The sequence below is a fragment of the Salinicola salarius genome (assembly GCF_003206135.1).
GTDB classification, from domain to species: domain Bacteria; phylum Pseudomonadota; class Gammaproteobacteria; order Pseudomonadales; family Halomonadaceae; genus Salinicola; species Salinicola salarius.
Genome location: NZ_PZJT01000006.1, coordinates 383,252 through 440,060, shown reverse-complemented (window position 1 = coordinate 440,060; position 56,809 = coordinate 383,252). Strand labels below are relative to the sequence as shown.

At 62.1% G+C, this 56,809-nt stretch carries 52 protein-coding genes and 2 tRNA genes (1 of these 54 only partly in view); 36 read left to right on the top strand and 18 right to left on the bottom strand.

Features of this window, described 5'->3' with window-relative positions:
• Positions 1-208 carry the 3' end of a DUF1161 domain-containing protein gene (locus DOM32_RS08505; protein ID WP_208625341.1) on the top strand. It extends 317 nt beyond the left edge of the window, so 208 of the gene's 525 nt are visible here — the last part of the coding sequence; its start codon lies off the left edge, out of view; the stop codon is at positions 206-208.
• Between the two features lie 59 nt (positions 209-267).
• Here DOM32_RS08505 and nth read toward each other — a convergent pair whose 3' ends face one another.
• The 4 genes from nth to metG form a co-directional block, all read right to left on the bottom strand.
• Positions 268-906 carry an endonuclease III gene (gene nth / locus DOM32_RS08500; RefSeq protein WP_110633231.1) on the bottom strand — a complete coding sequence of 213 codons (639 nt, stop codon included), beginning with the start codon at positions 904-906 and terminating at the stop codon, positions 268-270.
• Complete coding sequence (locus DOM32_RS08495; RefSeq protein ID WP_110633228.1) at positions 903-1,910, bottom strand: RnfABCDGE type electron transport complex subunit B; 1,008 nt, start codon at positions 1,908-1,910, stop codon at positions 903-905. The genes nth and DOM32_RS08495 overlap by 4 nt, the downstream gene beginning before the upstream one ends.
• Before the next feature lie 54 nt (positions 1,911-1,964).
• Positions 1,965-3,569: a sensor domain-containing diguanylate cyclase gene (locus DOM32_RS08490; protein WP_110633217.1), complete on the bottom strand. Its 1,605-nt coding sequence runs from the start codon at positions 3,567-3,569 to the stop codon at positions 1,965-1,967.
• A 239-nt stretch (positions 3,570-3,808) separates the two neighbouring features.
• The gene (metG, locus tag DOM32_RS08485) at positions 3,809-5,878 is read right to left on the bottom strand and encodes a methionine--tRNA ligase (RefSeq protein WP_110633213.1); all 2,070 of its coding nucleotides are present in this window, start codon (positions 5,876-5,878) and stop codon (positions 3,809-3,811) included.
• Positions 5,879-6,089: 211 nt separating this feature from the next.
• Between metG and DOM32_RS08480 the strand changes: the two genes are divergently transcribed.
• The 3 genes from DOM32_RS08480 to DOM32_RS08470 all read left to right on the top strand — a co-directional run bounded on the left by DOM32_RS08480 (position 6,090) and on the right by DOM32_RS08470 (position 9,868).
• Positions 6,090-6,404 (top strand): DUF2845 domain-containing protein, encoded by a 315-nt coding sequence (locus DOM32_RS08480; protein ID WP_110633210.1) that lies wholly within the window; start codon positions 6,090-6,092, stop codon positions 6,402-6,404.
• Between the two features lie 109 nt (positions 6,405-6,513).
• On the top strand, positions 6,514-7,443 hold the full coding sequence (locus DOM32_RS08475; protein WP_110633207.1) for an AEC family transporter: 930 nt from the start codon (positions 6,514-6,516) through the stop codon (positions 7,441-7,443).
• Positions 7,444-7,483: 40 nt separating this feature from the next.
• Positions 7,484-9,868 (top strand): DNA polymerase II, encoded by a 2,385-nt coding sequence (locus DOM32_RS08470; protein ID WP_208625340.1) that lies wholly within the window; start codon positions 7,484-7,486, stop codon positions 9,866-9,868.
• 31 nt (positions 9,869-9,899) lie between these two features.
• Here DOM32_RS08470 and thiI read toward each other — a convergent pair whose 3' ends face one another.
• Entirely contained in the window at positions 9,900-11,408 is a 1,509-nt protein-coding gene (gene thiI, locus DOM32_RS08465; protein ID WP_110633202.1) for a tRNA uracil 4-sulfurtransferase ThiI, read from the bottom strand.
• A 179-nt stretch (positions 11,409-11,587) separates the two neighbouring features.
• On the opposite strand from thiI, the gene DOM32_RS08460 reads away from it, so the two are divergent.
• The 6 genes from DOM32_RS08460 (at position 11,588) to dcd (ending at position 15,919) form a co-directional block, all read left to right on the top strand.
• Positions 11,588-11,857, top strand: coding sequence for a hypothetical protein (locus DOM32_RS08460; RefSeq protein ID WP_071230435.1), 270 nt, complete (start codon positions 11,588-11,590; stop codon positions 11,855-11,857).
• 243 nt (positions 11,858-12,100) lie between these two features.
• Positions 12,101-12,829 carry a glutathione S-transferase gene (locus DOM32_RS08455; protein WP_110633199.1) on the top strand — a complete coding sequence of 243 codons (729 nt, stop codon included), beginning with the start codon at positions 12,101-12,103 and terminating at the stop codon, positions 12,827-12,829.
• Positions 12,830-12,890: 61 nt separating this feature from the next.
• The gene (gene luxS, locus DOM32_RS08450; RefSeq protein WP_110633196.1) at positions 12,891-13,406 is read left to right on the top strand and encodes an S-ribosylhomocysteine lyase; all 516 of its coding nucleotides are present in this window, start codon (positions 12,891-12,893) and stop codon (positions 13,404-13,406) included.
• A 223-nt stretch (positions 13,407-13,629) separates the two neighbouring features.
• Positions 13,630-14,091 carry a tellurite resistance TerB family protein gene (locus DOM32_RS08445; RefSeq protein ID WP_110633194.1) on the top strand — a complete coding sequence of 154 codons (462 nt, stop codon included), beginning with the start codon at positions 13,630-13,632 and terminating at the stop codon, positions 14,089-14,091.
• Positions 14,092-14,279: 188 nt separating this feature from the next.
• Positions 14,280-15,080, top strand: coding sequence for an iron-sulfur cluster carrier protein ApbC (apbC, locus tag DOM32_RS08440; RefSeq protein WP_167400657.1), 801 nt, complete (start codon positions 14,280-14,282; stop codon positions 15,078-15,080).
• A gap of 272 nt (positions 15,081-15,352) precedes the next feature.
• A complete protein-coding gene (gene dcd / locus DOM32_RS08435) occupies positions 15,353-15,919 on the top strand; it encodes a dCTP deaminase (RefSeq protein WP_087718745.1) in 567 nt (188 codons plus the stop codon).
• Between the two features lie 282 nt (positions 15,920-16,201).
• Here dcd and DOM32_RS08430 read toward each other — a convergent pair whose 3' ends face one another.
• From DOM32_RS08430 to purM, 3 genes are all read right to left on the bottom strand, one after another.
• Positions 16,202-17,287 (bottom strand): aldo/keto reductase, encoded by a 1,086-nt coding sequence (locus DOM32_RS08430; protein WP_110633188.1) that lies wholly within the window; start codon positions 17,285-17,287, stop codon positions 16,202-16,204.
• 187 nt (positions 17,288-17,474) lie between these two features.
• Entirely contained in the window at positions 17,475-18,227 is a 753-nt protein-coding gene (gene purN, locus DOM32_RS08425; protein ID WP_110633185.1) for a phosphoribosylglycinamide formyltransferase, read from the bottom strand.
• Positions 18,224-19,318, bottom strand: a complete 1,095-nt coding sequence (gene purM / locus DOM32_RS08420) for a phosphoribosylformylglycinamidine cyclo-ligase (RefSeq protein WP_110633183.1) — start codon at positions 19,316-19,318, stop codon at positions 18,224-18,226. The genes purN and purM overlap by 4 nt, the downstream gene beginning before the upstream one ends.
• A gap of 104 nt (positions 19,319-19,422) precedes the next feature.
• Here purM and DOM32_RS08415 point away from each other — a divergent pair, with 104 nt between their 5' ends.
• Positions 19,423-20,520: an AI-2E family transporter gene (locus DOM32_RS08415; RefSeq protein ID WP_071230415.1), complete on the top strand. Its 1,098-nt coding sequence runs from the start codon at positions 19,423-19,425 to the stop codon at positions 20,518-20,520.
• Complete coding sequence (gene hda / locus DOM32_RS08410) at positions 20,517-21,218, top strand: DnaA regulatory inactivator Hda (protein WP_110633180.1); 702 nt, start codon at positions 20,517-20,519, stop codon at positions 21,216-21,218. Before DOM32_RS08415 ends, hda begins: the two co-directional genes overlap by 4 nt.
• A 25-nt stretch (positions 21,219-21,243) precedes the next feature.
• On the opposite strand, the gene DOM32_RS08405 is transcribed toward hda, so the two are convergent.
• Positions 21,244-22,245 (bottom strand): LysR substrate-binding domain-containing protein, encoded by a 1,002-nt coding sequence (locus tag DOM32_RS08405; RefSeq protein WP_110633176.1) that lies wholly within the window; start codon positions 22,243-22,245, stop codon positions 21,244-21,246.
• A gap of 173 nt (positions 22,246-22,418) precedes the next feature.
• Here DOM32_RS08405 and DOM32_RS08400 point away from each other — a divergent pair, with 173 nt between their 5' ends.
• The 6 genes from DOM32_RS08400 to DOM32_RS08375 all read left to right on the top strand — a co-directional run bounded on the left by DOM32_RS08400 (position 22,419) and on the right by DOM32_RS08375 (position 31,131).
• The gene (locus DOM32_RS08400; RefSeq protein WP_110633173.1) at positions 22,419-23,660 is read left to right on the top strand and encodes an aldose epimerase family protein; all 1,242 of its coding nucleotides are present in this window, start codon (positions 22,419-22,421) and stop codon (positions 23,658-23,660) included.
• Positions 23,661-23,957: 297 nt separating this feature from the next.
• A complete protein-coding gene (locus DOM32_RS08395; RefSeq protein ID WP_110633170.1) occupies positions 23,958-24,950 on the top strand; it encodes an arabinose ABC transporter substrate-binding protein in 993 nt (330 codons plus the stop codon).
• 45 nt (positions 24,951-24,995) lie between these two features.
• Positions 24,996-26,489: an L-arabinose ABC transporter ATP-binding protein AraG gene (gene araG, locus DOM32_RS08390; RefSeq protein WP_071230420.1), complete on the top strand. Its 1,494-nt coding sequence runs from the start codon at positions 24,996-24,998 to the stop codon at positions 26,487-26,489.
• Between the two features lie 141 nt (positions 26,490-26,630).
• Positions 26,631-27,632, top strand: a complete 1,002-nt coding sequence (araH, locus tag DOM32_RS08385) for an L-arabinose ABC transporter permease AraH (RefSeq protein ID WP_071230421.1) — start codon at positions 26,631-26,633, stop codon at positions 27,630-27,632.
• Positions 27,633-27,851: 219 nt separating this feature from the next.
• On the top strand, positions 27,852-29,252 hold the full coding sequence (locus DOM32_RS08380) for a GntP family permease (protein WP_071230422.1): 1,401 nt from the start codon (positions 27,852-27,854) through the stop codon (positions 29,250-29,252).
• 94 nt (positions 29,253-29,346) lie between these two features.
• Positions 29,347-31,131 carry an IlvD/Edd family dehydratase gene (locus tag DOM32_RS08375; RefSeq protein ID WP_110633167.1) on the top strand — a complete coding sequence of 595 codons (1,785 nt, stop codon included), beginning with the start codon at positions 29,347-29,349 and terminating at the stop codon, positions 31,129-31,131.
• A gap of 56 nt (positions 31,132-31,187) precedes the next feature.
• Here DOM32_RS08375 and DOM32_RS08370 read toward each other — a convergent pair whose 3' ends face one another.
• The gene (locus DOM32_RS08370) at positions 31,188-31,607 is read right to left on the bottom strand and encodes a secondary thiamine-phosphate synthase enzyme YjbQ (protein ID WP_110633164.1); all 420 of its coding nucleotides are present in this window, start codon (positions 31,605-31,607) and stop codon (positions 31,188-31,190) included.
• 203 nt (positions 31,608-31,810) lie between these two features.
• Here DOM32_RS08370 and DOM32_RS08365 point away from each other — a divergent pair, with 203 nt between their 5' ends.
• Together DOM32_RS08365 and DOM32_RS08360 are read left to right on the top strand one after the other, a co-directional pair.
• On the top strand, positions 31,811-32,938 hold the full coding sequence (locus DOM32_RS08365) for a zinc-dependent alcohol dehydrogenase family protein (protein ID WP_110633162.1): 1,128 nt from the start codon (positions 31,811-31,813) through the stop codon (positions 32,936-32,938).
• A gap of 112 nt (positions 32,939-33,050) precedes the next feature.
• Complete coding sequence (locus DOM32_RS08360) at positions 33,051-34,430, top strand: class II fumarate hydratase (protein WP_110633158.1); 1,380 nt, start codon at positions 33,051-33,053, stop codon at positions 34,428-34,430.
• Positions 34,431-34,566: 136 nt separating this feature from the next.
• Here the strand turns inward: DOM32_RS08360 and DOM32_RS08355 are convergent, their stop codons facing one another.
• The 3 genes from DOM32_RS08355 to DOM32_RS08345 all read right to left on the bottom strand — a co-directional run bounded on the left by DOM32_RS08355 (position 34,567) and on the right by DOM32_RS08345 (position 38,277).
• Complete coding sequence (locus tag DOM32_RS08355) at positions 34,567-35,643, bottom strand: endonuclease/exonuclease/phosphatase family protein (protein WP_110633155.1); 1,077 nt, start codon at positions 35,641-35,643, stop codon at positions 34,567-34,569.
• Between the two features lie 110 nt (positions 35,644-35,753).
• On the bottom strand, positions 35,754-37,280 hold the full coding sequence (gene glpD / locus DOM32_RS08350; protein ID WP_110633152.1) for a glycerol-3-phosphate dehydrogenase: 1,527 nt from the start codon (positions 37,278-37,280) through the stop codon (positions 35,754-35,756).
• Positions 37,281-37,470: 190 nt separating this feature from the next.
• Complete coding sequence (locus DOM32_RS08345) at positions 37,471-38,277, bottom strand: DeoR/GlpR family transcriptional regulator (RefSeq protein WP_110633149.1); 807 nt, start codon at positions 38,275-38,277, stop codon at positions 37,471-37,473.
• Between the two features lie 377 nt (positions 38,278-38,654).
• On the opposite strand from DOM32_RS08345, the gene DOM32_RS08340 reads away from it, so the two are divergent.
• The 9 genes from DOM32_RS08340 to DOM32_RS08300 all read left to right on the top strand — a co-directional run bounded on the left by DOM32_RS08340 (position 38,655) and on the right by DOM32_RS08300 (position 46,233).
• A tRNA-Val gene (locus DOM32_RS08340) sits at positions 38,655-38,731 on the top strand.
• Between the two features lie 30 nt (positions 38,732-38,761).
• Positions 38,762-38,838 (top strand) — tRNA-Val (locus DOM32_RS08335).
• Positions 38,839-39,200: 362 nt separating this feature from the next.
• A complete protein-coding gene (locus DOM32_RS08330; protein ID WP_110633147.1) occupies positions 39,201-40,298 on the top strand; it encodes an ABC transporter ATP-binding protein in 1,098 nt (365 codons plus the stop codon).
• Positions 40,299-40,310: 12 nt separating this feature from the next.
• Complete coding sequence (locus tag DOM32_RS08325) at positions 40,311-41,414, top strand: ABC transporter ATP-binding protein (RefSeq protein WP_110633144.1); 1,104 nt, start codon at positions 40,311-40,313, stop codon at positions 41,412-41,414.
• Entirely contained in the window at positions 41,411-42,274 is an 864-nt protein-coding gene (locus tag DOM32_RS08320; protein WP_110633141.1) for a carbohydrate ABC transporter permease, read from the top strand. Before DOM32_RS08325 ends, DOM32_RS08320 begins: the two co-directional genes overlap by 4 nt.
• A gap of 7 nt (positions 42,275-42,281) precedes the next feature.
• The gene (locus DOM32_RS08315) at positions 42,282-43,082 is read left to right on the top strand and encodes a carbohydrate ABC transporter permease (RefSeq protein WP_110633138.1); all 801 of its coding nucleotides are present in this window, start codon (positions 42,282-42,284) and stop codon (positions 43,080-43,082) included.
• Between the two features lie 29 nt (positions 43,083-43,111).
• The gene (locus tag DOM32_RS08310; protein ID WP_110633135.1) at positions 43,112-43,384 is read left to right on the top strand and encodes a DUF2160 domain-containing protein; all 273 of its coding nucleotides are present in this window, start codon (positions 43,112-43,114) and stop codon (positions 43,382-43,384) included.
• Between the two features lie 157 nt (positions 43,385-43,541).
• Complete coding sequence (locus DOM32_RS08305; RefSeq protein WP_208625347.1) at positions 43,542-45,218, top strand: ABC transporter substrate-binding protein; 1,677 nt, start codon at positions 43,542-43,544, stop codon at positions 45,216-45,218.
• 181 nt (positions 45,219-45,399) lie between these two features.
• Positions 45,400-46,233, top strand: a complete 834-nt coding sequence (locus DOM32_RS08300; protein WP_071230135.1) for an HDOD domain-containing protein — start codon at positions 45,400-45,402, stop codon at positions 46,231-46,233.
• 36 nt (positions 46,234-46,269) lie between these two features.
• Here DOM32_RS08300 and DOM32_RS08295 read toward each other — a convergent pair whose 3' ends face one another.
• The 4 genes from DOM32_RS08295 to DOM32_RS08280 all read right to left on the bottom strand — a co-directional run bounded on the left by DOM32_RS08295 (position 46,270) and on the right by DOM32_RS08280 (position 49,504).
• Positions 46,270-46,743 carry a GAF domain-containing protein gene (locus DOM32_RS08295; RefSeq protein ID WP_071230136.1) on the bottom strand — a complete coding sequence of 158 codons (474 nt, stop codon included), beginning with the start codon at positions 46,741-46,743 and terminating at the stop codon, positions 46,270-46,272.
• Between the two features lie 132 nt (positions 46,744-46,875).
• Positions 46,876-47,676: a MetQ/NlpA family ABC transporter substrate-binding protein gene (locus DOM32_RS08290; RefSeq protein WP_110633132.1), complete on the bottom strand. Its 801-nt coding sequence runs from the start codon at positions 47,674-47,676 to the stop codon at positions 46,876-46,878.
• A 150-nt stretch (positions 47,677-47,826) separates the two neighbouring features.
• Positions 47,827-48,480: a methionine ABC transporter permease gene (locus DOM32_RS08285; RefSeq protein WP_071230138.1), complete on the bottom strand. Its 654-nt coding sequence runs from the start codon at positions 48,478-48,480 to the stop codon at positions 47,827-47,829.
• The gene (locus DOM32_RS08280; RefSeq protein ID WP_071230139.1) at positions 48,461-49,504 is read right to left on the bottom strand and encodes a methionine ABC transporter ATP-binding protein; all 1,044 of its coding nucleotides are present in this window, start codon (positions 49,502-49,504) and stop codon (positions 48,461-48,463) included. The genes DOM32_RS08285 and DOM32_RS08280 overlap by 20 nt, the downstream gene beginning before the upstream one ends.
• A gap of 277 nt (positions 49,505-49,781) precedes the next feature.
• Between DOM32_RS08280 and DOM32_RS08275 the strand changes: the two genes are divergently transcribed.
• Positions 49,782-50,372, top strand: coding sequence for a malonic semialdehyde reductase (locus tag DOM32_RS08275; RefSeq protein ID WP_071230140.1), 591 nt, complete (start codon positions 49,782-49,784; stop codon positions 50,370-50,372).
• 102 nt (positions 50,373-50,474) lie between these two features.
• On the opposite strand, the gene rutR is transcribed toward DOM32_RS08275, so the two are convergent.
• Positions 50,475-51,131: an HTH-type transcriptional regulator RutR gene (rutR, locus tag DOM32_RS08270; protein WP_110633129.1), complete on the bottom strand. Its 657-nt coding sequence runs from the start codon at positions 51,129-51,131 to the stop codon at positions 50,475-50,477.
• Positions 51,132-51,536: 405 nt separating this feature from the next.
• On the opposite strand from rutR, the gene rutA reads away from it, so the two are divergent.
• The 6 genes from rutA to DOM32_RS08240 all read left to right on the top strand — a co-directional run bounded on the left by rutA (position 51,537) and on the right by DOM32_RS08240 (position 56,800).
• Entirely contained in the window at positions 51,537-52,640 is a 1,104-nt protein-coding gene (gene rutA, locus DOM32_RS08265) for a pyrimidine utilization protein A (RefSeq protein ID WP_110633126.1), read from the top strand.
• Positions 52,637-53,422 carry a pyrimidine utilization protein B gene (rutB, locus tag DOM32_RS08260; RefSeq protein WP_110633123.1) on the top strand — a complete coding sequence of 262 codons (786 nt, stop codon included), beginning with the start codon at positions 52,637-52,639 and terminating at the stop codon, positions 53,420-53,422. Before rutA ends, rutB begins: the two co-directional genes overlap by 4 nt.
• Positions 53,423-53,424: 2 nt before the next feature.
• Entirely contained in the window at positions 53,425-53,811 is a 387-nt protein-coding gene (gene rutC / locus DOM32_RS08255; protein ID WP_071230144.1) for a pyrimidine utilization protein C, read from the top strand.
• Between the two features lie 36 nt (positions 53,812-53,847).
• A complete protein-coding gene (gene rutD, locus DOM32_RS08250; protein WP_071230145.1) occupies positions 53,848-54,636 on the top strand; it encodes a pyrimidine utilization protein D in 789 nt (262 codons plus the stop codon).
• Positions 54,637-54,706: 70 nt separating this feature from the next.
• Complete coding sequence (locus DOM32_RS08245; RefSeq protein WP_208625339.1) at positions 54,707-55,216, top strand: flavin reductase; 510 nt, start codon at positions 54,707-54,709, stop codon at positions 55,214-55,216.
• Between the two features lie 69 nt (positions 55,217-55,285).
• Positions 55,286-56,800 carry an NCS1 family nucleobase:cation symporter-1 gene (locus tag DOM32_RS08240; protein WP_110633120.1) on the top strand — a complete coding sequence of 505 codons (1,515 nt, stop codon included), beginning with the start codon at positions 55,286-55,288 and terminating at the stop codon, positions 56,798-56,800.
• Positions 56,801-56,809: the final 9 nt, after the last annotated feature.

Here is a 56,809-nt window from a genome sequence, read left to right as displayed (position 1 = left end):
CGGCGCGACGGAAATGCGTGCCGAGACACCGCAAGAGAAAACATCGGCATCCGGCCATGCCAATGCATCAAACGGCGCTGACGGGAGCGACGGCAGTCATTTGCCGGCAACCGCGCCCGCCGCGCCGGAATCCAGCGGTGAAGAGGCGGTACCGACGCGGGAACGGATGGATGAAGAGACCGCGCAGGAGCCCGAATCCAGCCCCTGATCGCCTGCTGACTTCCTGCTTCCTGAGTGCCCGATCGTTATCGTCTGATCTGACCCCTGTCAGGCGATATCGATCTTGTCGGGGTATTCACAGAGATCCTCGATCACGCAGCTCCCGCAACGCGGCTTGCGTGCCAGGCAAGTATAGCGCCCGTGCAGAATGAGCCAGTGATGGGCGTCCTTCAGATAGTCGCGAGGCACGAAGCGCATCAGCTTCTGTTCGACTTCCAGCACGTTCTTGCCCTTGGCGATCCGCGTCCGGTTGGCGACGCGAAAGATATGCGTATCGACCGCCATGGTCAGCTCGCCGAACGCCGTGTTCAGAATGACGTTGGCGGTCTTGCGGCCGACGCCGGGGAGCGCTTCCAGCCCTTCCCGCGTGCGTGGAATGTCCCCGTCGTACTGCTCGACCAGGATATGGCAGGTCTTCATCAGGTTCTCGGCCTTGGTGTTGTAGAGGCCGATGGTCTTGATGTGATCTTTCAGCCCGTCGATACCGAGATCGATGATCGCCTGCGGCGTATTCGCCACCGGAAACAACTTCGCCGTCGCCTTGTTGACGCCCACATCCGTCGCCTGCGCCGACAGCAATACCGCTGCCAGCAGCTCGAAAGGCGTCGACCAGTTCAGTTCGGTGGTCGGATTCGGATTGTTGGCCTTGAGGCGGGCAAAAATCTGTTCTCGCTTGGTGGCGTTCATGGCGTCGTTCCGTGATCGTCGCCAGCGCTGTCGGCAGGCGAAGTGGCCGGGGATTGGTTGGCAAGGGAAAGAAGCCGCTCCGCCTCATGAATCTTGTCCTGCGCCTGCGCGACGCCGGCCTGATCATTTTGACGCTGGAAATGGGCGAGTTCCTGGCGCGCCTTGCGCATCGCCTGTTCTGCCGCTGCCACTGCAATATGCCGATGAGCGGGAACGGTGCTCTCGCGAGACGATGACGTCGGCTCGAGCTGGCGATCGATGGCAGCGAGCTGGTCGTCGAATCCGGCCAGACGCTCGAGGAGGGCCGGGCGCTGGGCTTCGTCGGCCTTGTCCGACTGCCGCTGCAGGCGCTTCCGGCGAGCCGTGAGCGTCGCTCTCTGTGCTTTCAGTGCCGTGACGTCGATCGCCGCGGGCTGCGATTGCGCTTCGGTCGGGGCTTCGGCCGGTGCGCGCGCCGCGGCGGCACGGCGCTCCCGCTTGCGGCGCTTCTCTTCGGCCTTGACTGCCAGCCGGCGCTTGCGCGTCTCGAAGCGTTGGCGGCCGTTCTCGGCGCGCCAGTCGAGATAACGCTGCTGCTCGATCTCGCTTTCGGCCCCGGCCCACTGCGGGTGCTCGACGAGATCGATACAGTCGACCGGACAGGGCGCAACGCAGAGCTCGCAGCCGGTGCACTCGGATTCGATCACCGTGTGCATCTGTTTGGCGGCGCCGAGTATGGCGTCGACGGGACAGACCTGGATGCACTTGGTGCAGCCGATGCATTCGGCTTCGCGGATGACGGCGAGTAGCGGGGTCTGCGCGGGCTCGATCAGTTCGAGGGGTGGTTGGCCGGTCAGCTTCGCCAGCCGATCGCGGGTGGTCTCGCCGCCGGGCGGGCAGCGATTGATCGCCTCGCCCTCGACGATTGCTTCTGCGTAGGGGCGGCAGCCATCATGGCCACACTTGCCGCACTGGGTCTGCGGCAATTCGGCATCGATGCGTTCGGCGGTAATCGTGGTGGCCATGTTGTTTCCGAAACGTCGGGACAAGCGGTGGCTCCCGGTTCAAAGAGGCCGGCATTATAAACGCTCCTCCGCATGGCTTCGAGAAGCCTTTCCGAGATCGCATTCGATCCGGTTGCGGCCTCGCTGTTTGGCGCGGTAGAGCGCGGCATCGCATCGTGCCATCAGTGTCGTCGGAGAGAGCTCGTCGATGGCGCAGATCGCCGCGCCCACGCTGACCGTGACAATGCCCAGACGGGCCTTGTGGTTCGGCAGTTTCATCTGCGCGACCGCTCTGCACAGGGCGCCAGCAAGCTGCTCGACGCGGCTGGCCGAGGTGCCCGGCAGAATGACGGCGAACTCTTCGCCGCCGACGCGGGCAAGAAGCGACCGATCGATCGCCAACTGCTGCACGGTTTGCTGGAGACACTTGGCCAGGCGGGTCAGGCAAAGGTCGCCTGCCGGATGACCGTAGAAATCGTTGTAGTTCTTGAAGTAGTCGATATCGAGCAGGATGCCGGCGACCGGCACGGGCGGCTGCGACGCGTCCATCAGGTCATTCAGTCGTTCATCGAACAATCGTCGATTGGCCAGCCCTGTCAAATGGTCCGTCTGTGACAGGTTGAGCAGTTGGGTCGTCCGATGCCGCTGATGCTGGATCAGGTGCAGGAATTCACGCGACAGCGCGCCGATTTCATCCTGGCGATGCAGAAGCCGTTCCGGCAGTTCGGCCTGTATGGAATCCTGCTTGGCCCGTTGGGTAAAGGTCGCGAGCTGGCGGAGCGGGTGCAGTACCACCACCTCGAGCAGCAACAGCACCAGGACGATCACCGTCAGTAACAGGCCGGCCGTCCACCACTGCGCGTAACGCACGGTAGCCATGCGCTCCAGAAAGGCATCTCGCGGCAAATAGGTGCTCAGCAGGGTGGGCGCGTCTCGAGGGTTGAGCGATAGCGTTTTCGCGACGTGGATGCGCCCATCCCCGGTTGGGGTGATTTGCAGTTCGGTTGGCACCTCGGAGGGCGATAGGGGCTGGACATCGACTTCCCGACCCGTTTGCGCCGCCATTTGCGCCTGCCATTTGTCATCGAGAAACTGGATCTGGACGAGCCAGCCCTGCATCGGGCCACTCTCGTCCGTGCGGAAAATAGGATGAATGGCCGCGTAATACAGCCGTTTCCCCTGGCGCTCCAGATGCGTGCTGGCGGGCTGATTTGTCGGTCCGAGCAGTGGCCTCAGCTTGTCGGCATAGGGTTTTGCCCAGGCGCAGTCGCCGCTTTGGCCGGGACAGGAGCCGTATCGATCGCTGGCCGGGTCGATGCCGGCGACCCAGTGAAGATTGGCTTGCCGGTCGAAGAACAGCATGAATTGATAATCGAGATCCTCGAACATGTTGCGGCTGAAGTTGGAGGCCGCGTAACCGTTGTCGTTTCCCTGGATGAAGGCATAAGTGTCGTCCCACGTTGCCCAATCCTTGGCACTCAACAGCAAGGTCTGTATTTCCCGTCCGATTGTATGTTCGAGCCTGTCGAGCTCGTTGATCGACTGCTCGCGTTCTTCCCGAATCATGCTGGGATACACGATGAGACTGCCGATGACGACGAGTGCCAGCACCGCGGCGATCAGCAGAGCCATGAGGCTGATCAGAAAGCGACCGCGCAGCGAGAAGAAGGCTGATCTCATAATGTAGATGACCTGTTCAGCACGCCGGTTATGGAACTGGCGCCAAGGATGGGAAAGCTAATCTTTCTTAATATCGGCTTCTCCTTGTATTGTCTTGAACAGATAAATAAAAGTTCCTGCGAGTTTTGACTCGCTCCTCGCCTGAATAAATACCCCGGCAGTATTTCGGGGCGATTTATCTGCTCAAACAAAAAACGCGCGGCCTGGCCGCGCGTTGGTAAGAGTCCCGATTTTCGGGGTCAGGTCACGCGCTGGCCCGGCTTGGCGCCGCTGTCGGGAGAGAGCAGATAAATACCGTCTTCGTCGCCGGCAGCCAGCACCATTCCCTCCGATACGCCGAAACGCATCTTGCGCGGTGCGAGATTGGCGACCATGACGGTGAGACGGCCCTCGAGTGCCTCGGGGGCGTAGGCCTTGCGGATGCCGGAAAAGACGGTGCGCGTCTCGCCGCCGAGATCGAGCGTCAGCTTGAGCAGCTTGTTGGAACCCTCGACGTACTCGGCCTGGTCGATCCGGGCGATCCGCAGATTGACCTTGATGAAATCGTCGAAGTTGATCTCGTCACTGATGGGATCATCGACCAGTGGCGTGTTCCGGTCGTCATCGGCGGCGTTGGAGGACGCCTTGCCGGTCAGTTTCTTCTCTTCCTCGAGCACTTCCTTCGAGGCCTCGATCATCGACTCGATCCGGTCACTCTCGACGCGGGTCATCAGCGGCTTGAACTTGCCGATGACATGGCCTTCCAGCACGTGCTGGCGGCTCTCCCAGTCGAGGCTGTCGACCTGCAGGAAGACACGCGCCTGCTCGGCCATGGCCGGCACCACCGGCTGCAGATAGATCATCAGAGTGCGGAACAGGTTGATGCCCACCGAGCAGATGTCGATCACTTCCTGCTCGCGACCACCTTCCTTCGCCAGCACCCACGGCGCCTTGTCGGCGATGTAGGTGTTGGCCTCGTCGGCGAGTTCCATCACCTTGCGCATGGCGCGGCCGAACTCGCGAGCCTCGAAGTCGGCCGCGATCTCGTCACCGGCGTAGATGAATTTCGCAATCAGCTCCGGCTCGGCGCAGGTAGCGGAGAGCTGTCCATCGGCGAGCTTCTTGATGAAGCCGGCGCAGCGGCTGGCGATGTTGACCACCTTGCCGACCAGGTCCGAATTCACGCGGGCGGCGAAGTCCTCGAGGTTGAGATCGAGATCGTCGACGCGCGAGGTCAGCTTGGCGGCGAAGTAGTAGCGCAGATACTCCGGATTGAGATACTCGGCGTAGGTCTGCGCCTTGATGAAGGTGCCGCGGGACTTGGACATCTTGGCGCCGTTGACAGTGACGAAGCCGTGGCAGTTGACGCCGGTCGGCGTGCGCATGTTGGCGCCTTCGAGCATCGCCGGCCAGAACAGCGCGTGGAAGTAGACGATGTCCTTGCCGATGAAGTGGTAGACCTCGGCGGTGGAGTCGGCTTTCCAGTAGCTGTCGAAATCGAGGCCTTCGCGGTCGCAGAGGTTCTGGAAGCTCGCCAGATAGCCGATCGGCGCGTCCAGCCAGACATAGAAGTACTTGCCCGGCGCGTCGGGAATCTCGAAGCCGAAGTAGGGCGCATCGCGGGAGATGTCCCACTCGTTGAGACCGGCCTCGAACCACTCCTGCAGCTTGTTGGCGATCTGCGGCTGCACGCGGCCCGAGCGTGTCCACTGTTTCAGGAAGTCTTCGAAATCGGGCAGTTTGAAGAAGTAGTGGGTCGAGGTCCGCACTTCCGGCGTGGCGCCGCTGATCGCCGAGACCGGGTTGATCAGTTCCGCCGGCGTGTAGGTCGCGCCACACGCTTCGCAATTGTCGCCGTACTGATCCTCGCTGCCGCACTTGGGGCAGGTACCCTTGATGAAGCGGTCGGCCAGGAACAGCCCTTTGACCGGATCGTACATCTGCTCGATGTCGCGGGTGCTGATGTGGCCGGCATCGCGCAGCGCGGTGTAGATGCGCTCGCTGTGGATTCGGTTCTCTTCCGAATGGGTCGAGTGGTAATTGTCGAACGCGACGCCGAAACGGGCGAAATCCGCCTGATGCTCTTCGCTGACCTTGCTGATCAACTGCTCGGACGTAATACCTTCCTGCTCGGCGCGCAGCATGATCGCGGTGCCGTGAGCGTCGTCCGCGCAGACGTAATGACATTCGTGGCCGCGACTTTTCTGGAAGCGCACCCAGATATCGGTCTGGATATACTCCAGCAGATGGCCCAGGTGGATCGAGCCGTTGGCATAAGGCAGAGCGCTGGTGACGAGGATCTGGCGCGAGAGCGAGGCGTTGTTCGACATGGCGACTGGAACATTCCCGTAACGGAACCCGAGGCGGCCTGGTATCGATGGCCCCACGGGATGGATAGGCTGAAAACGTTCGACACTGGGTCGACGATGAAACTTGGTCGACGATTGTAGCATCGCTGGGCTGGATTCGCGCTGATGCGTCGGCGTAAGCCAGGATAAGCGCATCATCGGTACGGGTATTTTATCTAGGGGAGGTCCTGAAATGCGCATGTTGGCTCGAAGAAGCCATAGAGTATTGATAGGGGCGCTGCTTCTTGTGAGTGTCGCAAACCCCGTCAATGCAATGCGTTGCGAAAATGGGCTCACCGCCAATGGCGATTCACCTGAGCAGGTGCTAAGAAAATGCGGCCCACCCGACTCTCGAGTGGTCGAACTACCGCAGCGGCGCGGTGGTCATCTCATCGAGGGCGCCGTCACGGTCGAGCGCTGGATTTACAAGAGTGTCCATGGGGCTCGCTATCGTCTGCGTTTCGTGGCAGGAAAGCTGGTCGACGAAGATACCGAGATATTTCCCTGATAGGTACGGAAGTCAAATTGTCGGCGTTCGTAGAATACCGGCTAGAACCGTAATCGGGTGTTACAGTTAGCGGCCGAATCACTACAGCCTGTCGCTTTAGGAGCCCGAGATGGCCGATGTCGATCTTTCGCAGTCACTGTGGATGCTGCTGTTCTTCGTGGCTCTGGGCTGGGTCGCATCGCGGCATCTCAAGGTCGATCCACGGCCGATCGCGACATTGCTCGTCTACATCATTTCCCCGCTGACCTTCTTCAACGGTCTCACCCAAGGGCATCCGACCCCCGACAAACTCGTGTTAACGGGGAGCGTGCTGCTGCTGGCGGCGCTGCTCTGCCTGGTCGTCAATGCCCTGGCCGCACGCTTCTTCGGTGACCAGGAGCGGGCGCTGCTTGCCTTCTCGGCAGGCACGGGCAATACCGGTTATTTCGGCTTTCCGATCGCGCTGGTATTGCTGCCGCCGGAGGGCGTCACCCTTTATCTCTTCTGTATGCTGGGAGTCTCGCTCTACGAGTTCACGGTCGGTTTCTATATCAGCGCCCGTGGCCGTTTCTCGGTCAAGGAAAGTCTCGTCAGGCTGGCGAAACTGCCGCTGATCTACGCCTTTCTGGCGGGCATGCTGGTCAGCGCTCTCGGCTGGCGTATTCCGGATGTGGCGGTGGAGGGACTCGATTACTTCAAGTACTGCTTCACGGTGCTGGGGATGATGATCATCGGCATGACGCTGGGGCGGGTCACGTGGGGGGCGTTCGATAGCCGTTTCGTGGCCGCCTGCATACTGGTGCGCTTTGTCGTCTGGCCGCTGGCCACGCTGCTGATGGTGGTGGGGCTGCGCGCGAGCGTGAGGATTTCCGACTCGCTGGCGCTCGCGTTTCTGCTCATCGGTGCGGTACCCATGGCCGCCAACGTGGTGGTCATCGCCATGGAGCTGGACATTCGGCCGGAGAAAGGCGCCATTGCCGTGCTGATCACCACGCTGGCCGCCCCGTTGCTGATACCGGTCTATCTCGGCTTGGTGCTGCCCTGGGTGCTCTCTTTCTGAACGCGGGCCATCGGTGACGACGGCTGTGCAAGGGGATGTCGTGGAACAGCAGGGGTTCATTCTGACGCGGCACTGGCGGGATACGCCGGCCGGAACCGAAATATCGCTGTGGCTCGCCACCGATGCCGGGCCACGGCTGGTGCGTCTGCCCCCGCAGACATCGGTCGCCTTCCTTCCTGCCGAACAGCGCGCGGCGGCCGAACAGATCTTGCGCCAGGAGCGAGATGTCGAACTGCGCGAGCTGGAGCTGAAAGACTTCGATCAGCGGCCCGTGCTGGGGCTTTACTGCCGCCAGCATCGTCAATTAATGAACCTGGAACGGCGCCTGAGCGAAGCGGGTATCGATGTGTTCGAGGCCGACGTCAGGCCGCCGGATCGCTACCTGATGGAGCGTTTCATTACCGCGCCGGTCACCGCCAGCGGTCGCGAGGGAGACGATGGCGCGATCCTGGACGCTCAGCTGAAGTCGGCGCCCGACTACCGCCCGACGCTGAAGCTCTGCTCGCTGGATATCGAAACCAGCGAACGGGGCGATCTCTATTCGATCGGTCTGCACGGCTGCGGTCAGCGGATCGTCTACATGCTGGGGCCGCCGGCGGGAGAGGGCGGCAAGGCGGATCGCGAGCGAGACTTCGAACTCGTCTACTGTGACTCCCGCGCCGAGCTGCTGCAGGCGCTCAACGCCTGGTTCGCTCGTTTCGACCCGGATGCGATCATCGGCTGGAGCGTGATCCAGTTCGATCTGCGTCAGTTGCAGCGTCACGCCGAGCGCTTGAACGTACCGCTGACGCTGGGCCGAGGCGGCGCGGCGATAGAATGGCGTGCCCATGGCCGCGGTTCCGGCACGTCGTCCAACCACCATTTCGTCACCATTCCCGGGCGACTGGCCATCGATGGCATCGAGGCGCTGCGCTCCGCGACCTGGAGCTTCCCGTCGTTCAGTCTGGAAAACGTGGCGCAGACGCTGCTCGGCGAGGGCAAGGCGATCGACAACCCCTACCAGCGCATGGCGGACATCAACCGCATGTTTGCCGAAGACAAGCCGGCGCTGGCGCGCTACAACCTGAAGGATTGCGAGCTGGTCACGCGGATCTTCGAACATGCCCGGATCATGGATTTCCTGCTCGAGCGGGCGAGCGTGACGGGCCTGGCCGCGGATCGCAGCGGCGGCTCGGTGGCGGCCTTCTCCCATCTCTATCTGCCGCGCATGCATCGGCTCGGGTTCGTCGCCCCGACGCTGGGCAGTCGCGACGGCGGGGACAGCCCCGGCGGCTACGTGATGGATTCCCGCCCGGGGCTCTACGATTCGGTGCTGGTACTCGATTTCAAGAGCCTGTATCCGTCGATCATCCGTTCGTTCCTGATCGATCCGGTGGGTCTGATAGAAGGGTTGCGTCAGCCGGATGACGCGCACGCCGTGCCGGGTTTCCTGGGAGCGAGGTTCTCTCGCACGGCTCATGCATTGCCGGCGATCGTCGGGCAGGTCTGGGAGGGCCGCGAAGCCGCCAAGCGGGAAGGCAACGCGCCACTGGCCCAGGCGTTGAAGATCATCATGAACGCCTTCTACGGCGTGCTCGGCTCGCGAGGTTGTCGCTTTTTCGATCCTCGCCTGGCCTCGTCGATCACCATGCGCGGGCACGAGATCATGCGTCGTACCCGAGAATTGATCGAAGCTGAAAGTTATACCGTTATCTATGGTGATACCGATTCGACGTTCGTGTGGTTGGGCGGGGCGCACGAGGCCGAGGCAGCGAATGAGATCGGGCAGCGGCTGGTGACACTCGTCAATGACTGGTGGCGTCGGCATCTGCGCGAGACGTTCGATCTGGAAAGCGCGCTGGAACTGCAGTTCGAAACGCACTTCGCCCGCTTCCTGATGCCGACCATTCGCGGCGCGGAGGAGGGCAGCAAGAAGCGCTATGCGGGGCTGGTGCGAGGCGAGGACGGCAGCGAACGGCTGGTATTCAAGGGGCTGGAGTCCGTACGGGCCGACTGGTCGCCATTGGCGCAGCAGTTCCAGCGCGAGCTCTACCGGCGCATCTTCACGGGGGAGCCGTACCGTGACTATGTGCGCGGGATCGTCCACCAGACGATGGCCGGCGAACACGACGACGCGCTGATCTACCGCAAGCGTCTGCGGCGCAAGCTCGACGATTACCAGCGCAACGTGCCGCCGCATGTGCGTGCCGCGCGCATGGCCGACGAGCTCAATCGCCAACTGGGCCGGCCGCAGCAGTACCAGAACGGCGGCTGGATCCGCTACGTGATCACCGTCTCCGGGCCGGAGCCACTCGAAGCCCGTCGCTCGGCGATAGACTATCACCACTATGTCAGCCGTCAGCTGGCGCCGGTCGCCGACGGCATACTGCCGTTCGTGGGGGATGACTTCGCCAGGCTGACCGATCAGCAGTTGGGGCTGTTCTGAACGAACCGCTGATCTCTTCTGGCATTGCGCATCAACCGGGGAGGTCGGGGAGATAGACGCCGACGTTGTCGTAGCCCCGATCGGTCAGGTGAGCGGCCTGCATCCGGCTCATGGTGCCCTGGGCACAGTAGAGCAGATAGTGGCAGTCGTCCGGCAGTGTCGCGACGCGTCCGCCCAGCTCGAAGTAGGGGATGGCCAGCGGTTGGCCCTCGGGCAGAACCAGCGGATCGAGGTCACGCTCGTCAGGGTGGCGGATGTCGATCACCCTGACCCGGTCACGGCTCTGGTCATGTCTCAGGTCACGGCTGGCCGTGGCCGACGGCGAAGCGGTCGCCACCGCGTCCTCTCTGCCTGGCACGTCTTCGTTCAGCAATTGGTCACTGCGCACGACGCTCGATCTAGCAATGGCATCGTCCAGTACGCTTTGATCGAAACCGGCCTCGGCGTCGAGTATTCGCTCCGGCTTGGGCCGCGTGTTCGGCTTGCGTGAGATCGTCCCGCACACTTCCGGGAGGCCCTCGGCCAGTTCGGCGGTGCCGATGTGGCGCGCCTGCTCGATGATCGTCTGCTTGTCGCTGGCGATCAGCGGCCGCAGGATCGGTCGCGCGCTGGCAGCGTCGATCAGGCCGAGATTGGTCAGGCTCTGGCTGGAGACCTGGGCCAGCGCGTCCCCGGTAATCAGGGCCGGTAGACGGTGGCGTTGGGCGATCCGGTTGGCAGCGCGGACCATCATCCGCTTGAGGACCACGCCGGCCAGAGCGGCCGGCGCAGTGCGCTGGATGGCGTTCATCACTTCGACGAACGGCATGCTGATGAAGTCGACGCGGTGAGAGGCACCGTAACCCCGCCACAAGCGATCCACGACCTGACGTACCACACGCTCCTGATCCGGTCCGCCGAGATCGAAGTACAGAAAGTGAGTCTTCAATCCTCTTCGCATCATCTGCCAGGCCGCGACCGGCGAGTCGTAGCCGCCCGAGATCAAGGCCAGCGCCTGGCCCTGAGTGCCCATCGGGTATCCGCCCAGGCCGGGTAGTCGTCGCGTGACCAGCGTCACACGCGCGTCGTGAAGCTCGAGGCGCACGTCGTGTTCCGGCTGCTTGAGATCGACCCGCGCCGTGGGCACCGCCTCGAGCAGCGCGGCGCCAAGGAAGCGTTCGATGGTCTCCGAGCGGAAATCATGTTGCCCCCGGCGCTTGACGCTGACGCGAAAACGGCGACTCGCCAGCGTCTCTCGCCACAGCGGGACCAGTCTGGCGGCAGTATCCTCGAAGGAAGACCAGTCGTGGGTTTCGACGACCTGGATCTCGTGGATGCCGGCCACGCCTCGAAGGCGGGCTTCGAAGGTCTCCCGCGCGGTGTCGTCGAGAGGTTGGCGCGGGCGGATTTCCAACGCATCCCACTCGTCTCGTACCCGCACGCCCGGGGCGATGGAAGCGAGCGTATTGCGAATGTTGGTACGCAGATATCTCACCATTTCCCGGCGCACCGGGCGGGATTTGACGGTGATTTCCGGGAACAGCTTGACGCGATAACGCATGATAGAGAGTCGGTCGGCTCGAGGGCGGCGTAGGGTAACAACACTGGCGAGCGCCCGCCAATTGACAGGCCGGATTCGGGGGTGCTATTAAGCCGCTGCCGGCAATCGTGCCGGTGTTCGCGCCGAGGCCCGACCACGTCCGTGAGCGGCGTCAGGCGCTCTTCGAGGAATCACTCAAGATGGCATTGCGCCGTATGTTGATGGCGTCCGGATTGGTCGTGGCGATGGCCGGCTGCGCTTCCAATACCTTTGCGCCCAATTACCAGTCGAACAATACCGACATCCTGAGAATCGGCGGCGAGCGGCCGGATGCTGCCGCGCCGGCGATCGAGGATCTCGGCTCGTTCTGCGTGCAGACCACGCAGCAGTGGAACGATCAGGGCAAAACCCCCGACGGCCAGCGTCTGTGGGTGAAAAGCACGCTGCGCCAGGCCGTGGCGTGTCGCTAGATTTTTCGTCGCTGCTCTGTCGCTGACCGGCGAAGCATCGTGATCCACCCGGCGGGCCCGAACCGAGACAAGGTTCGGGCCCGTTTTTTGTCCTATGCTGAGGAGCGCATTCGATCGTCGGGTCGATCCGGTTGCCGCTGTCTCGGGGTTGTCTCACGGCGATCCGGCTCCATGTCTTGAACAGGAATTCAGCAGCGCTTTGGAAGGCTGTCAGCCAACAGCGCCTGAACGGGAGGGAAAAGGATGACCTACGAGCTCTACTATTGGCCCGGGATTCCCGGTCGCGGCGAATTCGTGCGCTTGGCGCTGGAAGACGCCGGCGCGGATTACATTGATGTAGGCAAGCAGTCCGCCGCTGATGGCGGTGGCGCGGGTGCCGTCAGCGAGTTCATCCACGGCGGGGAGCTGGGGCGCCCGCATTTCGCGCCGCCAGTATTGAAAGCCGGCGACATCGTGGTGTCCCATGTCGCCAATATCCTGCAGTTCCTCGGCCCTCGGCTGGGGTTGGTGCCGGAGGGCGAGGCCAGCCGCCACTGGGCCAATGGCTTGCAGCTGACGCTGACGGACTTCGTCGCCGAGATTCATGATACCCATCACCCGATCGGCGCGTCGCTCTACTACGAGGATCAGCAGGAGGAAGCCAAGCGACGCAGTGTCGTTTTCGTCCAGGAGCGATTGCCCAAGTTTCTCTACTACTTCGAGCGAGTACTGTCGGCCAACGCCGGCAACGAGCCCTATCTGGTCGGTACGGCACACAGCTACGTGGACCTGTCGCTATTTCAGGTCGTCACCGGGCTGCGCTACGCCTTTCCCCGCTCGATGGAGCGGCTGGAGCCGGAAGTGCCGGAGGTGACGGCGCTGGCCGACCGCGTGAGTCAACGGCCGAAACTGGCGGCTTATCTGACCTCGGATCGGCGGCTCGATTTCAACGAGAGCGGCATATTCCGCCACTATCCGGAACTGGACACCTGACAGCGCCGGTTAGCGTGCTAAAGTAGGCATCTGACCGGACACGCCAACCAAGGAGGCAAGCATGCCATTACTCGATAGTTTCATGGTCGACCACACCAAGATGAATGCACCGGCGGTGCGTGTCGCCAAGCAGATGAAGACACCGGGCGGCGACAACATCACCGTCTACGATCTGCGCTTCTGCGTTCCCAACGAAGAGATCCTGTCCGAGCGCGGTATTCACACGCTCGAGCACCTGTTCGCCGGCTTCATGCGTCAGCACCTCAACGGCGACGGCGTCGAGATCATCGATATCTCGCCGATGGGTTGCCGCACAGGCTTCTACATGAGCCTGATCGGCCATGTCGACGAGCAGACCGTGGGGACCGCCTGGAAAGCGGCGATGGAAGACGTACTGGCGCTGACGGATCAGAAGTCGATTCCCGAACTCAACATCTACCAGTGCGGAACGGCGGAAATGCACTCGCTCGACGAAGCGCAGCAGATCGCCCGCAACGTCACCACCCGCGGGATCGGCGTCAACTCCAACAGCGAGCTCAAGCTGACCGAAGAGTTCCTCGCCGCCCACGGTGCATGACGACCGGCATCATCGTGATGCCACGCAGCGCGTTCTTTAATGCGCCAGACCCGCAACTTCGGTTGCGGGTTTTTTCGTTCGGCGAGGCGCGTCGATCGAATCCGGTGGGCTTTCGAACCTTTCGGGCTCTCGGTGTCAAAATGTCGGTCAACACGCGCCCGAAGCCGCGCGAAACGCCTTGTTTCATCACCGTTTATCGCCGTTCAACGCAGGGGAGTGAGCCATGCTCGATACTGTTCAACAATTCTTTCAGCGCGTTCTGGCCGTGCCGGAATCCGACGGTCGTGATGCCGTGACACCACAACTGGCGGTCGCGGCGCTGTTCAGCGAGGTGCTGCGTGCCGATTATGAGGTCGATCCTCAGGAATTGGCCACGTTGCGCCGGATCTTGATGGCCCGGTTCTCGATGGACGAGGCCGCCGCCGATGAGTTGATCCAGCAGGCGCAGACGCAGGTCGAACAGGCCGTGGATCATTTCCAGTACGTTTCCCTGCTCAACGAACGCTACAGCTACGATCAGCGTGTCGAGCTGATCGCGGCGATGTGGCGTCTGGCCTACGCTGACCATGAACTCGCCGCCCTCGAGGAGCATCGTATCCGGCGGCTGGCGGACCTGCTCTACGTGACCCATAGCGACTTCATTCGCACCAAGCTGACGGTGCAGAACGAGTTCGAGCGCGATTGACCGGCCTGGCCGTCGTCCCCTGTATCGATTCGAACCGTGATGAGCGTTTTCCGCTGGTAATGTTGTCCCGTCTCGTCTCGTTTGGTCGGGTTCGGCCGCTATTTCCCACCACAACGCTAGGGTATAGGGCGCCGGGCTCGTTATACTGGCGGAAGTCATGCTTTGAACGTTGCAAGGAGTAGTTCGTGATCGAGGGCATCAAACATATCGTGGCGGTCGCCTCCGGCAAGGGCGGCGTCGGCAAGTCCACCGTCACTGCCAATCTGGCGTTGGCGATGGCGGCGGAAGGGTATCGTGTCGGCCTGCTCGACGCCGATATCTATGGCCCGAGCCAGGCGCGGATGCTGGGGTTGCCGGAGAGCACCCGCCCCGAGGTAGTCGACGAAAAGAACATGAAGCCGGTGATGGCGCACGGCATCCAGGCGATGTCGATGGCATTCATGGTCGATATCAACCAGCCAATGGTATGGCGAGGCCCGATGGTCTCCGGCGCCTTCCAGCAGCTGCTCAACCAGACGCTGTGGAATGATCTCGATTTCCTGTTCATCGACATGCCGCCGGGCACCGGCGACATCCAGTTGACGCTGGCGCAGAAGGTGCCGGTCGACGGTGCGGTGATCGTCACCACGCCGCAGGACATCGCGCTGCTGGATGCGCGCAAGGGCATCGAGATGTTTCGCAAGGTGAACGTGCCGGTGCTGGGCGTGGTGGAAAACATGAGCCTGCACATCTGCTCCAACTGTGGCCATAGCGAACCGATCTTCGGTGCCGGCGGCGGCGAGCGTATCGCCGAGCAGTACGAGACGCGGTTGCTGGGTCAGCTGCCGTTGCAACTGTCGATCCGCGAGCAGGCCGATGGCGGCAAGCCGAGCGTGGTTGCCGATCCGGAGGGCGAGGTGGCTGCCACGTTCCGCCAGATGGCGCGTGATGTCGCCAGTGGCGTCGCTGGGCAGGATACCGGTGGCCCGACGATCTCGTTCAGCGACTGATCTCGATCGGCAAGGGTTTTCAATTGGCAAGGGCTTGCGATTAGCAAGGGTTTTCGATTAGCAAGGGCTTTCGTACACAACCGCGCAGGGCTAGGGCGAGCGGCCTTCCTGCGCGGGTTGCTTCTGGTGCGTCGTCTCCTTTTCCTTTTTTCTTTTCCTTAATGAAATCGGGCCGCTATCATGTCGCCCCGATCAGATCGCTCCCGTTTTTCCTCGGCCCAACGAATAGATGACGTCGCGACGACGTCAGTCTCAGTCTCAAGGACGCCTGCATGAGCATTAAATCCGACAAGTGGATTCGCCGTATGGCGGAGCAGGAAGGCATGATCGAGCCCTTCGAGGCCGATCAGGTCCGTCACGTGAACAACCAGCGCGTCATTTCCTACGGGACGTCCAGCTACGGCTACGATGTGCGTTGCGCCGACGAGTTCAAGGTGTTCACCAATATTCACTCGGCGGTGGTCGATCCCAAGGCGTTCGACGAAAAGAGCTTCGTCGACGTCAAGGGCGATGCCTGCGTGATCCCGCCCAACTCGTTTGCCCTGGCGCGCACGGTGGAGTATTTCCGGATCCCCCGCAGCGTGCTGACGATCTGCCTGGGCAAGTCGACCTACGCGCGGTGCGGCATCATCGTCAACGTGACGCCGCTGGAGCCGGAGTGGGAAGGTCACGTGACGCTGGAATTTTCCAACACCACCAACCTGCCGGCGCGTATCTACGCCAACGAAGGCGTGGCGCAGATGCTGTTCCTGGAATCCGACGAGGTCTGCGACGTTTCCTACAAGGACCGGGGCGGCAAGTATATGGGGCAACGTGGGGTCACGCTGCCGCGCACCTGAGAACCCGTCTACGATCTGCTGCGCGTCGGCCAAACATTGTTGCGCCGGAGCGCAGCGGAGATAACAGCCGGAGGCTGGCCCATAGGGCGAGCAAAGCGAGTCAAACACTTTCGGAATGCTCATTTAGCCCCATGTGAACTCCGCGCCCTAAAGCGTTTTTCGCCCCGAATTATCAAAAATCGTGGCTCTAGCTCGCGAGATCGTAAACAGATTCTGATAGCGACGCGGTTGATACAAGACGGGGCGCCTGATGGCGCCCCGTCTTGCGTTACGCTTCGACGCTCAGGCCGAGCGGTCGTCGTTGCGGTTCTTGATCGTGTCGCTGAAGCCATCCAGAAACGGCTTTTCTGCCGGGTCCAGGCGATCCATGCCGGAAACCACGCGATGCCAGTACGGGTAGAGCGGTGCCGGGCGAGTCAGTTTCTCCAGGCGGCGATGCTCTTCCGGGGATAGCGTCAGATCGGCGGCGGCGAGGTTGTCGCGCAGGTGTTCTTCGGTGCGGGCGCCGACGATCAGTGACGTGACCCCGGGGCGATCCTTCAGCCATGCCAGGCAGACACGGGGTATGGAGCAGCCATGGGCTTCGCCGATGGCGGCCAGCGCCTCGATGATGTCGTAGGCCCGTTCCATGTCGTGGATATAGGGCTCCGGCCATCCGTTGCCCTGACGGGTATCCGGCGGCGTCTTCTGGCCCCGGCGGACCTTGCCGGTCAGGAAGCCTTCGCCCAGCGGCCCCCAGATCAGCGAGCCGACGTTCTGATCGAGCGCCAGCGGCATCAGCTCGTACTCCGCCTCGCGGGACTCCGGCGTGTAGTAGATCTGCTGGCTGATCGGCTTGACCATGCCGTGCGTCTCGGCCTTGCCGAGCGTCTTCATCATCTGCCAGCCGGTGTAGTTGGACGTCCCCCAGTAGCGCACCTTGCCGCTGGCGACCAGATGATGCATCGCCTCGAGCGTCTCCTCGATGGGGGTGACGCCATCCCAGTTGTGCAACTGGTAGAGGTCGATGTGATCGGTGCCAAGCCGCTTGAGACTGGCCTCGACGGCGCGAATCAGGTGGTAGCGCGAGGCGCCGGTAGCGTTGGGGTCGTCGCCCAGCGGGCTTCGGCCCTTGGTGGCGAGGATGATGTCGTCGCGCTTGCTGCCCAGCGCCTTGCCGGTAATTTCCTCGGCCAGCCCGAGCGAGTAGAGATCGGCGGTATCGACCAGGTTGACGCCGGCATCGAAGGCGATATCGAGCAGCTTCTTGGCACCCTTGACATCGACGCTCGCGGCCTTCTCGAAACCGTTGGCGCCACCGAAGGGCACCGTGCCCAGCGTCAGCGTCGATACCATCAGTCCTGAATTGCCTAGCGGACGATAATCCATATCGCTTTTCCTCCTTGCGTGCTGAAACGTTCATCGACTGAAACGATTCATCCGGCACGAGGTGCCGAACGAAAGCATGAAGTCAGTCTGGCAAAGATTGGCGGTTGGGCAAGCGCGGGTAGTGTCCGCGGCAGGAAGATCGTCGGCGCTGGGAGCACCGACGAGGGGAGAGCGGGCGTGTCGGTAATCAGTCGTCGAGGTCGTCGTCCAGCTCTTCGGCGGCGTCGGCATGGGACATGCGCAGACCCGTCGGGGGCAGCGGCACGTTGTCCAGTGTCACCTTGCCATCGGGCGACAATTTGACGCGGCCTTCGAGGAACCAGCGCACCGCGATGGGATAGATCAGGTGCTCGCGGGCATGGACCTTTTCAATCAACGCGTCGACATCCTGATCCGGTTCGACGTTGACCACGGCCTGGATCACCACCGGCCCGCCATCGAGCTCCTCGGTGACGAAATGCACGCTGACGCCGTGCTCGGAGACACCGTCGGCCAGTGCGCGCCGGTGCGTGTCCAGCCCCTGATAGGCGGGCAGCAGTGACGGATGAATGTTGAGCATGCGACCGCGATAGCGGTCGACGAAAGCGGGCGTCAGAATGCGCATGAAGCCGGCGAGCACCACCAGGTGGGGCTCGTGGCGGTCGATGACCTTGATCAGCGCGGCGTCGAAGGCTTCGCGGGAATCATACTCGCGGTGGGGCAGGGCGACGGCATCGACGCCGGCGTCCCGGGCGCGCTTGAGTCCATAGGCATCGGCCTTGTTGGAGACCACGGCGACAATCTCGCCGCCGCCCAGTTCGTCGTGCTCCTGGGCATCCAGCAGGGCCTGCAGGTTGCTGCCATTGCCGGAGATCAGTACCACGACCCGCGGCTTTTCGGCCGCGGCCACTTCGAAGTCGTTCAGCGTGTCGTGCTGCTGTGAAGGATAGTCACCGCTCATGCCGGCAGGTTCTCCAGTTGCACGGCTTCTGCATCGGCATCACGGCCGACGATCTCGCCCAGACGATGGACGGTTTCGCCGGCGGTCTCGAGATGGGCGATGGCCTGGTCGGACTGATCCGCGGGAACCACCACGACCATGCCGATGCCGCAATTGAGCACACGATACATTTCACGCTCTTCCACGTTGCCCTGCTGCTTGAGCCAGTCGAACACGGCGGGACGCTGCCAGCGGCTGACGTCGATCCGCGCGGCCAGATGTTCCGGCAGCACTCGCGGCACGTTCTCGAGCAGGCCGCCGCCAGTGATGTGGGACAGCGCGTGAACGTCGACGCTGCTGGAGCGAATCAGCGACAGCAGCGACTTGACGTAGATACGGGTCGGTGCCATCAGCAGGTCGGCCAGCGGCTTGCCTTCCAGCGTGTCGTCGAGCTTGCCGCCGCCGACTTCCAGGATCTTGCGGATCAGCGAGTAGCCGTTGGAGTGCGGGCCGGAAGAGGCGAGGCCCAGCAGCACGTCGCCTTCACCGACCTTGCTGCCGTCGAGGATCTCGGATTTTTCGACCACGCCGACGCAGAAGCCGGCCAGGTCGTAGTCGCTGCCCTCGTACATGCCGGGCATTTCCGCGGTTTCGCCGCCGACCAGCGCGCAACCCGCCTGGCTGCAGCCTTCGCCGATGCCGGTGACCACGTCGGCGGCGATATCGACATCCAGCTTGCCGGTAGCGTAGTAGTCGAGAAACTGCAGCGGCTCGGCGCCGGCAACGACCAGGTCATTGACGCACATCGCGACGAGATCGATGCCGATGGTGTCGTGACGCCCCAGGTCCATGGCCAGGCGCAGCTTGGTGCCGACGCCGTCGGTGCCGGAGACCAGCACCGGCTGGCGGTAGCCGCTGGGAATTTCACACAGCGCGCCGAAACCGCCGAGCCCGCCCATGACTTCCGGTCGCGAGGTGCGCTTGGCGACGCCCTTGATTCTCTCGACCAGCGCGTTGCCCGCGTCGATGTCGACACCGGCGTCTCGGTAGGTCAGAGACTGGGAGCCGGGCGAACGGGGCGCGTTCGGGGTATCGGAAGAGGAGCGCGTCATAGGAGGACCTTTCTCGCGGAGCCAAGGAATAAGGATGATGTTCAGCGGGGCGCATTGTAGCATTGCCTTCATTGAGGGGGCAGTCGAAGGACGACGAGAGCGCGATGACAAAACTGCAAATCTGGGGCGCGATCGGGGCAGCGCTGGCGGTCTGGCTGCTGATCCTGCTGGAACCGATCCTGATGCCGTTCTTCGTCAGCATGATCCTCGCCTACCTGGGCGACCCGGTGACCGACTGGCTCGAAGCGCGCGGATTGTCGCGGCGCCTTGCCGTCAGCGTGGTGTTCCTGCTGCTGGGCGTCATCATCGTCGGCGGCGTCCTGGTGCTGGTTCCCGTGCTGGGACGTCAGATCGCGCAACTGATCGAGGCGCTGCCCAGCATCTTCAATTGGGTGCAGGCAACGGTTCTGCCGGAGATCCAGTCGTTGACGGGAATCGACTTTACTGCCGACTTCGATCAGCTGCGCGATGCGCTGATGGCCAACTGGCGCGAGACCGGCACCTTCGCGGCGGCGTTTCTCGCCCAGGCGTCTCGCTCCGGCCTCGCCTTTGCGGTGTGGATCGGCAACATCGCGCTGATCCCGGTGGTGACGTTCTACCTGCTGCTCGACTGGGACCGAATCAAGGGATATATCCGCGACATGCTGCCCCGGCACATCGAGCCCCGCGTGACCTCGTTGACCACCGAGTGCGACGAGGTGCTGTCGGCGTTCCTGCGAGGGCAACTGCTGGTGATGCTGAGCCTGGGCGTGATCTACGCGGTCGGCCTGAGCGTGATCGGGCTGCACTTCGGGCTGCTGATCGGGGTGATGGCGGGGCTCGCCAGCATCGTGCCGTATCTCGGCGTGATCGTAGGCATCGTGACGGCCGCGGTAGTGGCCTTCTTCCAGTTCGATACCTGGCTGCCGCTGGTCGGCGTGCTGGTCGTGTTCGGTATTGGCCAGATCGCCGAAAGCACCGTCCTCCAGCCTCTTTTGCTGGGTGACAAGATCGGGCTGCATCCGGTGGCCGTGATCTTCGCGGTACTCGCCGGCGGCCAACTGTTCGGGTTCACCGGCATTCTGCTGGCGCTGCCGGTGGCCGCCGTCGTCATGGTATTGCTCCGCTACGCCTACCATCGCTATCGTGGCAGCCAGCTCTACAATCGTTCGCGCAGCGGCGCGCTTTCCCAAGACCAGAGCCAAGGAGATGGATCGACATGAGTCCGGGGCCGTCCCAACTGCCGCTCGGCGTCGGGCTACGCGATGATGCCACTTTCGCCAACTATCTGCCGGGCGACAACGCATCACTGGTGGCGCATCTCATGAAGCAGCTCGACGATAGCGGGGAATCTTTCCTCTATCTCTGGGGTGGCGAGGGCGTGGGCTGTAGCCATCTATTGCAGGCGGCGTGCCATAACGCCGATGCCCGAGGCAAGCGGGCACTCTATCTGCCTCTGGATGCGCTGGGGCATTTTCCGCCGGATATTCTCGAGGAGCCGGAACGCCTCGATCTGCTGGCGATCGACGACCTGCAGCTGGTGGTCGGGCGAAGACGTTGGGAGGAGGCGCTGTTCCATGGCTTCAACCGCCTTCGCGATGCCGGCAAGCGGCTGGTGATCGCCGCCGACCGCTCGCCGCGCCAGCTTGAGGTCAAGCTGCCGGATCTCGCTTCCCGCCTGAACTGGGGCATGGTGTTTCACGCCCAGCCGCTGAACGACACCCAGCGGCTGGCGGCCCTGCAACTGCGTGCGCAGGTGCGTGGGATGGAGCTGCCGGCAGAAGTGGGGCGTTATATCCTCCATCGCGGCCCGCGCCAGCTGGACCCGCTGTTCGAGATCCTGTCGCGGCTCGATCGCGCCTCGCTGTCGGCCAAGCGCAAGTTGACCATCCCCTTCGTCAAGCAGGCGCTGGAGTGGTGAGCCAGCTTAGATAGCCGACACCGGCTCAGAGCGTGACATCACTGTAGTGAGCCAGCGTCGTGCTCGGTTCGTGCGCCCGACGTTCGCGGATCATCTGATGCAGCGTGCTCATCAACTTGGCGGCGCCGGGCGACATGCGCCGTTCGCGCAGGCTGATCAGGCCGAAAGGCTGCACGCTGAGCGCATCGGTAGACGGCAGAATCGCGAAGCGTGGCTGGGTGCAGAGCAGATCCGCGACCTCGCGTGTCGTGACCGTGATCGAGTCCGATTTATCGACCATGGCCAGCGCCATGTAAATATCCGGCGTATTGATGATGCGCTGGGGTGGCGCCACCTTGTGATGCAGGAAAAGGTGCTCGACGCGCTGGCGCATCAGCGCCCCCGGTGGCTGCAATACCCACGGATAGTCCAGCATCGGGATCAGGTCGAAAGCGTCTTTCGCGAGCGGATGCCCGGCACGGCAGACGAAGCACAGCGCTTCTTCGCCGATTTCCTCGAATACGAAATCGCCGGCCGGCATTCCGCTGGGAATGCGGGCAATGGCGAAATCGAACTCACCGTCGCGCAGTCTCGGCACCAGATTGCGACTGACACCGACATCGATGTTGACCTCGAGATGGGGACTGTCACGGTGCACGCGCTCGACCGCGCTGGCCAGCAACGTGACGGCAGGCGCGAGCACCGTACCGATCGATACCGTTCCCGCGTTACCTTCCTTGAGTGCATTGATTTCATCGCTCGCTTGCGTCAACGATGTCAACATGCCGCGGGCATGGCGGATCAGGCTTTCCCCGTACCAGTTGGGCGTCACGCCACGGGAGTGCCGCTCGAAAAGCGAGACGCCAAGCAGATGCTCGAGATCCCCCAGCAGCTTGGAAGCCGCCGGTTGGCTCATTCCCAGCCTTGCCGCCGCACGATGCAGGTTGCGGTGGTCGTCTAGTGCCACGAACAGCTGCAAATGGCGGAACTTGAGCCTGACACGAAGGAACCAGTCCGGCGGCAACGGGTCGGTGGAATGTGCTTTCATGAAACGGTCTCGGACGTATATTCGACGTTTTTATAAGTCACGTTGTGGCGTTCTCGCATAGTCAGATAGGGATCGTGGGTCTAGGGTTTAAACGATCGTCATCGGCGGCGGCAGGCCGGTCCGAGCAGCAAGAACGATAACCAGAAAACTGAAAATGAAACCAGGAGCTTGTGATGACACGCCATGTCCTTTCTCTTTCTCGGTGTCTCGGCGTCGGTCTGTTCGGATTGATGATCGGGCAGGCCTTCTTGCAAGCCCAGGCGCAGACGATGCCGGCGAATTCGCCATCCTCCAGCGCCTTGCCACCGGGCATCGAGAGATCGGCCTTCGGTCGGTTGCCGGATGGCCGCGAGGTCGACTGCTATCGAATCACCAACGACAACGGCATCGAGATGCGGGTCATCAACTACGGCGGCATCATCGTATCGTTGAAGACGCCCGATATGACCGGGCGGATGGACGATATCGTGCTGGGCTTCGATTCGCTCGATGATTATCTCTCCGAGACCTATCGTCAGGCCAACCCCTACTTTGGTGCCTTGATTGGTCGCTATGGCAATCGTATTGCCAATGGCCGCTTTACGCTGGATGGCGAAACCTATCGTCTGCCCACCAACGACGGTCCCAATACCCTGCATGGCGGCGATGTCGGGTTCAATCAGCGCTTGTGGCATGCCGAACCCTTTTCATCTTCCCAGGGGCGAGGCCTGGTCCTGACCTATACCAGCCCGGATGGCGAACAGGGATTCCCCGGCCGTCTGTCGACGCGAGTCAGCTATACGCTGACCCATGACAATGAACTGGCCATCGACTACCGTGCGGAAACGACGCGTGCGACGCCGGTCAATCTGACCCAGCACAGCTACTTCAATCTCCAGGGCGAGGGGAGCGGCAGCGTCCTCGATCACCAACTGATGATCAACGCGAGCGCCTACACGCCCGTCGGCGAGACCCTGATTCCGACGGGAGAGATCGCCGACGTCAGCGGTACGCCGTTCGATTTCCGCCAGCCGACCGCCATCGGCGCACGCATGGGGCAGAAGAACACTCAACTGGCCTATGCCAAGGGCTACGATCACAACTTCGTGCTGAGCAGGAATCCGGGACAGGCCGATCGACCGACGCTGGCGGCGAAGGTCATCGAGCCGCACAGCGGCAGAGTGCTCGAGGTCGCCACCACGGAGCCGGGACTGCAGTTCTATTCGGGGAATTTCCTCGATGGCAGTCTCGTCGGCAAAAGCGGTCGCCCGTACACCCATCGTTCCGGTCTGGCACTGGAGACGCAGCATTTCCCCAATTCCCCCAATCAGCCGAATTTCCCTTCGACGATTCTCAAGCCCGGTGAAACGTACCATTCCCAGACCGTCTATCGTTTCTCGACGATTCAGCAGATGCCGGGCGTTACCTCAGGCTGATTGCCGTCAAGGCCCGACTCTTCGAAGCCGCCGTCATGGCGGCTTTTTCGTGGAGGATGGGGGCTTCTCGTCACCAAAGTCGTAAAACGACTTTAGTCGGCACGAAAAGCCACTGTGAGGTCGTCGACCCCGCATCCCGGTAGCTCTCATGATTTGCTGATAGCAAATTAAGTATCGCTTTGAGCGAGGCTCGTTATTAGCCGGTTATTGGACGACTGTTTAATGTCGTTTCAGCCGTGTCATGGCATGTGCTTGCCAATAATAAACCTAATGGTCCACGAGGCCTGGAGGTCGTCAATGATTCGCTTTGTGAAGTCGTCACTGCTCGTGCTGAGTGTCTCTGCCCTTGGCATTGGCGCTGCACCGCTCTATGCCCAGGATGACGTCAAGATCGGTTTCATCGTCAAGAAACCCGAGCAGGCCTGGTTCATCAATGAGCAGGATGCGGCCACCGCCCTGGGCGAGCAAAAGGGATTCGAAGTCGTCCGGCTGTCGGGCGAAGACGGCCAGCAGGTGCTCAGCGCCATCGATAACCTCAATTCACAGGGCGCCCAGGGTTTCGTGATCTGTCCGCCGGACGTTCGGCTGGGGCCGGCGATCGCCAACCGCGCCGAGCAGTACGGCATGAAGGTGGTGACCGTCGATGATCAGTTCCTGGGTCCGGACGGCAAGCCGATGGCGTCCGTGCCGCATCTGGGCATGTCGGGCTACAAGATCGGTCAGCAGGTCGGCGAGACGATTGCCAAGGAGATGAAGGCGCGGGGCTGGGATCCGCAGGATGTCGCGGCATTGCGCATCAGCAACAATGAACTGCCGACCGCCAAGGAGCGCACCGATGGCGCGACGGACGCGTTGCTGGACGCCGGTTTCGTCGAGGACAACATCTTCGACGCGCCGCAGCAGAATACCGATACCAGCAGCGCCTTCGCCGCGGCGTCTCCCGTGCTGTCGAAAAATGGCAATTTCGAGCATTGGGTGATCTACGCGCTCAACGAAGAGAGCGTGCTGGGCGGCGTTCGCGCGAGTGAGCAGTACGGCCTGTCGCCGGATCAGGTCATCGGCGTCGGCATCAATGGCTCGGGTGCGGCGTTCGCCGAATTCTCGCGCGAGAAGCCGACCGGTTTCTACGGCACCATTGCCGTGAGTTCGACCATGCATGGGCGCCAGAGCGCAGACAATCTCTATACCTGGATCGCCGAGGACAAGCAGCCGCCGGCCAATACCGAAACCACCGGAACGCTGATGACGCGCGACAATTGGGAGCAGGTTCGCGACGATCTGGGACTGTAAGCCGGTGCGTCGATAGTCGAATCATATACCGCTGAGGAGAACGGTATGGCGGATGCTTACCTGCGTGTCGATGGCATCACCGTCGAGTTTCCCGGGGTTCGCGCGCTGGACGGCGTCAGTTTCTCGGCGCGCGGCGGCGAAGTCCACGCGTTGATGGGCGAGAACGGTGCAGGCAAATCCACGCTGCTCAAGGTACTGAGCGGCGTCAACCGCGTCACCGGTGGTCAGCTCTGGATCGGAGGCGAGCCGATCGTTTTCGCTAATGCGCGTGAAGCGCTACGGCGTGGCATCGCGATCATCTATCAGGAACTGACCCTGTCGCCCAATCTCTCGGTTGCCGAGAACCTTCTGTTGGGGCAATTGCCGGTCAAGCACGGCTTTCTCGACCGGCGTCGGCTGCGCGAGCGGGCGATGACGATTCTGGAAGAACTAGGGGAGGGGGACATCCACCCCTCGACCAAGGTTCGGGATCTCTCGATCGGTCAGCAGCAGATGATCGAAATCGGGCGAGCACTGCTGCGGGACGCGCGCATCATTGCCTTCGACGAGCCGACCAGCTCGCTCTCGGTGCAGGAAATTCGCCATCTCAAGCGAATCGTCTCGCGACTGCGCGACGAAGGCCGCGTGGTGCTTTACGTGACCCATCGCATGGAAGAGGTGTTCGAAATGTGCGATGCGGTGACCGTGTTCCGCGATGGCCGCCACATTCGTACTCACGACACGCTGGAAGGACTCGATCACGATACGCTGGTCAGCGAGATGGTGGGGCGCGAGATCGAGGATGTCTACGGCTACCGGCCACGCCAATCGGGCGATGTGCTGATGCGTCTCGAGGGTATCGAGGGCCGTGGCGTCCGGGCGCCGGTCAGCCTCGAGATTCGGCGCGGCGAAGTGCTCGGGCTGTTCGGGCTGGTCGGGGCAGGACGGAGCGAATTGATGCGGCTGGTCTGTGGCGTGGAGCGTGCCACCGCCGGCCGGGTTTTCTTCGATGGCAAGTTGCAGCGATTCGGTTCGCCGCAGGCCGCGATCCGTGCCGGTATCGCCATGTGTCCGGAGGATCGCAAGTCGCAGGGTATCTTCCCGGTGGCGAGCGTATCGGACAATCTCAACATCAGCTGTCGCCGCTTCTTCAAGCGCTGGGGCGGCTTTCGCAACCCGCAACGCGAGACCCGAAACACCCAGGACTACATTCGCCAACTGCGTATCCGGACGCCTGGGCCCAAGACGCCCATCGCCAATCTTTCCGGCGGCAACCAGCAGAAGGTGATTCTGGCGCGCTGGCTGGCCGAAGAGATCGATCTTTTCGTGATGGACGAGCCCACTCGCGGCATCGATGTCGGGGCGCGTCGGGACATCTATTCGCTGCTGTACGACCTCGCCGAGCAGGGCAAGGGGATACTGGTCATTTCCAGCGATCTGGCGGAGGTCAGTTCGATCTGCGACCGCATCGGCGTCATGCGGGAAGGGGTACTGACCGATGTCGTCGAACGAGACGAGGCGACGCCCGAGCGACTGCTGGGATTGGCGCTGCCGGCCTGAGATCGGTCCTCATCGCTACTCGATGAATCGATCCCGCGCCGGTTGGCATCGGTTTATGGTCGTCATCGTTTTATGGTTGGCATCCGTTTTATAGAAGCTCCGTTTTATAGAAGCAAATGAATCTCAAGAGGGTTCAGGAACATGAATGACAAAGTTGCCACATCGGCGGCACTACCACGCGAGACACGCCGTGGGCTGCCCAAGCCGCTACGGACGCTACTCGACACGTCCGGTCTGATTGCGGTTTTCATCCTGCTCTTCATCGGCCTCTCCGTGCTGGTGCCGGATTTCCTGACCGGCCGTAACATCGTCGGGCTGCTGTTGTCGGTGACCCTGATCGGCACGATCGCCACCACCATGATGATGGTGCTGGCGCTGGGCGAGGTGGATCTGTCGGTGGCGTCGATCGTGGCCTTTTCCGGTGTGGTCGCGGCAATGGTGACTTCGACTACTGGCAGCGTGGTGATCGGCGTGCTGGTGGGAATCGCAGCCGGCGCAGCGGTCGGGGCTTTCAACGGTTTCGTGGTCGCCCGCTTCGGCATCAACTCGCTGATCGCGACGTTGGCCGCGATGGAGTTCGTACGAGGCCTGGCCTATATCACGTCCGGCGGCGATGCCGTCATGATCACCGTACCGGGCTTCTTCGATCTTGGCAGCGCCTCGTTCCTCGGTCTGACATTGCCGGTATGGACGATGATCGTCTGCTTCCTGGTGTTCGGTGTCGTACTCAACATGACCGCCTTTGGCCGTAATACGCTGGCGACGGGGGGCAATTCCGAGGCCGCCAGTCTGGCCGGGGTCAATGTTCGCCGCTTGAAGATCATGGTGTTCGCGCTCCAGGGTCTGGTTGCCGGCATCGCCGGGGTGCTGCTGACTTCTCGTATGGGGCTGGGCGATCCCAACACGTCTCAAGGGCTCGAGCTCGCCGTCATCTCGGCCTGCGTATTGGGTGGTGTCTCGCTTTCCGGCGGCGTGGCCTCGATCACCGGCGTGCTGGTCGGTGTACTCATCATGGGGTGCGTACAGAATGCGATGGGGCTGCTCAACGTACCGACGTTCTATCAGTACCTGGTACGCGGCGCGATCCTGCTGCTCGCGGTCATGTTCGACCGCTGGAAACAGACCCGCCGCGCCGGTGGCTGATGAGTCCCGGCACGCAACCTGCAACTTTGGTCGCGTCGAAACCACGAGCTTGTATGACGATCACGTGTTCTTACGCATGATGCGGCCCATCTAATAACCATATTGATATTGGTTTTGCCGATTTTTGGCATTTCATGGTTATTGATGCTTGGCGCTACTGTGGCCGTACCCACGGCGGACATGTCCAATCGAAGCCGTGACAGTCGTCAGGAGAACGCCATGCAAGACACGACACAAGCGGCCGCCGGCCTATCCACATTAGGGCTGATGGGGGTCGCCGTCGCGGCTATCGCCATTCTGTTGGTTTTGATCATTCGGGTGCGTCTGCATCCCTTTTTTGCGCTGGTCATCGTCAGTATCGGTACGGCACTGGCGACCGGCATTACGGTGGCCGATCTGCTTCCCACATTGCTGGGCGGCTTCGGCAAGACGCTGGGCAATGTGGCGCTGCTGATCGGTTTCGGGGCGGTACTGGGGCGTCTGGTTGCGGTTTCCGGCGGGGCGCGAGTGCTGGCCGACACGCTGATTAGTCTGTTCGGCAGCAAGCGGGCGCCGCTGGGTCTGTCGATCGCCTGCCTGCTGTTCGGCTTTCCGATCTTTCTGGATGCGGCCTTCGTGGTCATGCTGCCGGTCATCTATTCGGTCGCTCGTGAGCTCAAGGCCTCGTTGCTGCTTTATGGGCTGCCGGCGGCGGGTGCGTTTCTGGTCATGCACGCCTTGATGCCCCCACATCCCGGCCCGGTCGCGGCGGCGGTCTTCCTGCACGCCGACATCGGCCAGGTGCTGTTCGTCGCGCTGCTGGTGGGGCTGCCGACCTGGTACGTGATGGGCTACCGGCTGTCGCTGATACTGGCCAAGCGGACGCCGTTCCAGCCGGTGCCGAACTTCATGGGGGCGGAAAGCGAGGAGATCCCGCCCGAGAAGCGCCCGGCGTTCGGTACGGTGCTGCTGGTACTGTTGCTGCCGCTGGTGCTGATCTTCCTCAACACGGGGCTATCGACGCTGGGTCAGAGCGGCGTGATCGATAGCGACAACCCGCTGGTTTCCGCGCTGATGGTGATCGGCGAGACACCGATCGCGCTGCTGATCAGTACCTGTATCGCCATGTGGCTGCTGGTCATTCGTGCCAGTGAACGCGGAGCGATGGATTCCATCAACGAGATTGTCGAGCAGGCGCTCTCCCCGGTCTGCAGCATCATCCTGATCACCGGTGCCGGCGGCATGTTCGGTGGCGTGCTGACGGCCAGCGGCATCGGCGACGCGCTGGCGGACAGCCTCCAGGCGTTCGGGCTGCCGGTGATCCTGGCCGGATACGTGATCGCATCGGTGATCCGGATAGCTCAGGGTTCGGCCACGGTGGCCGGCACCACGGCAGCCGGCATCATGGCGCCGGTGGTGCTGGGGGATCCCACGCTTGCCGGATTGCCGGCAGCCTGCATTACCGTCGCGATCGTCGCGGGCGCCATCGGTTACTCCCACGTCAACGATTCCGGGTTCTGGCTGGTGGGTCGCTTTCTCGGCGTCGATACCAAGACGATGTTGAAGACATGGACGGTGATCTCCATCGGCATTTCGCTGATGTCGTTCGCCCTGGCGTGGCTGGTGTTTTCCTTGCTGTGATCCTTGATGACACGCATCGACAGCACCGGTTGACGAACACCTTTGATGATGGCCCTGACCGCCACCGCACTGACGATGGCTCGAGGAGAGAAGAATGAGCGATTCATCGGACAAGTCCCAAAAGCCGTCCCAAAAACCAGAGTCCCAGCGCCAGCTGCGCTCTGCCCAGTGGTTCGGTAGCGCCGACAAGAACGGCTTCATGTACCGCAGCTGGATGAAGAACCAGGGCATTCCGGATCATGAATTCCAGGGCAAGCCGATCATCGGCATCTGCAATACCTGGTCCGAGCTGACGCCGTGCAATGCGCATTTCCGCAAGCTTGCCGAGCACGTCAAGAAAGGGGTGCTCGAAGCTGGTGGCTACCCGGTCGAGTTTCCGGTGTTCTCCAATGGCGAGTCCAACCTGCGGCCGACGGCGATGTTCACCCGCAATCTCGCCAGCATGGATGTCGAGGAGGCGATTCGCGGCAACCCGATGGATGCCGTGGTACTGCTGGTCGGCTGTGACAAGACCACGCCGGCGCTGCTCATGGGCGCGGCGAGCTGCGATATCCCGACGATCGTGGTGACCGGCGGGCCGATGCTCAACGGCAAGCACGAAGGCAAGGATATCGGTTCCGGCACGGTGGTCTGGAAGCTTTCCGAAGAGGTCAAGGCGGGCAAGATCTCGATCCACGACTTCATGGCCGCCGAGGCTGGCATGTCGCGCTCCGCTGGTACCTGCAACACCATGGGGACCGCGTCGACCATGGCCTGCATGGCGGAATCGCTGGGCGTTTCCCTGCCGCACAACGCGGCGATTCCGGCAGTGGATTCCCGTCGCTACGTACTCGCGCACCTTTCCGGCAACCGCATCGTCGAGATGGTCGACGAGGATCTGAAGCTGTCGAAGGTTCTGACCCGCGAGGCGTTCGAGAATGCGATTCGCACCAACGCGGCGATCGGCGGCTCGACCAACGCTGTCATCCACCTGAAGGCGATCGCCGGTCGTATCGGTGTCGACCTGCCGTTGGACGACTGGACCCGCATCGGTCGCGGTACGCCGACCATCGTCGACCTGCAGCCCTCCGGGCGCTTCCTGATGGAAGAGTTCTATTATGCCGGCGGTCTGCCCGCGGTGCTGCGTCGGCTGGGCGAAGCCGACCGGCTGCCGCACAAGGATGCGCTGACGGTCAACGGCAAGACGATCTGGGAAAACGTGCAGGACGCGCCGCACTACAACGATGAGGTGATCCGGCCGCTGGACAATCCGCTGCGTGAAGATGGCGGCATCTGCATTCTGCGCGGCAATCTGGCACCCAATGGCGCGGTGCTCAAGCCCTCGGCGGCCAGCCCCGAGCTGATGAAGCATCGCGGCCGGGCGGTGGTGTTCGAGAATTTCGACGACTACAAGGCGCGAATCAACGATCCGGACCTGGAAGTCGAGGCCAACGACATTCTGGTCCTGAAACACTGCGGCCCGCGCGGCTACCACGGCATGGCCGAAGTCGGGAACATGGGCCTGCCGCCCAAGATCCTGGAGCAGGGGATCACCGACATGGTTCGCATCTCGGACGCTCGCATGAGCGGCACGGCCTACGGCACGGTGGTCTTGCATGTGGCGCCGGAAGCCGCGGCTGGCGGTCCGCTCGCGGCGGTCCACAACGGCGACTGGATCTCGCTGGATTGCGACAGCGGCGCGCTGAATCTGGAAGTCGACGACGCCGAAATCGCCCGGCGGCTGGCGGAAGCCGATCCGATGGCGGCGTCGAACCAGATCGCCACGACCGGAGGTTACCGCCAGCTCTATATCGAGCGGGTGCTGCAGGCGGACGAAGGCTGCGATTTCGATTTCCTGCGCGGTTGCCGGGGCGCCGAGGTGCCACGGCACTCGCATTGAGCTGGCAGAGAATCGTGTTCAGCCAGAAAGCACGAGGGTGAGCACAGAAGCTTTCGTTATTCGCCCATCAATGTGGCGGTGACCTTTCGGGCACCGCCATGCTCGCGATGTTCGCCCAACCAGATGCCCTGCCAGGTGCCGGTTAGCAGGCGGCCGTTTTCCACCGCCAGGGTCAGTTCGGTGCCGAACAGGCTCGCCAGCACGTGAGCGGGCATGTCGTCCGGGCCCTCCAGCGTATGCCGCATGCCGGACAGGTTTTCCGGTGCCAGCTTGTTGGCGAACAGCGCCATGTCGTGGCGCACGTCCGGGTCGGCATTCTCGTTGAGCGTCAGTGAGGCGGAGGTATGCATCAGCTGCAGATGCAAAAGCCCGGTGCGGATGCCGTGCATGCCGGAAAGCGCGCCGAGAATCTCGTCGGTGACCAGATGAAAGCCGCGCGAACGGGGTTTGAGCGAGAACTGCTGACGATGCCACATGGGGTTGGTTCCTTCGGTCATTGATAGAAAGCACCTCATCCTAGATCGCGATGCTTGCCCTGTCTTTCAACGTCGACGGCTGGCAATCGTCAGCGGCACCGAAAGACCAAAGTCGCAGTACTCGCGTTAACGTTTGCGCTTAGTCTGAACGACTACCGAGAACCGGTAGTCGCCCCCAGGCGATTCGAAACCAGGAGGTGTTCGTGAAAATTCGTGCCGCCGTGATACATGAAATGAAAAGGCCACGCCCGTATCGGGAGTCGCTGCCGATGTCGGTCGAGGAGGTCGAGCTGGACGGGCCGGGGCCGGGCGAAGTGCTGGTCAAGATGCGTGCCGCCGGTCTGTGTCATTCGGATCTTTCCACGATCAATGGCGATCGGCCGCGCCCCTTGCCGATGGTGCTGGGCCACGAGGCGGCCGGCGAAGTCGCCGAAGTCGGCGAGGGCGTGACCGATCTCGCTCCCGGCGACCATGTGGTGTTCTCCTTTGCGCCCAGCTGCGGTGCGTGTCCGTCGTGTCTTTCCGGGCGGGCGGCGCTGTGTCAGCCCGGTGCGGCAGCCAACACTGCCGGGCATCTGCTGGGTGGCGGGATGCGTCTGCACAAGAACGGCCAGAAGATCTATCACCATATCGGCGTTTCCGGCTTTGCCGAGTACACGGTGGCGTCGCGCCGCTCCCTGACCCGGATCGATCCGGACCTGCCTTTTCATATCGCGGCGCTGTTCGGATGCGCGGTGCTGACAGGCGTCGGTGCGCTGGTGCATACGGCGGGCCTGAGATTGGGCCAGTCGGTGCTGGTCGTCGGCCTGGGCGGCGTCGGGCTGGCGGCGGTCATGGGCGCCGTCGGTGGCGGCGCGCGGCAGGTGATCGCGGCGGATATCGCGCCGGACAAGCTGGAGACCGCCAAGGCGATGGGCGCCACGCATATCGTCAACAGCGCCGATCCGGATGCGGTGCAGCAGGTGCGCGAGATCAGCGGCGGCGGGGTGGACATCGCGGCCGAGTTCGCGGGTGTGGCCAAGGCGCTGGAGTTTGCCTATGAATCCACGGCCCGTGGCGGCACGACCGTCACTTCCGGCTTGCCGCATCCCGACGTGCGATTCGCCATCAGCCCGACGCGCATGGTCGCGGAAGAGCGCACGCTCAAGGGCTCCTATCTGGGCGGTCACGTGCCATCGCTGGACGTGCCCGAATATATCGCGCTCTACCGGTCCGGCCGCCTGCCGGTAGATCGGCTGCTGACGCACCGATTGAAACTCGACGAGATCAACCTCGGTTTCGACCGTCTGGCGAGTGGCGAGGCGATACGGCAGATCATCGATTTCGATTGAGCCTCGAACCGGACGGAGCATGGTCCGGCTGCTAGTCTTGAAGGACTCGAAGGCGTAGCCCGACGTTCGGGCTGCGCCTTGGCATTTCAACCGTCATCGATAGGAGAAGGTCATGGCTCAGACACGAGTCGAGCGCGATAGCATGGGCGAACTGGAAGTCCCGGAGAGCGCGCTCTACGGCGCTCAGACGCAGCGTGCGGTGAACAATTTTCCGGTCAGTGGTCAGCCGTTGCCACCGGCATTCATCGCGGCGGTGGCCCGTATCAAGCGTGCTGCGGCGCAGGTCAACCAGGAGCTGGGGCTGCTGGACGAAGCCCGGGCCAGAGCTATCGTGACCGCAGCCGACGAAATCATCGACGGCAAGCATCCCGACCAGTTCCCGGTCGATGTGTTCCAGACGGGGTCCGGCACCTCGACCAACATGAACGTCAACGAGGTGATTTCGCATCTCGCGAGTCGCGACGGGCTCGAAGTCGGCCCCAACGATCATGTCAACATGGGGCAGTCGAGCAATGACGTGATTCCCACGGCCATCCATCTGGCGGCAGCGATCCAGGTCCGTGAGCGCCTGCTGCCGGCCCTCGGCTACCTGCGCTCGGTCATCGATGACAAGGCGAAGGATGTCGACGACGTGGTCAAGACTGGCCGCACGCATCTCATGGACGCGATGCCAGTGCGCTTGAGCCAGGAACTGGGTGGCTGGTCCAGCCAGGTCGGTCAGGCGATCGCGCGACTGGAAGACGGGTTGAAGCGCATCACTTGCCTGGCCCTGGGCGGTACGGCGGTCGGCACCGGCGTCAATGCGCATCCCGAGTTCGCCGACAAGGTGGCGCAGCGTCTGGCCAGCGATACCCATCTCGATTTCCGCCCCAACGACAGCTTCTTTGCCAGCCTGGCGTCGCAGGACGCGGCGGTGGAGCTTTCAGGGCATCTCAAGACGTACGCCGTCGCGGTGATGAAGATCGCCAACGACCTGCGCTGGATGAATTCCGGCCCGCTGGCCGGTCTGGGCGAGATCGAACTGGAGGCGCTGCAGCCGGGCAGTTCGATCATGCCGGGCAAGGTCAACCCGGTGATTCCCGAATCCGCCGCCCAGGTCGCGGCGCAGGTGATCGGCAACGATGCGGCGATCACGATCGGCGGGCAGAGCGGCAATTTCCAGCTCAACGTCATGTTGCCGCTGATCGCGCACAACCTGCTGGGTTCGATCACGCTGCTGACCAATGTCAGCCGTCTGCTGGCCGACCGAGCCATCGCCACGTTCAATGTGCGGCGCGACAACATCGAGCGCCCGCTCTCCCGCAACCCGATTCTGGTGACGGCGCTCAATTCGGTGATCGGTTACAACGCGGCGGCGGCGGTGGCCAAGAAAGCCTATCAGGCAGGGCGGCCGATCATCGATGTCGCCGAAGAGGAAACCGATCTCTCCCGCGAGGAGCTGGAGCGTCTGCTCGATCCCGCCAGGCTGACCGAAGGGGGAATCCCGGAGTGACGGCTCCGGTCTGATTGGCTGCTTGCTTGCCTGCCTCGAACGTCGCCATTCATCCATGCATGGTCGACACCAATACGACAACGCCACCCGATCGGGTGGCGTTGTCGACTGGGACACTATCGCTGCGAAGACGGCCTCAAACCGGCGTTTCGCCATGCCGGTCCTGCGCCTCTTCGATGGTGTCCTCGGCGTCTTCGCGCTCCTCCGTGTCGGCCTTTTCGGGCTCGTTCTCGTCGGCGCGAGAAGGGTTGTGACATAGCGTGACCAGAATCGGGAAATGATCCGACCCGATCTCGGGCAACCGTTGCATATCGACGAGCGTGAAGTGCTCAGTGACGAATACGTGATCCAGCGGCCAGCGCAGCATCGGATATTTGGCATGAAAGGTGCTGTACTGGCCGCGGCCGCGTCGGGGATCCAGCATGCCGCTGACCCGACAGAAGAGCTTGGTCGTCGGCGACCATGCCACGTCATTGAGATCTCCGGCGACGATGGTCGGATCGTCGTTCTCGGCAATCGTCTGGCCGACCAGCAGCAGTTCCGCGTCTCGCCACAGCGATTCGTCGCTTTCCGACGGCGCGGGCGGTCTCGGGTGCAGCGCGTGGAAGCGAATGCGCTTACCGCTTTTGAGTTTGACCCAGGCATGAATCGACGGGATGTCATCCTGAATCAGCCACTTGACCTCGACGTCTTCCAGCGGCAACCGGGAATAAAGATGCATGCCGTAAAGATTGTCGAGAGGAATGCGCACGGCTTCCGGCATCTCCTCGCCAATGGCGGCGTCCAGTTGATCGCCCCACCATTGGTCGGATTCCAGCGTCAGCAGGATGTCCGGTTGGTGTTTCTCGACGAGAGCGATCAGTTTGTCGGCCTGACGATTGGGTGTCAGCACGTTGGAGACGAGCAGCTTGAGCTCGTGATCCGGCTCGTGAGATTCGGCCTCTACGACGAGACAGCTTGCCAATGACGTCCAGGGATAGACTCGCGCCCACTGGATGATGGCGGCAACGGTGCTGGCAACGACGCCAGCCCAGTGCCACCAGGCGGTCGGGCTTAAGGCAGCCTGAGCGAGTGCCAGAATGGTGGCGATGATGGCAATCTGGAGTAGCGGGAAATCGAAGCTGCGAACGCTCCAGTGGCGGATCCTCAGATAAGGCGCGAGCGTGACCAACAAGACGAGGCAGCCAAGGCAGGTAAACAGGAATTGCAGCAACTGGTCATTCCTTATATCAGGTTAAAGCACCGTACCTGGCCAAGGGTAGCAGAAACGTGACAGGCGCCCACGCCGATATGGCGCTTCGACGACTCACCAAAAGCTGTCATTCAAGATGCCTGGGATAGCGGTCCGAGGGTCGCAATGAGGGGATGCCGGCTGAGATGTTCCACCAGCGCTTGCTGCTCTTCGAGCGTCAGGCGCAGCCCCAGCTTGCTGCGTCGCCACAGAATATCGTCACTGGTGCGTGCCCATTCGTGCTCGATCAGGTAATCGACTTCTGCACGGGTCAGGCCACTGCCGAAATGCTGGCCGAGATCTTCCTGGCTCTGCTTTCCTGCCAGGAACTTCAAGCAGAGCGTGCCGTAACTGGAGGCGAAGCGCTCGGCCCGCTCCCGGCCAAGAAACGGATATTCGCGCAGCAACTGTGCGACGAATGTGTGGCGCGACTCGATATCCCCGCCGGGGAGCCGAGCGTCGGCCGTCCAGGCTTGCCTCATGTGCGGCAGCAGCGGTTGCAGTTTGTGCATGGCCGCTTCGGCAAGCTTGCGATAGGTGGTGATCTTGCCGCCGAAGATCGACAGCATCGGGGCGCCGTGCTTGTCGAGATCGAGCGTGTAATCACGCGTCATGGCGGAGGGATTTTCCGATTCGTCATCGCACAGCGGGCGGACGCCGGCATAGGTCGAAATGACATCCGCTCGGCTCAGCTTCCTGACGAAGTGCGCGTTGAGTACGTCGAGCAGATAGTCGATTTCCTCGTCGTTGATGCTGACCTTGGCCGGGTCGCCCTGATAGCGGCGATCGGTCGTGCCGATGAGGCTGAAGCGCTGCTGGTAGGGCAGCACGAACACGATACGGCCGTCCTGGTTCTGAAGAATGTAGGCGCGCTCGTCGTCGTTGAGTCGCGGCACGATAAGATGACTGCCCTGGATCATGCGGATGCCGTAGCGCGAGTCACGCCTGGCATTGCCTTTGACGAAGGATTCGACCCAGGGGCCGGCGGCGTTGACCAGCACTTTGCAGCGATGTTCGCGGCGTTCGCCGGTGTCGCGATCTTCGAGGCTGATCACCCAGTGTCCCGCTTCCTCTCGAGCCTCGGTGCAGCGGGTGCGAACCCGAATGTCCGCGCCTTTTTCCTGCGCCTGCAGCGCGTTCAGGATCACCAGCCGGGCGTCGTCCACCCAGCAGTCGGAATATTCGAACCCGCGCTTGATCGTCGGCACCAGCGGGCTCTCGCTGCCGAAGCGCAGGCTCTTGGCGTTGGGCAGGCTGTCCCGGTGGCTCAGATGGTCGTAGAGGAACAGCCCGGTACGAATCATCCAGCCCGGACGCAGGTGGGGCTGATGCGGAAGAATGAAGCGTAGCGGCCAGACGATGTGAGGCGCCTTGCGCAGCATGACTTCACGTTCTCTCAGTGCCTCGCGGACCAGGCGGAATTCCCGGTGCTCCAGATAGCGCAGGCCGCCATGGATCAGCTTGCTGCTGGCCGAGGAGGTCGCGCTGGCCAGATCGGCCTGTTCGCACAGGAGCACGGAAAGGCCTCGTCCGGCGGCATCGTTGGCAATGCCGGTACCGTTGATGCCACCTCCGACGACGATGAGATCGTAAATGTGGTGCTCTGTCGTTGAGGCCATGCCGTCCTCCGAAAAGGTGATGGAGTGGTTATGTTCGGTTTCGAAAATAGTTTAATCACTTCCGAACATCAATAGCGGCAAGGTATTTTCATAGGCCAATCGGGGAGGGGAAGAGTATAGGCGTGGCCATATGGCGAAACGACAAAGCCGGCATTGAAGCCGGCGTTGTCGGAAGGAGAAGGTGGCGAGTTCAGCCTGCGTAGGCAGTCACGGTTTCTCTGTCGTCAGGGACCGACGGGTCGGCGACGTAAAGTGCGACGTCGTGTTCACGCATCAGGCGACACAGCGTGTCTGGGGGCTGGCGGTCAGTGAAGAAGGCATTGATCTGACTGAGATTGCCCTGACGCACCACGGCGTTGCGATGGAACTTCGAGTGATCCGCTGCCAGGAAGACCTGGCGGGAATTGCGCAGAATGGCCTGCGCCACGCGCACTTCCTGATAATCGAACTCCAGCAGTGAGCCATCGCCATCGATGCCGCTGATCCCGATGATGCCGTAATCCACCTTGAACTGGTTGATGAAATCGATGGTGGCCTCGCCGATGATGCCACCATCGCGAGAGCGAACCTGGCCGCCGGCGACGATGACGTTGAAGTCGGTCTTGTGCTGCAGAATGGCGGCCACGTTGAGGTTGTTGGTGATGACTTCGAGCCCGCTGTGCTGGCATAGCGCCTCGGCGATGAACTCGTTGCTGGTCCCGATGTTGATGAACAGTGACGAAGAGTCCGGAATATGTCTGGCGAGCATCTCGGCGATGCGGCGCTTGGCGTCCAGATTCAATGTCTTGCGTGTGTGATAGGCGGTGTTGACCGTGCTCGACTCGAGTCCGGCGCCGCCGTGAACGCGCTTGACGACACCTTCTTCGGCCAGTTGATTGAGGTCCCGGCGCACCGTCTGAGGCGTGACATCGAAGTCTCTCGCGAGTTGTTCGATCGACGCATAGCCCTGACGCTTGACCAGCTCGACAATGGCTGCGTGACGTTCTTGCTGTGTCATGTTGATTTCCTGCCGCGGCCCGATGGCTATTCTTGAAAGGGTTGGTTGGCTCTAGAAAACGTTTCTAGGAAGCGTTGGTTGACGCCAGTTTACCAAAGCCAGCCGCATTGCCGTGGTTTCGGTTGAGGTCGCAGCGTTCCTAGTAAGTTCGACCATGGTCTAGGTTTTGAAAAACGACTCCATATTGTTGCCTATCTCATGATCATGAATACGGACGATTCTTGTGATACAGGGCGCGTCGCTCACCGGCTGAAAACGAATTGTCTCGGCATGACAGGCAGTTGGCGAAAATTTTTTATGCGTAGAGGGTTGCATTCCGCGGCTGCCCGGGTAAAATTCGCATCCGTTGTCACGGCGAGCCCGCCGCAACCCGAAGTAGGACCGTAGCTCAGTTGGTTAGAGCGCCACGTTGACATCGTGGAGGTCAGCGGTTCAAATCCGCTCGGTCCTACCAATGCAGTTTGGGCTTGTGACGACGACCTACAGGACCATAGCTCAGTTGGTTAGAGCGCCACGTTGACATCGTGGAGGTCAGCGGTTCAAATCCGCTTGGTCCTACCAGATTTCGAAACCCCGAGCTCCGGCTCGGGGTTTTTTGTGTCCGTTATTCCATTCTTGCTATCCGCCACCCGCCATCCGCCATCCGCCATCCGCCATCCGCCATCCGCTCCCGCCAGTCGTGTTGGTTTCCGAACAAGCGATGTTGGAAACTCGGCACTTTTCCCTATCACACCTGTCATGCATCGGTTGCCAGAGATTGGACATTGGTGTTTAAGACTAAGGTGTTAAATATTTTAATGGGTTATAAATCAAAGCGATAAACTTCTTTTCCCGGTGACGGTGCTGGTTTCTTTTTTGGTCGTATAGCTTTATGAAACGGCTGTTCTAGGATGCTCGAAAGAGAACAGGGAACGGCGCCACTCATGTCATTACAACTCGACAATGTGACACTGTCGGTGCGGGGCGAGACCTATATCGACAATGCCTGCCTGATGCTGGAGCCAGGATCGTTCAATGTGCTGCTGGGGCATACGCTGGCGGGAAAGACGACGTTGATGCGGCTGATGGCCGGCCTGGATATGCCGGACCGGGGAACGGTGCGTCTCGGCGGGCGGGACATGACTCATGTGCCGGTGCGCCAGCGCAACGTCTCGATGGTCTATCAGCAGTTCATCAACTATCCCACGTTGACGGTTTTCGACAATATCGCCTCACCGCTCAAGCAGGCCAAGGTATCGCGCCAGGAGATTGCCCGGCGGGTCGAGGAGACCGCCGAGATGCTGGGCATCCAGCACCTGCTGGGGCGTTACCCGCAGGAACTCTCCGGCGGCCAGCAGCAGCGTACGGCGATGGCTCGCGCGCTGGTCAAGGATGCCGACCTGGTACTGTTCGACGAGCCACTGGTCAACCTCGACTACAAGCTGCGCGAGGCGCTGCGGGTGGAAATGCGCAAGCTGTTCGAGTCGCGTCATACCATCGCTGTCTACGCCACCACCGAACCCGCGGAGGCGCTGGCGCTGGGCGGCACGACCACGCTGCTGCACCAGGGCCGGATCGTCCAGAGCGGCCCCAGCGACGAGGTCTATCGCCACCCTTGCAACCGGGAAGCGGCGAGCCTGTTCGGCGAGCCGCCCATCAACCTGATGCCGATGACGATACAGGGCGACGAGTGTCGTATCGCCGACTTGCGTCAGCCGCGGCCGGACGTGTGGCGTTCGCTGCCGGCCGGCGAGTACCAGGTCGGTATCCGGCCGCACCACTGGTCGCTGCAGCCGCTCGAGGAGCCTGCGTTTCGCCTGCCGGTCGTCGTTCGTGTGGCGGAGATCAGCGGCTCCGAGACGTTCCTGCATCTATCGCATGACCGGATCGACCTGGTGGCGCATTTGATCGGCATTCACGAGTTCGGCGTCGACCAGGCTCTGGAGATGCAGGTGGCCTGTCGCCAGCTGTTCGTGTTCGAGCCGGACGGGGATCTGGTGCTGTCGCCCTCCTCGCCGCGACCAACGCTTGCCAGCGTGTAAGGAGAGTCGGAGATGGCGGAAATTCGCTTGGAGCAATTGGCGCACAGCTATCACGGCACCCCTTCGAAGCCGGCCGATTACGCGCTGAGGCAGATGGATCACGTCTGGGAGCAGGGCGGGGCCTATGCCTTGCTGGGCCCTTCGGGCTGCGGCAAGAGCACGCTGCTCAACATCATCTCCGGGCTGTTGGTGCCATCCGAGGGGCGGGTGCTCTACGACGGCAAGTCGGTCAACGACCTCAGCCCGCAGCAGCGCAACATTGCCCAGGTTTTCCAGTTCCCGGTGGTCTACGACACCATGACGGTGTTCGACAACCTGGCGTTTCCGCTACGCAACCAGGGCCTTTCCCGTGACCGCATCGACCTGCGTGTGCGCGAGGTGGCCGAGGCGCTGGAGATCGAGCCGCTGTTGAGCCGCAAGGCGCACAATCTGACCGCCGACGAGAAGCAGAAGGTGTCGATGGGGCGCGGTCTGGTGCGCGACGACGTGGCGGCGATCCTGTTCGACGAACCGCTGACGGTGATCGATCCGCAGCTGAAGTGGCGGCTGCGGCGCAAGCTCAAGGAGATCCATCAGCGTTTCAACGTGACGATGGTCTACGTCACCCACGATCAACTTGAGGCTTCCACCTTCGCCGACAAGATCGCGGTGATGTATCAGGGCCAGATCGTCCAGTTCGGCACCCCGCGGGAGCTGTTCGAGAATCCGCAACATACCTTTGTCGGCTACTTCATCGGCAGCCCCGGCATGAACCTGCTCGACATCGTGCTGGGCTCGTCAGGGGTCGAGCTCGAGAGGCGAACGCTGCCGGTGGATGAATCGGTCGTCGCGCAGCTGCGCCGAGGGGGCGAAGGGCGTCTGCAGCTTGGCATCCGGCCGGAGTTCGTGCAGCTCGTCGCTCCCGAGGCGTCGACGCTGCACGGCCAGGTGGATCTGGTCCAGGACCAGGGCACCTTCAAGATCGTCGATGTGCGTCTCGACACGCCGTCGGCGCCCGTGATCAAGGCGCGGCTGGGGGAAGAGGAGCCCGTACCGGAAGGGCGTGTCGGGCTGGCATTTCCGGCGGCCTGGCAGCGCTTCTATCGTGATGACCGGCTGGTGGAGATCGCGCCATGAAACCCTACAACAACAAGGCCTGGTGGCTGGTGCTGCCCGTCTTCGTGCTGGTGGCGTTCAGCGCCATCATTCCGATGATGACGGTGGTCAACTACTCCGTGCAGGACATCTTCGACCCGAGCACGCGCTATTTCGTGGGGACGGAGTGGTATCGGGAGATTCTGGCGGATCCGAGGCTGCACGATTCGCTGATGCGACAGTTCGTCTACTCGTTCTGCGTGCTGGCCATCGAGGTGCCGCTGGGCATCATCGTCGCGCTGTCCATGCCGAGGCGGGGGCTGGGCGTGCCGGTCAGCCTGATCCTGCTGTCACTGCCGCTGCTGGTGCCGTGGAACGTGGTGGGGACGATCTGGCAGATCATCGGCCGGGAGGATATCGGCCTCTATGGCTGGATCCTCAACAGCCTCGGGCTCGACTACAACTACGCCTCCAACCCGCGGGATGCCTGGGCGACGGTGCTGGTGATGGATGTCTGGCACTGGACGTCGCTGGTCGCGCTGCTGTGCTACTCCGGGCTGCGTTCGATTCCGGACGTCTACTACCAGGCGGCGCGGATCGATCGCGCCTCGTCCTGGGCGGTGTTCCGCTACATCCAGCTGCCGAAGCTCAAGAACGTGCTGCTGATCGCGGTGATGCTGCGCTTCATGGACAGCTTCATGATCTACACCGAGCCGTTCGTGCTCACCGGCGGCGGGCCGGGCACGGCGACGACGTTCCTGAGCCAGACCCTGACCCAGATGGCGCTGGGCCAGTTCGACCTGGGCCGGGCCGCGGCGTTTTCGCTGATCTATTTCCTGATCATCTTGCTGGTGACCTGGGTGTTCTATACCGCCATGACGCATAACGACAATAAGGGATGACGCCGCCATGAGATTGCGTAAAAGCCTGGTGATGCTGGTCTATCTGCTGTTCGTGCTGGTGCCGATCTACTGGCTCGTCAACATGTCGTTGAAGTCGAACCGGGAAATTCTCGGCGGCCTCACCCTGTGGCCGGCGGCGCCGACTCTGGACAATTACCGAGTCATCTTCACCGAGCCGACCTGGTACGCGAGCTATCTCAATTCCCTCAGCTACGTGTCGATGAACATGCTGATTTCGCTGCTGGTGGCGCTGCCGGCCGCCTATGCGTTCTCGCGCTACCGCTTTCTTGGCGACAAGCACATGTTCTTCTGGCTGTTGACCAACCGGATGGCGCCGCCGGCGGTGTTCCTGCTGCCGTTCTTCCAGCTCTATTCGGCGGTGGGGCTGTTCGATACGCCGATCGCCGTGGCGCTGGCGCACTGCCTGTTCAACGTGCCGCTAGCGGTGTGGATTCTCGAGGGCTTCATGTCGTCGGTGCCCAAGGAGATCGACGAAACGGCTTATATCGACGGCTATACCTTTCCCAAGTTCTTCGTCCGCATCTTCTTGCCGATGATTCGGCCCGGCATCGGTGTCACCGCATTTTTCTGCTTCATGTTCTCGTGGGTGGAGCTGCTGCTGGCGCGGACCCTGACTTCGGTCGACGCCAAGCCGATCGTGTCGCAGATGACCCGCACGGTATCGGCATCCGGCATCGACTGGGGCGTGCTGGCGGCAGCCGGGGTGGTGGCACTGCTGCCCGGCATCGCCGTGATCTATTTCGTGCGCAATCACGTCGCCAAGGGCTTTGCCCTGGGCCGCGTCTGATCGGCTTGCCGGAAAGGGAGGAGATCATCATGGGCTGGATGGCCTGGACACTACCGACGGCACTGTTCTTTTCGGCGATCGCGCTGATGCTGGTGGCGATGACGGTCTGGCAGACCGTATCGCCCGGGCGCGAGCGCAAAGGGTTCCTGCCGTTGGCCACATCGCGCGGCGACCGGCTGTTCATCGGCCTGCTGGCATCGGCATACGTGCATCTGCTGGTGTTGGCATTGACCGACTGGCCGCTCTGGATCGCGACGGCGATCTGCGTGGCAGGAATGGCAATCATCATGAAATGGGGGTAACGCACCGACCGGAACCATTATCTGCATCGGATAGCGCCACGGCAGGAAAAGCGAAGGATAACAAACGGGGGTTAACGCTATGTTCGATATCAAGCACGCCAAATCGTTTCGCCGAATGCCGCTGGGCATTGGCGTCGGGGTCTGTCTCGCGGGGCTGATGGCCGTATCGGGAGTCGCGGTTGCCGATCAGTACCAGGACGCCGCCAAACGCTGGCTGGACGACGAGTTCGAGACCTCGACGCTCACGCCCGAGCAGCAGATGGCTGAAATGCAGTGGTTCATCGATGCCGCCAAGCCGTATCGCGGCATGCAGATCAATGTGGTTTCGGAAACGCTCACGACCCATAAATACGAATCCGAAGTGCTGGCCCGGGCGTTCAGCGAGATTACCGGTATCCAACTGACCCACGATCTGGTTCAGGAAGGGGACGTGATCGAGAAGCTGCAGACGCAGATGCAGTCCGGCCGCAATATCTACGATGCCTATGTCAACGATTCGGACCTGATCGGCACCCACGCGCGCTACGGCAAGGTGGTGCCAATCTCCGACATGATCGAGGGCGACGGGGCCGAGGTCACGTCGCCGACGCTGGATCTCGACGACTTCATCGGGCTCTCGTTCACCACGGGGCCTGACGGCAAGGTCTACCAGCTTCCCGATCAGCAGTTCGCCAATCTCTACTGGTTCCGCGCCGACTGGTTCGATGATCCGGAGATCAAGCAGCAATTCAAGGAGAAGTACGGCTACGAGCTGGGCGTGCCGGTGAACTGGTCTGCCTACGAGGATATCGCCGACTTCTTCACCAACGATGTCCACGATATCGACGGCGTACGCGTCTACGGCCACATGGACTACGGCAAGAAGGATCCCTCGCTGGGCTGGCGCTTCACCGATGCCTGGTTCTCGATGGCGGGAGCGGGCGACAAGGGCATTCCCAACGGTCTGCCGGTCGACGAATGGGGGATTCGCGTCGAGCAGTGCCATCCGGTGGGCTCGAACGTTACTCGTGGCGGCGCGACCAACGGCCCGGCAGCGGTCTTCGCGACCCAGAAGTACATCGACTGGCTGCACGCCTATGCGCCGCCGGAAGCGCAGGGCATGACGTTCTCCGAAGCGGGGCCGGTGCCGGCGCAGGGCAATGTCGCGCAGCAGATCTTCTGGTACACCGGCTTCACCGCCGACATGACACAGCCAGGCCTGCCGGTGGTCAACGAAGACGGCACGCCCAAATGGCGCATGGCGCCGTCACCGGTGGGCCCTTACTGGGAAGACGGCATGAAGAAGGGCTATCAGGACGTGGGGTCCTGGACCTTCATGGAGTCGACGCCCGAGAAGAACCGTCTCGCCGCCTGGCTCTACGCGCAGTTCGTGACGTCGAAGACGGTTTCTCTTCAGAAGACGCTGGTGGGGCTGACGCCGATTCGCGAGTCCGACATCCAGTCCGACGCGATGACCGAAGCCGCGCCCAAGCTGGGCGGGCTGGTCGAGTTCTATCGTAGCCCGGCGCGGCTGCAGTGGTCGCCGACCGGAACCAACGTGCCGGACTATCCCAAGCTGGCGCAGCTGTGGTGGCAGTTCATCTCCCGCGCTGTCAGCGGCGAGACCAGTGCCCAGGAAGCGCTGGACGGTCTGGCGGATGCGCAGGATCGAATCATGGAGCGCCTGGAGCGCGCCAACGTCCAGCCGCAGTGCGGGCCGAAACTCAACGAGCCACGTGATGCCCAGTACTGGCTGGACCAGCCCGGCGCGCCCAAGCCCAAGCTCGATAACGAAAAGCCGCAGGGCAAGACCGTTCCGTATGACGAGATGGTGAAGTCCTGGCAGGAAAGCTGAGCGATTCCTCGGCCCGAGGCTGCAACTCGAGATGTTCGCGTCGCCTGGGCGATGACCTTCCCGCCGGTTGTCCGGCGGGATTCTTTTGCTCCGCTTTCGCCCGCAGCGGCGCTATTGTGCGCCTGACCTCACGACTTTTGACCGGGTGATAGATACCATGGAGGGACAGCAGGAGTAGAACATGTCACTGAATTCGTTGTTCGAGCATATTCATCAGTTACCCAGCGTGCCCGCCGTGGTCACCGAGTTGATCGCCAGTCTGGATAACGACAAGATCAGTATTCACCGCGTCTCGACCACGATTCATAAAGACCCCAACCTGAGTCTGAAGTTGTTGCGCTCCGCCAATTCCGTGCGATACGGCATGGGACGAAACGTGGCGACGATCGACGATGCCTTGTTGTTGCTGGGCTTCGATCGCGTGCGCATGCTGGTCATCGCCTCTGGCATGGTCGGTTTGCTCAAGGAAGTGCCCGGTCTCGACCGTCAGGCGTTCTGGCACGAGTCGTTCATGGTTGCCAATCTCAGCCGTACGATCGTGCGGCATAGCCAGTTGCAAGACCTGGTGCCGGAGACCGCTTTCACCTGTGGCATTCTGCATCATGTGGGGTCGGCGTTGATGCACATCGGCCACCCCGAAACCATGCGGCGGATCGACGCGCTGGTCGCAGAGGGCGCGCCGCGAGCCGAACTGGAGGCCGATCAGTTCGGTTATACCTTCTGCGAGGTAGGGGCCGAACTGGGGCGTCGGTGGCGCTTTCCCGAGGCCATCTGCAACGCGCTGACCTATCAGGGCAAGCCGCTGGAATCCGTGCCGTTCTCGGCGTACGCCGCCGTCGTTCATCTGGCCATCGGCCTCTATCACAATATCGCCAATGGACGGCGTGAAGAGCATGCCCTGGGCGAGATGCCGCGGGACGTTCGTCGGCCGCTCGCACTGGATCTGCTTTCGCTTTACGAGGAGATCCTGCAGGTCATGCGCACGGATAACGAACTGGACGTTTTCCTGGATTGAGCCCTGAGTCGCCGTACGCGCCCCGTGGAGGGGCGATCAGACGATCGAGGCATTGGCGTTCAGATCGCTGGCCTCGGTGAATACGCGGCACAGGCGTTCGATACCGGCCTGATCCTCGGCGCTGAAACGTGCAGGAACGGGGCTGTCGATGTCCAGCACGCCCCATACCTTGTCACCGACGACGATCGGCACGACCAGTTCGGAACGCGACGCCGCATCGCAGGCGATATGATCCGGCACCGCATGGACGTCGTCGACGCGCTGGGTCTGGCGCGAGCGGGCCGCGGCGCCGCAGACGCCCTTGGAAAACGGAATCGGATTGCAGGCCGGCAAGCCCTGGAATGGGCCGAGAACCAGTGTCTCGGGTTGGCGCTGGAGATAGAAGCCGACCCAGTTCAACTCGCCTAGCGTCTGCGTCAAAAAGGCGCTGGTCTGGGCGGCGTTGGTCAACCAGTCGCGAGTATCGAGCAGGGCTTTCAACTGGCGTTCGAGGGAATCGTAGTCGGTCATCACGGGTTTCCTTGTCACGTGAACAGGGTGTCGAAACCAGAAACCAGCGCCCTGGGGCGCTGGTTTCCGATTCGCTACGGTGGCTGGCGAGAACCGGCCAGCGGATTCGCCGACCGGTGTCTGGCGACCGGCTTACTTCCAGCCGGGAACGGCGCCACCTTCGAACAGCGCTTTGGCCTTGTCGGCGACGGCGTCCGACTGGTAGGCCTTGACCAGTTCCTGAATCGCTTCGCGGTCCTGGTCGCCGCCACGCACCACGATCAGGTTGACGTAGGGGGAGTCCGGGCCTTCCTTGATCAGCGCATCATCCAGCGTCAGACCGGCGGGCTGCGTGAAGGTGCTGTTGATGAAGGCCAGGTCGACGTCCTGTAGCACGCGCGGCATCTGGGCGGCCTCGATCTCCTTGAACGAATAATCGTGCGGATTCTCGGTGATGTTGATCGGCGTCGCTTCCAGGTTTTTCGGATCGTCGAGCGTGATCAGTCCGAGGTTGTCCAACAGGATCAGCGCGCGACCTTCGTTGGTCGGATCGTTGGGTACGGCGATGGTCGCACCGTCGGGCAGATCGTCGATGCTGTCGTACTTGGCGGAATAGGCGCCGATCGGATAGACGAACGTCTTGCCGGCAATGGCGAAATCATAGCCGCGGTCGTTGACCATCGAGCGCATGTAGGGCTCGTGCTGATAGGCATTGGCGTCCAGGCTGCCATCGGCGAGCGCCGCATTGGGCGTGACGTAGTCGGTGAACTCGACGATCTCGACATCGAGGCCGTACTTTTCCTTGGCGACCTGCTTGGCCACCTGCATGACATCGGTCTCCGGACCGGCCATGGTGCCGACCTTGATGGTATCGTCGGCGGCGTGCGCAGTGCCGACGGCCAGCCCCAGGCTCAGCGCGGCGGCACTCAGTGTACGTGTCAGTGAAATCGGCATTGGCGAGATTCTCCCTGAAAGATGTGGCAATGCAATCGGAAACGACGATGGCGCTCTTGTGGCGCCTCATGACCGCCGAAATATAACGGAATAACGGCGATCACGGTAATTCATTCTGGTTATTAGTCTAATCCGCTCTGCGCAAGCCCTTCACTTGTGATCGCTCTTGCGCACCAGATAGTCACCCAGGCTCTGAAACAACTGCACCATCACGACCAGCACCACCACGGTGATCAGCATCACGGTCGGGTTGAAGCGGTTGTAGCCGTAGCGGATGCCCAGGTCGCCGAGCCCGCCACCGCCCACGGCGCCCGCCATGGCGGAGTAGCTGACCAGGGCGACGATGGTGATCGTCAGGCCGTTGATGATGCCGCCACGCGCCTCCGGCAGCAGGACCTTCATGATGATCTGCATCGGCGTCGCGCCCATCGACTGGGCGGCTTCGACCAGGCCGGGAGAGACTTCGTTAAGCGCGCCTTCGACCAGCCGGGCGACGAACGGAATCGCGGCGATCGTCAGCGGCACGGCGGCGGCATTGGTTCCGATGGAACTGCCGACGATCATGCGGGTGAACGGAATGATCGCCACCAGCAGGATGATGAACGGCACCGAGCGCCCGACGTTGGTGACGATGCCGAGTATCGTGTTGACGGCCGGCTGAGCGAGGATCTGGCGCGGCCGGGTCACATACAGCAGCACGCCGAGGGGGACGCCTGCCAGCGCCGACAGAATGCCGGCGACGGCGACCATGTAGAGCGTTTCCAGCGTGGACTGCCAGACGAGATCAATCAGTGCGCTGGACATGACCCATTACCTCCACTTGCAGATCAAAGGATTCGAGCGTCGTCAGTGCCTGCCGTGTCTGCGAAGCACTGCCCATCAGTTCGGCGATCATCAGGCCGAGCGTACGCCCCTGAATGGATTCGACCTTGGCCTGGAGGATGCTGACATCAATGCCGTGTTCCCGGGCCAGGCGCGAGATCAGCGGAGTGGACACGCTGTCGCCGGAGAAGGTCAGCCGCACCACGGGATGGGTGGTTTCGCTGGGCTCGGGTTCGAGCCGCTCGATCAGCGCCTGGGGCGCTTCCAGCTTGAGGAAGTCGTTCAGAAACTCCCGTCCCAGTTGCGTACCCGGCGCCGTGAAGAAGTCGCCGACATCGGCGTCTTCGACTAGGCGGCCATCGGAAATCAGCCCCACGCGATGGCAGATGGTCTTCACCACCTCCATTTCGTGGGTGATCAGCAGGATGGTCAGCCCCAGCTGCCGGTTGATCTCCTGCAGCAGCGTCAGGATCGAGGCGGTCGTCTGCGGGTCGAGTGCCGATGTGGCTTCGTCGCACAGCAGCACCTTGGGGCGGCTGGCCAGCGCGCGGGCGATCGCCACGCGCTGCTTCTGCCCGCCGGAAAGCTGGGCCGGATACTGTTTCGTCTTGTCCGCGAGCCCGGTCATCTCCAGCAGCGGAAGGACGCGCTCGCGAATGGTCTGGCGCGACTGGCCCATCAGTTCGAGCGGCAGGGCGACATTGTCGTAGACGGTGCGGTTGGTCAGCAGATTGAAGTGCTGAAAGATCATGCCGCATTGATGGCGTGCCTGGCGCAGCGCGGCGGCATCCATCGCGGTCAGATCCTCTCCATCGATGAGAACCCGGCCGGCGCTCGGGCGCTCGAGCAGGTTGACGCAGCGAATGAGCGTCGACTTGCCAGCGCCGGAGAGGCCGATGACGCCGTGAATCGTGCCTTTGGGCACCTGCAGGTCGATATCTTTCAGCGCCTGCACGGCACCGGGCCCGCTGCCGTAGGTTTTGGAGACGTTGTCCAGAGTGATCATTAGGCGTGTCGAAAGCGTCTGTCTGGGAATCGGGAGAGCGGGTAGGGTGTCTCGCGCCATAGGGACTGCCGGCGCCAGCCCCGCTTCGATGAGGGCGCTAGTATACGGATCTCGCCGGACCAGAGCGACCGCTGGCGTCGGCATCGGTCGCGAGATACCGTAAGCGACGGCGGCCGGCTTGCCGCCACACAGTTTTCGCTCTCAGTGACAACTCTCTGCCTCAAAGGCTCAAGACTCTGTTTCAAGACACTTTTGAAAGACAACAAGGAGAAAGTCGATGCTGCCGTCACTCGATGATCAGGCCCTGAACCAGCTCTTTCTGGAAGCGCATACCCATAATGCCTGGCAATCGCGGGAAATTAGCGAGGAGACTCTGCGCAAGCTCTACGAGCTGGTCAAGATGGGACCGACCTCGGCCAACTGCTGCCCGGCGCGCTTCGTTTTCGTTCGCTCGGCGGCGGGAAAGGACAAATTGCTGCCGTGCGTCTCTTCCGGTAACGCCGAAAAGACGGCGACGGCTCCCTGCACGGTTATCGTGGCCTACGACAAGCGCTTCTATGATCAGTTGCCGACGCTGTTCCCGCACACCGATGCGCGCAGCTGGTTCACCGGGAGCGAAGCCTTCGCCGAGCAGACGGCGCTACGCAACAGTTCGATGCAGGCCGGCTATCTGATCCTGGCGGCGCGGGCAATGGGGCTGGATACCGGGCCGATGTCCGGCTTCGATGCCAAGGCACTGGATGAAGCGTTTTTCGCCGGTACCGATTGGACGACCAACCTGCTGGTCAATCTGGGTTATGGTGACGTTTCCGGCGTCAAGCCGCGTCTGCCGCGCCTGGCATTCGAAGAAGCTTGCCAACTGGCTTGAGCCAACGGACCAAACGATCGACTTTGCCGTGTAGAACCCCCCGCTCGGTCAGTTCCGTCGGGCGGGTTTTATCGCAGCCACCAAAGTGCCGCCGAAGCCGCTTCAGGACTCCTTCGGCCGCGGCAGCAAGCCGCCCAGCACGATGCGCTGAATATTGTCGACCGTGGCTTCGAAGAACTCGGGATCAGCCAGCGTCTTGCCGGAGATCGCTTCGATCTGTACGGCAAAATCGGCGTAATGCTGCGTGGTGCCCCAGAGCAGATAGATCAGATGATGCGGGTCGACCGGCAGTAAGCTGCCGTGCGCTATCCAGCCTTCGATGACTTTCGATTTTTCCTCTACCAGCGCGCGCAGATCACTATGTAGTTCTTCCTTCAGCAGTGGCGCGCCCTGGATCATCTCCAGGCAGAAGAGCCGCGACGCCTGCACATGATCCCTCGACAGCTCGACCTTGATACGAATGTAGTGATTGATGGCCGCTTCCGGGGACTGGTCGGCATCGATGGCGCGTATCGGTTCCAGCCAGGTATTCAGGATTTGCTGCAAGACCGAGATGTAGAGCTTTTCCTTGGAAGGAAAGTAATAGAGCAGATTGGTCTTGGAGACGCCCGCCTGATTAGCGATGGCGTCCAGGCTGGCCCCGCGCAGACCGAACTGGGAAAACAGCGATAGCGCCGCATCTCGAATACGTTGCTTGCGGGCTTCACTGGCAGCGGCGCGGCCAGGGGAGACGGCGGCGCTAGGCGTGAGTGGCGTCATGGACATCCTGGTTGGTAAAGACCTGAATGGCGTGCCAATTCTCTACCCAAAGGCATCGAGCCGTGGCCATTACAGGTCGATAACATTCGCTGGCACTTTACCACGTCGGTTCGGGCCTGGCGCCATCGACCTCGGTCAACGACTCGGTCAACGACTCGGTCAGCGACGAGCCTCGCTGCGCACCGAAATTGCGCGAACGTGCCATTCCTTGCGTCATTGCTGAGCGACTTTTCTTTCTGGTTGGACCAAATGGTCTGACAGTCTGGTTGCGTCGCGTCCCAAGTCATTGAAAACGGATACGGTACGACGCGTTGGCACGTCTGTTGTAAAGGGATTGTCAGGTGTCGGGGCCGACAGAGGCCGGCGGCAAATCTCGATAATGAGAGCCGAATGACGAGGTGACTCATGCAACTAGGTGTCTTTATCCCTATCGGTAACAACGGCTGGCTGATTTCCGAAAACGCGCCGCAGTACATGCCGACCTTCGAACTCAACAAGGCTGTGACCCAGAAGGCCGAAAGCTACGGCTTCGAGTTCGTGCTGTCGATGATCAAGTTGCGCGGCTTCGGCGGCAAGACCGAGTTCTGGGAGCACGCGCTGGAGTCCTTCACTCTGATGGCAGGGCTGGCGGCCGTGACCTCGAAGATCAATCTCTACGCTACCGCGGCGACGTTGGTGATGCCGCCGGCGATTACCGCGCGCATGGCGGCGACCATCGACTCGATTGCGCCGGGGCGTTTTGGCATCAATCTGGTGACCGGCTGGCAGAAACCGGAATACAGCCAGATGGGGATGTGGCCGGGAGACGAGTACTTTGCCAAGCGCTACGCCTACCTCGATGAGTACACCACAGTGCTGCGGGATCTGCTGGAGACGGGGCGCAGCGATCTGAAGGGCGACTTTTTCCAGATGGACGACTGTCGCCTGAGTCCGCGCCCCGAACAGGGCGTCAAGATCGTCTGCGCCGGCCAGTCGAGTGCCGGCATGGCCTTCACCGCCAAGCACGCCGACTACAGCTTCTGCTTCGGCAAGGGGCTGAATACGCCGACGGCGTTTGCCGATACCGCCGAGCGTCTCAACGCGGCGGGCAGGGAATCCGGACGCGATATCGCTTGCTACGTGCTATTCATGGTGGTCGCCGACGAGACCGACGAAGCCGCGATGGCGCGCTGGGAACACTACAAGGCCGGCGCCGATCAGGAGGCGCTCGACTGGATGGCCGACCAGGGCAGCCAGGACAAGAGCTCGGGCAAGGATACCAATGTGCGCCAGATGACCGACCCGACATCGGCGGTCAACTTCAACATGGGGACTCTGGTCGGCTCCTACGCCAACGTCGCGCGGATGCTCGACGAGATCGATACCGTCGAGGGCATCGGCGGCGTGATGCTGACGTTCGATGACTTTCTGGCAGGACTGGATATCTTCGGCGAGCGCGTGCAGCCTCTGATGAAGACCCGGGTCGAGGTTGTCGACGCACCAGCCGAGACGGCGGAGGTGGCAGAATGAGCGGGCTCAAGCAGACGCCGGTGGTCCGCCGTGATGATGTCTCCGCCAACGACGAGATCGTGCTGGCCGGTCGGCCGGAAGCGATCGCGATGCCGTGCTCCGAGACGGCATTGATCGTCGTCGACATGCAGAACGCCTACGCCACCCTGGGCGGCTATCTCGATCTGGCCGGTTTCGATGTCACCACCACCGGGCCCATCATCGAGCGAATTGCCAAGGCGATCAAGCTGGCGCGCGCGGCGGGTATCCAGGTGATCTTCTTCCAGAATGGCTGGGATGCCGAGTACGTCGAGGCCGGCGGCCCGGGGTCTCCCAATTGGCATAAATCCAACGCGCTCAAAACCATGCGTCAGCGCCCCGAACTGCATGGGCAACTACTGGCCAAGGGGACCTGGGACTACGCACTGGTCGACGATTTGAAGCCTCAGCCTGACGATATCGTGCTGCCGAAGCCGCGCTATAGCGGGTTCTTCAACACGGCGCTGGACAGCATCCTGCGTTCGCGGGGTATCCACCACCTGCTGTTCACCGGTATTGCCACCAACGTGTGCGTCGAGTCGACGCTGCGTGATGGCTTCTTCCTGGAGTATTTCGGCACCGTGCTGGAGGACGCGACCTATCAAGCCGGTCCGCCGTCGGCGCAGAGCAGCGCCATCTTCAATATCGAAACCTTCTTTGGCTGGGTGTCGAGCGTCGAGGCTTTCGAGGATGCCTGCGCGGCTCGAACCGACGCCCGGCAGCCACACGCTTCATCCATGACTTCATCAGCAGCAGGAGAGTGATCATGCCCAAGACAAGTGTGATCCCCGCCGGTTCCGGTGCGCCTCTGGCCCCGTTCGTCCCGGGTAGCCAGGCCGACAATATCCTTTACGTTTCCGGCACGCTGCCGTTCGACAAGGAAAATAACGTGGTTCACGTCGGTGACGCTGCCGCCCAGACCCGCCACGTGCTGGAAATCATCCAGAGCGTGGTCGAGACCGCTGGTGGCAGCATGAATGACGTCACCTTCAACTCGATCTTCCTGCGCAACTGGGAAGACTACGCGGCGATCAACGCCGTCTATGCGGAATTCTTTCCCGGCGAGAAGCCTGCCCGTTACTGCATCCAGTGCGGGCTGGTGAAGCCGGATGCGCTGATCGAGATCGCCTCGATCGCGCATTTGCCTCACTGAGTCGTTGATTGACGCTTTGCCGGGAGGATCTCGTCAATGCACTACGAAATACTGGGACGCACGGATCCCGACGCCCCGACGATTCTGCTCTCCGCGGGATTGGGTGGCGCCGGTCGTTTCTGGGAGCCGCAGCTGGCTTCGCTGGAGACGACACACCGGGTGGTGATCTATGACCACCTCGGCACAGGCAAGAGCCCGGCCGAGCTACCGATCGGTTACGCGATCGATGACATGGCGCAGGAGGCGCTGGCCCTGCTCGACCGATTGGACATCGAGCGCGTCGATTTCATGGGGCATGCCCTTGGCGGGCTGGTCGGGCTGCAGATGGCGCTGCTGGCGCCGGCCCGGCTCGATCGATTGGTCGTGATCAACGCCTGGAGCCGTGTCGACGTCCAGAGCGAGCGCTGTTTTCGGGTACGCCTGGCGCTGCTCCAGGACAGCGGCGTCGAAGCGTATCTGCACGCGCAGCCGCTGTTCCTGTATCCCGCCGACTGGCTGTCCGCCAATCACGACAGGCTACTGATCGAAGAAGCCCATGCCCTCGAACATTTCCCGGAAAAGCAGAACGTGCTGGCCAGAATCGGCGCACTGTCGGCCTTCGATGTCGATGCTCGGCTAGGAGAGATCGATACGCCCACGCTGGTGATTGCCTCGCGGGACGATCTGCTGGTCCCGTACACGCAATCCCGGCACCTTGCCGAGGCATTGCCCAACGCACGGCTGGAAATGTTCGACTATGGCGGGCACGGCCTGACGGTGACCGTTCCGGCGGCGTTCAACGCTTCGGTAGAGCGATTCCTGACAATCCGATCACCACTCCGATGATGTGATCGTCACCGTTGAGAGACAGGAGGAAGGTTCCATGATGACGTCGTTACGAAAACCTGAATATGCCATGGAAGCACCAAGTACGGTTTCGCCATCGGAGTTTCGCGAGGCAATGTCGCATCTGGCTGCCGCGGTCAACGTGGTAACCACCGATGGCCCCGGTGGGCGCGCCGGCTTCACGGCGTCTGCCGTGTGCAGCGTGACCGACGAGCCGCCGACGCTGCTGGTCTGCATCAATCGCAATGCTTCGGCCTATCTCGCCTTCGCGGACAATTCAACGCTCTGCGTCAACGTCCTGAGCGCCGATCATCAGGATGTCTCCAACGCCTTCGGCGGCAAGACGCCGATGGCGGAACGCTTCGCCCACGCCGAGTGGACGACGCGAGAGACCGGCGCGCCGGTGCTGGCGGATGCGTTGGCGCATTTCGAATGTCGGATCAGTCAGCGTGTGCGGGTCGGCACGCATGAGGTGATGTTCTGCGAGATCGTGTCGATGGCGACCTGTGACGAGAGCCAGTGTCTGCTCTACTTCGACCGCCGCTATCACCAACTTCCCAGGCTGGTCGCCAACGGTTGAAAGCCGCCGCGCCACGGGCTGCGGGAGTCTTTTCTCGCATCGTAATAAACAAGAGTGGGGGGTAAAACAATGACAATCTCTACATCCCGCATGGTCGAGCGTGACGGCAAGGTCGAACTTGCGCTCGGCGACGACGTCCGCGACAGCGCCTGTTTTAACCAAGACATCGCGCCGACGACAGCCAGCGAGCGAACCTGGTCGAAATGGAACATCGCCGCGCTCTGGGTCGGACTTTCGATCTGCGTGCCGACCTACACCTTGGGTGGGGTGCTCACCGCCTATTTCGGGCTGAGTGTGGGCGAGGCCTTGGTCGCGATTCTGCTGGCCAACGTGATTCTGTTGATTCCGCTGACGTTGAACGCCTTTCCCGGGACCCGCTACGGCATTCCGTTCCCGGTCGTGCTGCGCTCGTCATTCGGCATTCGCGGTTCGAACGTTCCTTGCCTGATCCGCGCGCTGGTCGGTTGCGGCTGGTTCGGCATCCAGACGATGTTCGGCGGCCTGGCGATTCATCTGCTGCTATCCGCGATCATGCCACCGTGGCAATCGCTGGACGGCTGGGGACAAGTTCTCGGCTTCTTCATTTTCGCGGCGATGAATCTCTGGGTGGTGATTCGCGGTGCGGAGTCGATCAAGTGGCTCGAGACGCTGTCGGCGCCGTTGCTGTTGCTCGTCGCCATTGGGTTGATGGTATGGGCGCTGCCGCACGTTTCGCTGAGCGAGTTGATGACGCAGCCGCCGTCGCGCCCGGAAAGTGCGTCGGTAACGACCTACTTTCTCTCGGGACTCACGGCGATGGTCGGATTCTGGGCAACTCTGTCGCTGAACATTCCGGATTTCAGCCGCTTCGCCAGGAGCCAGAAAGATCAGATCGTCGGGCAGATCATCGGGCTTCCGCTGACCATGTTCTTCTTCGCCGCGTTGGGGGTGGTGATGACGGCGGCGTCGGCTTCGCTGGTAGGTGAGACCGTCTCCGATCCAGTCACGTTGATTGGTCACATCGATAGCCCCGTCTGGGTATCGGTCGCCATGGTATTGATCGTGATCGCCACGATCTCGACCAATACGGCGGGTAATATCGTTTCGCCGACCAATGATTTCCAGAACCTCGCCCCCAAGTTGATCAATCGCACGGGCGGCGTGCTGTTGACCGGATTGGTCGGTACCTTGCTGATGGGATATGACCTGCTGCAGAAGGCGGGGGTGATCGTCTCCGACGTGACGCTTGAGAGTCTCTATTCCAACTGGCTGCTGGGCTACTCGAGCCTGCTGGGGCCGATCGCCGGGATCATGGCGGTGGACTACTTTCTGATCAAGCGTCAGCGTCTGGACGTGGCCGCGCTCTACCGCGATGACGGACGCTACCCGGCAATCAACGTGGCCGGCTTCATCGCCTTCGGCGTACCGGTGGCGTTGACGCTGATGTCGTTGACCACGGGGCTGTGGCAGTGGTTCTACGACTATGGCTGGTTTACCGGCTCGCTGCTGGGCGCAGTGGTCTACTACGTCGCCGGCAAGACGCTGGATCATTCACGCGATGCGCCTTATGACATTCACACGGCGGACTCTGCCACGGTTGGTTAGGGTCTGTTG

Excerpts from the sequence above, each read along its gene's own strand:
- DOM32_RS08325 (WP_110633144.1), top strand. The coding sequence starts at position 40,311 with ATGGCGGAAATTCGCTTGGAGCAATTGGCGCACAGCTATCACGGCACC.
- rutD (WP_071230145.1), top strand. The coding sequence starts at position 53,848 with ATGCACTACGAAATACTGGGACGCACGGATCCCGACGCCCCGACGATT.
- DOM32_RS08415 (WP_071230415.1), top strand. The coding sequence starts at position 19,423 with ATGACAAAACTGCAAATCTGGGGCGCGATCGGGGCAGCGCTGGCGGTC.
- araG (WP_071230420.1), top strand. The coding sequence starts at position 24,996 with ATGGCGGATGCTTACCTGCGTGTCGATGGCATCACCGTCGAGTTTCCC.
- DOM32_RS08460 (WP_071230435.1), top strand. The coding sequence starts at position 11,588 with ATGGCATTGCGCCGTATGTTGATGGCGTCCGGATTGGTCGTGGCGATG.
- rutA (WP_110633126.1), top strand. The coding sequence starts at position 51,537 with ATGCAACTAGGTGTCTTTATCCCTATCGGTAACAACGGCTGGCTGATT.
- DOM32_RS08475 (WP_110633207.1), top strand. The coding sequence starts at position 6,514 with ATGGCCGATGTCGATCTTTCGCAGTCACTGTGGATGCTGCTGTTCTTC.
- DOM32_RS08295 (WP_071230136.1), bottom strand. The coding sequence starts at position 46,743 with ATGACCGACTACGATTCCCTCGAACGCCAGTTGAAAGCCCTGCTCGAT.
- DOM32_RS08395 (WP_110633170.1), top strand. The coding sequence starts at position 23,958 with ATGATTCGCTTTGTGAAGTCGTCACTGCTCGTGCTGAGTGTCTCTGCC.
- DOM32_RS08495 (WP_110633228.1), bottom strand. The coding sequence starts at position 1,910 with ATGGCCACCACGATTACCGCCGAACGCATCGATGCCGAATTGCCGCAG.
- DOM32_RS08360 (WP_110633158.1), top strand. The coding sequence starts at position 33,051 with ATGGCTCAGACACGAGTCGAGCGCGATAGCATGGGCGAACTGGAAGTC.
- purM (WP_110633183.1), bottom strand. The coding sequence starts at position 19,318 with ATGACGCGCTCCTCTTCCGATACCCCGAACGCGCCCCGTTCGCCCGGC.
- DOM32_RS08280 (WP_071230139.1), bottom strand. The coding sequence starts at position 49,504 with ATGATCACTCTGGACAACGTCTCCAAAACCTACGGCAGCGGGCCCGGT.
- rutC (WP_071230144.1), top strand. The coding sequence starts at position 53,425 with ATGCCCAAGACAAGTGTGATCCCCGCCGGTTCCGGTGCGCCTCTGGCC.
- DOM32_RS08405 (WP_110633176.1), bottom strand. The coding sequence starts at position 22,245 with ATGAAAGCACATTCCACCGACCCGTTGCCGCCGGACTGGTTCCTTCGT.
- DOM32_RS08285 (WP_071230138.1), bottom strand. The coding sequence starts at position 48,480 with ATGTCCAGCGCACTGATTGATCTCGTCTGGCAGTCCACGCTGGAAACG.
- DOM32_RS08345 (WP_110633149.1), bottom strand. The coding sequence starts at position 38,277 with ATGACACAGCAAGAACGTCACGCAGCCATTGTCGAGCTGGTCAAGCGT.
- DOM32_RS08290 (WP_110633132.1), bottom strand. The coding sequence starts at position 47,676 with ATGCCGATTTCACTGACACGTACACTGAGTGCCGCCGCGCTGAGCCTG.
- DOM32_RS08300 (WP_071230135.1), top strand. The coding sequence starts at position 45,400 with ATGTCACTGAATTCGTTGTTCGAGCATATTCATCAGTTACCCAGCGTG.
- DOM32_RS08430 (WP_110633188.1), bottom strand. The coding sequence starts at position 17,287 with ATGGATTATCGTCCGCTAGGCAATTCAGGACTGATGGTATCGACGCTG.
- glpD (WP_110633152.1), bottom strand. The coding sequence starts at position 37,280 with ATGGCCTCAACGACAGAGCACCACATTTACGATCTCATCGTCGTCGGA.
- DOM32_RS08480 (WP_110633210.1), top strand. The coding sequence starts at position 6,090 with ATGCGCATGTTGGCTCGAAGAAGCCATAGAGTATTGATAGGGGCGCTG.
- rutB (WP_110633123.1), top strand. The coding sequence starts at position 52,637 with ATGAGCGGGCTCAAGCAGACGCCGGTGGTCCGCCGTGATGATGTCTCC.
- DOM32_RS08275 (WP_071230140.1), top strand. The coding sequence starts at position 49,782 with ATGCTGCCGTCACTCGATGATCAGGCCCTGAACCAGCTCTTTCTGGAA.
- DOM32_RS08400 (WP_110633173.1), top strand. The coding sequence starts at position 22,419 with ATGACACGCCATGTCCTTTCTCTTTCTCGGTGTCTCGGCGTCGGTCTG.
- rutR (WP_110633129.1), bottom strand. The coding sequence starts at position 51,131 with ATGACGCCACTCACGCCTAGCGCCGCCGTCTCCCCTGGCCGCGCCGCT.
- DOM32_RS08240 (WP_110633120.1), top strand. The coding sequence starts at position 55,286 with ATGACAATCTCTACATCCCGCATGGTCGAGCGTGACGGCAAGGTCGAA.
- DOM32_RS08370 (WP_110633164.1), bottom strand. The coding sequence starts at position 31,607 with ATGTGGCATCGTCAGCAGTTCTCGCTCAAACCCCGTTCGCGCGGCTTT.
- purN (WP_110633185.1), bottom strand. The coding sequence starts at position 18,227 with ATGAGCGGTGACTATCCTTCACAGCAGCACGACACGCTGAACGACTTC.
- thiI (WP_110633202.1), bottom strand. The coding sequence starts at position 11,408 with ATGCGTTATCGCGTCAAGCTGTTCCCGGAAATCACCGTCAAATCCCGC.
- araH (WP_071230421.1), top strand. The coding sequence starts at position 26,631 with ATGAATGACAAAGTTGCCACATCGGCGGCACTACCACGCGAGACACGC.
- DOM32_RS08445 (WP_110633194.1), top strand. The coding sequence starts at position 13,630 with ATGCTCGATACTGTTCAACAATTCTTTCAGCGCGTTCTGGCCGTGCCG.
- DOM32_RS08375 (WP_110633167.1), top strand. The coding sequence starts at position 29,347 with ATGAGCGATTCATCGGACAAGTCCCAAAAGCCGTCCCAAAAACCAGAG.
- DOM32_RS08320 (WP_110633141.1), top strand. The coding sequence starts at position 41,411 with ATGAAACCCTACAACAACAAGGCCTGGTGGCTGGTGCTGCCCGTCTTC.
- DOM32_RS08245 (WP_208625339.1), top strand. The coding sequence starts at position 54,707 with ATGGAAGCACCAAGTACGGTTTCGCCATCGGAGTTTCGCGAGGCAATG.
- DOM32_RS08380 (WP_071230422.1), top strand. The coding sequence starts at position 27,852 with ATGCAAGACACGACACAAGCGGCCGCCGGCCTATCCACATTAGGGCTG.
- DOM32_RS08310 (WP_110633135.1), top strand. The coding sequence starts at position 43,112 with ATGGGCTGGATGGCCTGGACACTACCGACGGCACTGTTCTTTTCGGCG.
- DOM32_RS08455 (WP_110633199.1), top strand. The coding sequence starts at position 12,101 with ATGACCTACGAGCTCTACTATTGGCCCGGGATTCCCGGTCGCGGCGAA.
- nth (WP_110633231.1), bottom strand. The coding sequence starts at position 906 with ATGAACGCCACCAAGCGAGAACAGATTTTTGCCCGCCTCAAGGCCAAC.
- hda (WP_110633180.1), top strand. The coding sequence starts at position 20,517 with ATGAGTCCGGGGCCGTCCCAACTGCCGCTCGGCGTCGGGCTACGCGAT.
- DOM32_RS08315 (WP_110633138.1), top strand. The coding sequence starts at position 42,282 with ATGAGATTGCGTAAAAGCCTGGTGATGCTGGTCTATCTGCTGTTCGTG.
- DOM32_RS08305 (WP_208625347.1), top strand. The coding sequence starts at position 43,542 with ATGGCCGTATCGGGAGTCGCGGTTGCCGATCAGTACCAGGACGCCGCC.
- DOM32_RS08330 (WP_110633147.1), top strand. The coding sequence starts at position 39,201 with ATGTCATTACAACTCGACAATGTGACACTGTCGGTGCGGGGCGAGACC.
- metG (WP_110633213.1), bottom strand. The coding sequence starts at position 5,878 with ATGTCGAACAACGCCTCGCTCTCGCGCCAGATCCTCGTCACCAGCGCT.
- DOM32_RS08490 (WP_110633217.1), bottom strand. The coding sequence starts at position 3,569 with ATGAGATCAGCCTTCTTCTCGCTGCGCGGTCGCTTTCTGATCAGCCTC.
- luxS (WP_110633196.1), top strand. The coding sequence starts at position 12,891 with ATGCCATTACTCGATAGTTTCATGGTCGACCACACCAAGATGAATGCA.
- dcd (WP_087718745.1), top strand. The coding sequence starts at position 15,353 with ATGAGCATTAAATCCGACAAGTGGATTCGCCGTATGGCGGAGCAGGAA.